This window comes from Rathayibacter sp. AY1F2 (genome assembly GCF_002930885.1).
Taxonomy (GTDB): domain Bacteria; phylum Actinomycetota; class Actinomycetes; order Actinomycetales; family Microbacteriaceae; genus Rathayibacter.
Genome location: NZ_PSVG01000002.1, coordinates 111,447 through 167,075, shown reverse-complemented (window position 1 = coordinate 167,075; position 55,629 = coordinate 111,447). Strand labels below are relative to the sequence as shown.

Sequence of the window (55,629 nt, the reverse complement as noted above, 5' to 3'; positions counted from 1 at the left end):
CTCCGACACCGAGACCCGCGTCACCGTGCAGCTCGACTGGGAGCCGAAGGGCTTCCTCGAGACGCTCGGCTCGCTCGTCGGCGCCGGCAGCCACGCTGTGAAGAAGGACCTGAACAACTTCAAGGAGTACATCGAGAAGCAGGGCACCCCCGACGGTGCCTGGCGCGGCGACGTCGAGGCCTGAGCCGTGACCGACGCAGCCACCTCGTCCGAGGGCGAGAAGAAGGCGAACGGTCTCGGCGACGACGAGACCATCCCGCACTCCGAGGACGGGCTGGCGGTGGGGGTCTCCGGAGACTCGCACTTCAACCCCGAGGAGGACGCTCCCGAGGAGCCCTCCGAGAGCTGACGCTCTCCTCCGGGGAGCCCGACCGCTCTCCTCCGCGAGATGCCACTTGTGCACACGACACGCCGCGAGGCGTGCGCACAGGTGGCATCTCGCGGTTGAAGGCTCAGCGCCAGGCCCGGGTGTACTGCGGGGGCACCGGCAGGTCCGCGCCGAGCTCGTGCGCCATCCGCACCGGAGCGTTCGGGTCGCGCAGCAGCTCGCGGGCGAGCAGCACGACGTCGGCGTCGCCGTTCGCGACCACGCCCTCCGCCTGCTCCGCCGTGGTGATGAGTCCCACGGCGCCGACCAGCGCACCGGTCGCCTTCCGCAGGTCGCGCGCGAACGGCACCTGGTAGAGCGGCGCCACCGGGATGCTGGCGTGCACGAGTCCGCCGGTCGACACGTCGAAGAGGTCCACGCCCTCGGCGCGCGCCCACTCCGAGACGGTGATCGTCTCCCCCAGTGTCCAGCCGCCCTCGGCCCAGTCGGTCGCGGAGAAGCGGACGAGCAGCACGAGCTCCCCGATCTCGGCGCGGACCGCGCGGACGACCTCGAGCAGCAGGCGCGCCCGGTTCTCGAGCGAGCCGCCGTAGGAGTCCTCGCGGGTGTTCGAGAGCGGCGACAGGAACTGATGGAGCAGGTACCCGTGCGCGGCGTGCAGCTCGATCACGTCGAAGCCGGCGTCCGCGGCGCGGCGGGCGGAGGCGCGGAACGCCTCGACGAGGCCGGGCAGATCCTCCGCGGCCAGCTCGCGCGGCTCCGCGTAGCCCTCGAACGCGACGGCCGAGGGAGCGACGGTCGGCCAGCCGCCGTCCTCCAGCGGCACGGATCCGCGTCCGCTCCACTCGCGGTAGGTCGACGCCTTCCGGCCCGCGTGGGCGAGCTGCACGCCGGCGAGCGCGCCCTGCCCGTGCATGAAGTCGACGATCGGAGCCCAGGCGTCGCGCTGCTCGTCGTTCCACAGCCCCGTGTCCCAGGGGCTGATCCGCCCCTCGGGGACGACGGCGGTGGCCTCCGCGATGACGACGCCCGATCCGCCGCGCGCGAGCCCGCCGAGGTGCACGAGGTGCCACGAGGTGGGCACGCCGTCCTGCGCCTCCACCGAGTACTGGCACATCGGTGCCGCCCAGAGGCGGTTGCGCGCGGTCCTCGAGCGGAGCGTCAGCGGCTGGAACAAGGCGGTGTCGGTCATGTCTCTCCTGTCGTGCTTCTCCGCGGAACGCCGCTTCGGTAGGCGATACGCCGGTGAGGGCGCACGCCGGCGGCATCTCGCGGAGGGGGTCACGTGCTTCAACCGGGAGGAGAGCCCGGCTATGCCCGGATCAGCGCGGCCAGGTCGCCCCGGGCGCGTCCTGCCAGACGGTGCTCGGCGGAGCGAGCGACTCCAGCTCCTCGAACAGCGCGTCGGGGATCTCGAGCGCGTCGTCGGCCACGAAGGAGTCGTAGTGCTCGGCGGAGGTGGCGCCGACGACCGTCGTCGTCACGCGGGGGTCGCGCGTCGAGAACTGCAGCGCGGCGGCGGCGAGCGGCACGCCCGCCCGGTCGCAGGCGGCTCCCATCGCCGCGACGGCGTCGACGATCTCGCGCGGCGCCGGCCGGTAGGCGTAGGAGGCGACCGGCTCCGGCCAGCGTGCGAGGGCGCCTCCGCCGTAGACCGCCGCGTTGACCACGATCACGCCGCGGTCGACGGACGCGTCGATCAGCTCCTCGGAGGAGCGGTCGACGAGCGTGAAGCGGTTGTGGGTGATCACGGCGTCGAACAGGCCGGTGTCGACGTAGTGGCGCAGCATCGGCGCAGGTCCGCCCGAGATCCCGATCGAGAGGGCGACGCCCGCCTCCTTCATCGCGACGAGCGCGCGGACCGGGCCGTCCTCGGCGAAGGCCTCGTCGTACGAGATGCGCTCCGGGTCGTGCAGGTAGAGCAGGGGGAGGACGTCCATCCCGAGGCGCTCGCGGCTCTCGTCGAGGCTGCGGCGCATCCGCTCGGCCGAGTAGCTGCCGGTGCTCGGGTCGCGGTCGAGCTTGGTGACCACGGTGATCCCCTCGGGGACGCCGCCGCGGGCCTGCAGGGCCTCGCCGATCAGGCGCTCGCTGTGGCCGCCGGCGTACTCGTTGGACGTGTCGACGACGGAGACGGCGCGGGTGGCGGCGTCGGAGTCGAGGACGCGCTCGAGGGCCGGCACCCGGTCGAGGTCGGCGACGCGCTCGGGGCGCCAGGAGGTGCCGAGGGTCAGCCGGGTGACGGTGGCGCCGGACGGGCCGAAGGGCCGGAGGCGGGAGGACTGCGGAGTCATCCGCTCAGCCTGGCAGCGCCGGGGTCCTCCCGCATCCCGCGGCGGATGAACGGTCAGTGGACGGGAGGGCTCTGCCCGACCACGCCGAAGCCCTGAAGCGTCGACGCGAGCGTTCCGGCGGAGAGGTGGGCGATCCGGAAGACGGTGTCGGAGCGGCGCGGCCGCCTCCGAGGTCGACGAGGTGTCGCGCTCGACGGGATCCCTCCGCGGGGCCTTCCGCGGGGCGCGATGACCGGGCGGCGGACCGGCCCGAGGCCGCCCTCACGGCGGGACGCGGGCCGGTGGTGCGGCCTAGGCTCGGCGCGTGACCGTCGATACCGCCGCCGCCGACTCCTCCGCCCGCTCCGCCGCGCTCGATGCTCTCGCCACTCCGGCGCTGGTGCTCGACGAGGCGGTGCTCGACCGCGACATCGCCGCCGTCGCCGCGGCTGCCCGCGAGCGGGGCCTGGCGCTCCGCCCCCACGCGAAGACGCACAAGTCGCTCGAGATCGCCCGCCGCCAGCTCGCCGCGGGGGCCGTCGGCCTCACCGTCGCGACCGTCTCGGAGGCCGAGGTCTTCGCCGCGGGAGGGATCCGCGACCTCTTCATCGCCTACCCGCTCTGGCTCGACGCCGAGCGCGCCGGGCGGCTCCGCCACGTCCTCGTGAGCGCCCGTGTGCGGGTCGGCGTCGACTCGGCGGAGTCGGCCGAGCGCCTGGCCGCGGCCCTGCCCGAGCGCGAGGGGCTTGAGGTCGTCGTCGAGATCGACTCCGGCCACCACCGCAGCGGCGTGCTCCCCGCCGAAGCCGGCGCGATCGCCGCGGCCGCCGTCTCGGCCGGGCTCGACGTCGCCGGCGTCTTCACCTTCCCCGGCCACAGCTACGCGGCCGGCAACGGAGCGGCGGCCGCCCGCGACGAGGCGCGCGCGCTCGCCGAGGCGGTCGCGTCGCTCGCGGCGTCCGGAGTCGAGGCCCGCGTGGTCAGCGGAGGCTCGACCCCGTCGGCCGCGTTCGCCGACTCCTCGGTGCTCACGGAGCTGCGCCCCGGGGTCTCGGCCCTCGGCGACGCCCAGCAGTGGGAGATCGGCACGATGACGCCCGAGGACATCGCCGTCACCGTCCTCGCCACGATCGTGTCCCGCCGCGGCGACCACCTGATCGCCGACGCGGGCAGCAAGGTGCTCTCCTCCGATCGTGGCGCGGCCTCGAGCGGCTTCGGCCGCCTCCCGGAGCACCCGGAGGCGCGCATCCCGGTGCTCTCGGAGCACCATGCGACGATCACCGGTGTCGACCTGCCCGTGGGGACGCGGGTGCGGATCGCGCCGAACCACGTCTGCGTCGCGGTGAACCTGGCCGACGAGTACCGCGTCCTCCTCCGCGACGGCGGCGGCGCCGTCTGGCCCGTCGACGCCCGCGGGCGGAACAGCTAGGCGATCCGCGAGCGCGGGATCCGCAGGCCGAGCAGCGCGCTCGCCGCCAGCAGCACGAAGGCGGAGGCGAAGGCCGCGGTCGGCGATGCGGCGTCGGCGAGAGCGCCTGCGAGCAGCGGCCCGATCACGCCGCCCAGGTCGGACGCGGCCTGGAACACCGAGACCGGCTTGCCGCCGCGCTCGCCCGCGGCGTCACCGACCAGCGCACCCGGGGCCGTGCCCATGAAGGCGGCCGCCGCTCCGTAGACGCAGAGCAGCACGACGAGCAGCCACAGCTCCGAGACGAACGGCATCGCCAGCATCGCCACCGCCGCGACGGAGAATCCGCCGATCAGCGCCGGGCGCCGGCCGACCGTGTCGACGAAGCGGCCGGCGGGCGCGAGCGCGATCGTCTGCACCACCGCGGCGATCGCGAACGCGATGCCGGTCCAGGCGGGCTGCCCGCCGAGCCCCTCGACGACGAGCACGGGGACGAGCGTCGCGCGGACTCCCATCGCCGACCAGCCGAGGGCGAAGTTCGCCAGCACCGCGCTCTGGTACCGGCGGTCGCGGGCGACCTCGCGCAGGGGCTTCGTCCTCGCCGCGGCGGACGGTGGCGCGTCGCGCTCCGGCCGCTGCAGCAGGATCAGCCCGACGAGCCCCGCGATCGCGAGCGTGCCGGCGTAGAAGAAGAAGGGGGCGGTGAGCGAGATCGCCGTGAGCACGCCGCCCACCGCGGGGCCCGCCATGCCGCCGAGCAGGAAACCGCCCTGGTAGAAGCCGATCGAGCGGCCGCGCCGCTCCGGGCTCGCGGTGCGCAGGAGGAGCGTCATCGCCGCGACGGAGAACATCGCGGAGCCGATGCCGCCGACTCCGCGCAGCAGGAGGAGGTGCGGGTAGTCGGAGGCGAAGCCGACCAGCGCCGAGGAGAGCGCGACGATGCCGATGCCGACGGCGAGCACGACCCGCTCGCCGAACCGGTCGACGAGCGGCCCCACGAACGGATTCGCGACCAGCCGCATCAGCGCGAACGCCGAGACGACCGCGCCGACCGCCGTGTAGTCGACGCCGAAGCTGCGCACGTAGGTCGGCAGCACCGGCACGACGACGCCGAACCCCAGCATCACGAAGAAGGCGACGACCCCCAGCACGAGCACGTCCCGCGGCAGTCGCTCGCTGTCTCGGGAACGCCACGGGAATCGCACCTGTCGACGCTACCCCTTCTCGAGGGCCCGGCCCGCGCCTCCATGTGTCGAGTTCGCGCCGACCGTCCGACACCCTCTCCGCGATGGATACGGTCCCAGGACCCGATGGATCTGCCGGCGAATGAGGAGACGTCATGAAGAGTTCTCTGTGGTTCGGGTCCGGTCTCGCTGTCGTCGCGCTGGCGCTGACGTCGGTTCTCGGGGCGCAGGTGGCCACGGCCGCTCCGATTCAGCCGAACAAGAACTGCGAGGACGAGTTTCTAGGGGGGTGCGTGAAGTGGTACACCGGCGTCGCGACCTGCGATCACATCGTCGAGACCAGTGCCCCGGAATATCGCAAGAAGGCCTGCGCGGTCTGGGTCACGACGGGGACGATGCACATCGAGCGATGAACGATGGTGGACCGCACGACCGCCTCATCGGCGGTACTCGTATCCGTGCTGCTCCTCGTGGGCTGCACCGAGCCGGGAGGCGATCAGGAGGCCGCTCCCTGTGTCCCGCTCGAGCGCACGTGGAACGACTACGCGCCGGAACTCGATCCCGTTCTGCGTCCACCGTTTCGCGAAGCCCTCGAGGGCTTCGACGAGAGCTCCTCGAACTCGATCGCGTCCGACGCTGCTCGTCTCGCCACGAGCAATCTGCTCTCCGCGATCTCCGGGGATCGACGAGCGAGCGAGTACTTCTGGAACGCCATGGACCTGATCGGCCGTGAGTGCGCCGAGGCGGGAGTCCCGCTGTCGTTCGACCACCACGGCGAGCAGCTGACGACGGGGAGCAGCGCCGACCTTGGGCGCCCGCCCTGGGCTCTCGATCCGCCGCCTCAGCCGGAGAGCGGCACGATCGAGCCGACGATCCCGGAGTAGCTCACGTAGTAGAGGACGCCGTCGCGGTGGAGGACGCCGCGGCCGGGGTAGCTCTCGTCCGGTCCGTCGGGCCCGTCGAGGAAGCCCGGAGCCGCGGTGTCGTCGGCGGTGAACCCGTCGGCGAGGAGCGCGGCGCTCCGGTCAGGCCACTCCGCGTCCGGGACCGCCAGCTGCCCGACCACGACCGACACGTCGCCCTGGCCGCTCCACCGGCAGAGCACCCCGTCCTCGGCGATCTCCTGCACGACGGGGTAGTCGACGTCGTAGACCGTCGCCTCGGGCGAGAGGGCGAGGCCGTCCTCGGCGAGCGACGCCTCCTCCTCGGCCGTGAGCAGGTCCTCGCAGGGGAGCAGGGCGGTGGCCGGGGTCGCGGTGGGCAGCGGAGTCGCGCTGCCGGCGCTCGCGGTCGGCACGGCACTGCTCGGCGTCGGAGCGCTCGAGATCAGCGGTGGAGCTGTCGTCGGGGCCGTCCCCCCGTCGGCGCTTCCCGTGCAGCCGCTCAGCGCGAGCAGCCCCGCCGCGCAGGCGAGCAGCGCACCGGCGCCCCTCGCGGTCGTCGTCCGGATCATCGCGAGCCCCCTCGTCCGCGGCGGCCGCATCGCCGCCCCCTCGATCCTCTCCTCCGCCCTCGCCGGCTGTCCACCGCCCCCGGCCGGCGCAGAGGCGACTACCGCTTCGGCCCCGCGCCGATCGCCCAGACCCGCGGCGGCACGGTGCCGTTGACCGCGTGGTCGCCGACGATCCGCGCCTTGAACACCCACGGATTGTGGCTCGCTGCCGTGCGCGCGTTGCGCCAGTGCCGGTCGAGGTTCTTGCGGGTGCTCACCCCGGAGGCGCCCAGCGCGTCGAAGAGGTCGGAGGTCGCCCGGGTGGCCAGTTGCGTCAGGACGATCTGGGCCTGCGCCGTCTCGAGCTCGGCGAGGTCGTTCTGCCGCTCGTCCTCGAGCGGGTCGCCGTCGAGGGCCGCGTCGTGCGCCCGCTGCAGCGCGACCGCCGCGCGCTCCACGATCGCCGCTCCCGCATAGGCGGCGGCCGAGACCTGCCCCACCACCTGCAGGATCTGCGGATCCGCCGCGAACGACTCGGCGTTCCCGTGCGAGAAGATCCGCGTCCGCGCCCGCACCTCGGCTGCGATCTCGCGCTCGGCCCCCGCGATCGAGCCCGCCAGCACGGCCAGCAGCACCGCCTGGTAGAACGCGGTCTGGTAGCGGAACCGGGTCTCGAAGTCGATCACGTCCTCGGCCGCGACCACCGCCTCCGTGAAGGTGCTCGTCCCCGAGCCGGTGGTGCGCTGGCCGAAGCCGTCCCAGTCGTCGGCGTGCTCGACGCCCGCCTGGCGAGCGTCGACGATCGCGATCACCTTCTGCCCGGTGTCGGTGCGCTGGGCGAAGGTGTCGATCCAGTCGGCGAAGACGCTGCCGGTGGAGTAGTACTTCGTGCCGGTCACCGTGAACCGCGTCGGGTCGCCCTCGACCGGAGCGACCTTCGTCTGCACGTCGCCGATCGCGACCGTGCCGACCTCGGTCCAGGCGTTGCCGCCGAGCTCGCCGTCGGCGAAGCGCCGGAGCCAGCGCTCGCGGGTCCCGTCGGTCGCGAGCAGCCGGTCCTCGACCAGGGCGAAGTGGCCGCGGAGCGCCTGGGGGAGGTTGGAGTCGGCGGCGGCCAGCTCCGTCAGCAGGCGGAACAGCTGGGGGAGGCTCGCGCCGGCCCCGCCGGACTCCAGTGGCACGCGCACCGCGCCGAACCCGGCGTCCGCCAGCGCTCGGATCTGCGCGACCGGCAGCTCGCGCGCGCTCTCCCGCGCCGCCGCCCCCGCCGCGATCTCGGCGAACAGCGGCCGGAACCGCCCCGCCAGTTCCTCGTAGTCCACCTCGGGCACGGCCCGCACGTCGGTCGCGGTCATCGTCGGCTCCTGTTCCGCTGCGCCCACCCCGGGCGGCTCGTGCTCGACGGTAGGGGAGGAGCCCGGTCCGCGGTCCGCCCGTGACGCCCGGTGTCCCTCCGTGACGCCCGGTGTCCCTCCGTGACCTCCGGTGTCCCTCCGTGACGCCCGGATCGGGGAATGCCTCGCCCCCGGGGCTGTTGGCCCAGGGGATGTCCTCCACCACTCCCGTCCCCCCGTCCGACCCCCGCAGCGCCCTCGTCGTCGGTGCGACCGGCATCGGCGGCTCCGCCCTCGTCGACCTGCTCACCGAGCAGGGCTGGCCGGTGACCGCCCTCTCGCGCCGCCCGATCGACGCGCGCCCCGGCGTCACTCCGCTCGCCGCCGACCTTCGCTCCGCCGAGGACCTGGCCCGCGTGCTCGCCGACCAGCGCCCCACGCACGTCTTCTTCACCGCCTGGTCGCGCCAGGCGACGGAGGAGGAGAACATCGCGGTCAACGGCGGCATGGTCCGCGACCTCCTCGCCGCGCTCGCGCACGCTCCCGTCGAGCACGTCGCGCTGGTGACCGGCCTCAAGCACTACCTGGGCCCGTTCGAGGCGTACGGGCAGGGCGCGATGCCCGACACCCCGTTCCACGAGGAGGAGGAGCGCCTCGACGCCCCGAACTTCTACTACGCGCAGGAGGACGAGCTCTTCGCCGCGGCCGGGCGCGCCGGGTTCACCTGGTCGGTGCACCGCTCGCACACGGTCATCGGGCACGCCGTCGGCAACGCGATGAACATGGGGCTGACCCTCGCGGTCGCGGCGTCGATCCACCGTGCCGAGGGCACCCCGTTCGTGTTCCCCGGCTCGCTCACGCAGTGGAACGGACTCACCGACATGACCGACGCGACGATCCTCGCCGAGCAGATGCTCTGGGCGTCGACGTCGGAGGCGGGCCGCGACCATGCCTTCAACGTGGTCAACGGCGACGTCTTCCGCTGGCGCTGGATGTGGACCCGGATCGCGGAGCACTTCGGCGTCGAGCCGGTCGGCCCGGGGGAGGAGCCGCAGCCGCTCGAGCAGCAGATGGCCGATGCCGAGCCCGTCTGGCGGCGCCTCGTCGACGAGCACGGGCTGATCGAGCCCGACCTCTCCCGCGTCGCCTCCTGGTGGCACACCGACGCCGACCTCGGCCGGAACCTCGAGGTCGTCACCGACATCGGCAAGTCCCGCCTCGCCGGCTTCACAGCGTTCCACCGGACGGTCGACTCGTTCACGGCGCTCTTCGACCGCTACCGCGCGGAGCACCTGATCCCCTAGCCCGCCGGCCCTCATCCGTCGCCGCTCCGTCGTCCGCCGGACACCCCGTCGACACCCCTCGTCTCCCCGCCGTGCCTAGCGTCACGGCATGGCGGCGAGCGGATGATCGAGCGGGTGGACCCGTTCCTGGGCACGGAGGCGACCGCGCTCCCGGAGCCGACCGGGGTCGCAGCGACGTGGTGGTCGCCGAAGCCGCAGATCGGCAACACGCACCCCGGAGCCACCTACCCCCTCGGCATGGTGTCCGCGTGCTCCTACTCCGGCGCCTATCCGACGGGCTACGGCCGCTACGACCTCGCGCTCGAGGGGGTCCCGCCGACGCTCCACGACGGCCTCGAGGCGAGCGGATTCACCCACTTCCAGCAGTCGGGCACCGGCGCGATCCGCAAGTACTACAACTACCTGCGGGTCACGCCGATGCTCGAGCCGCTCGACGAGCTCGGGCGCAGCTGGGCCCTCGAGGACGAGGTGGCGGAGCCCGGCTACTACGCGGCGACCCTCTCCTCCGGCGTGCGGGCCGAGCTCACCGTCGGGCCCGCCTCCGTGGTGCACCGCTACACCTTCCCCGAGCACCGCAGCGCACGCGTGGTGGTCGACCTCTCCCTCGGGGGTCTGGCGATCCCGAGCGGAGCGACGGTGCCGCTGCGCGCGCAGCTGCACTCGATCTCGCCCGGAGTCGCGGCCGGCGAGGTCGTGATGGAGGGGGCGCCGCTCGCGGTGCACCTGGAGTGCGACGCCCTGCAGTGGCGGCAGATGCTCTGGTACGACCGCCGGCTGATGCCCGGCGGGACCCGGCTCGACTTCGACCACATCCGTCCCACCACGCTGCGCCCCTTCGGGCTGATGTGGGCGGGACCCAGCACGGCCGGGCAGACCGTCGAGCTCCGGATGGGCTTCTCGCTGCGGGGCACCGACCGCGCCCGCGAGAACCTGCATCGCGACGTCCCTCCTGCGGGCACCGGGTTCGACCAGCGCCGTGATCGCACCCGCAAGACGTGGCGGAAGCGCCTGCGCACGATCGCCGTCGACACCCCGTCCGCCGAGCGCGAGACGGTCTTCTCGACCGCGCTCTACCACTCGCTGATCAAGCCGTGCCTCGCTCCCTCCGAGAGCCCGTTCTGGCCGACGGACGGACCCTTCGTCTTCGACATCAGCACGATGTGGGACATCTACCGCACTCAGCTCCCGCTGCTCACGATGCTGCTGCCCGAGCGGGCGGTCGAGATCGCGGCTGCGCTCCTCACCATCTGCGAGGAGGAGGGCAACTTCCCGATCGGCTACCGGATGGCCAAGGGCAGCGACCGGTTCTCGCGCCAGGGCAGTGCCCTCGCGCACACCTTCCTCGCCGACCTCTGCCGGCTGGGGCTGCCCGGGGTCGACTGGGACGCCGCTCTCGTGCACATGAGCGAGGACCTCAAGCGGATGTACGGCGAGGAGTTCCTCGCCGCGGGGGAGGCTCACCCGATCAGCCACACGCTCGACCTGGCGCACGGCTACTGGTGCACAGCGGTCGTGGCCCGCCACGTCGGCGATCTCGAGCTCGCCGAGCAGCTCGAGGAGCGCGCCGCGCAGTGGGTGAACGCGTTCGACCTCCGCTCCGGCCTGCTCAAGGACTCGACGTACTACGAGGGCACCCGCCACAACTACTCGTTCCGCCTGCTGCACGACATGGCCGGGCGCATCGCCCTCAGCGGAGGGGACGAGGGCTTCGTCGCCCAGCTGGACGAGTTCTTCGGCTACGGAGCCGAGCCGGTCGTCCAGCCCGGGCTGCGCCCCGAGCGGAGCGAGATGCTCGCGGGAGCCGAGCTCGGACGCTTCGAGGGGCTCAACAACGAGCCCGACATGGACTCGCCGTGGGCGTACCACTACGCGGGACGGCCCGACCGGACCGCCGAGATCGTGCACGGCGTGCTGCACCAGCGGTTCGGAGCGGGCCGGGGAGGCCTGCCGGGGAACGACGACTCCGGCGGCCTCAGCTCCTGGTACGTGTGGGCGAGCCTCGGGCTGTTCCCCGTCGCCGGGCAGGGCCTGGTGCTGGTCAACGCGCCGAGCTTCGCGCGCGCGTCGGTGGCGATCGGAGGGGCCGACCTCGAGATCCGGACCACCGGCTTCGTCGAGCCCGAGCCGGGTGGGCCGGTCCAGTACGTGCAGTCGGCCGAGTTCGACGGCGCGCCCCTCCTGACGAGCGTCCTGACCGCGGCCGCCCTCCATCGCGGCGGCGAGCTGCTCCTGCACCTCGGTCCGGAGCCCTCCGACTGGGGGACCCTGCCCGAGCATCGGCCGCCCTCGTGGCCGGCGCGCCGGCACTGACCCCCGCTCGCCGTCACCCCCGCCACCACCGACCCCGCGCGTCCGGCCTCCGCCGCCGCACCCGACCGACGACCCCTGAAGGAGACCCATGGACCAGAGCACGCACGCGAACACTGTGCAGAACAGACTCGTCATCGTCGTCCGCGCCGATCCGGTGATCTGCGGGCACTCCGTCGAAGCGCGCAATATCGCCGAGACCGCCCGGGAGCGCGGATTCGACGAGGTCCGGATCGTCACCTGGCCGATCGACCGGCTCGAGGCCGCGGGCCTCCCGCTCAAGCCGCTCGACGCCGTGCTGCCCTACAGCGACGGCATCGTCGTGGAGCGGCCGGGACCCGTGGGCGACTACAAGGTCCCGGACGGCCGCTGGCTGGCCGGGATGACCGGGCGCCTGATCGAGCTGTTCACCGACGGCGTCCCGACCGTCTGCCTCTCGCTCTACCTGAGCCCGCACACGCTCGTCGTGGCCGACGCCCTCCGCGCCGCCTGGAGCACCGGACTGCCCGTCGAGGTGACCACGATCGCCGAGGCCGTCGGCTCCGACGTCACGAACGTGGTCCGCCGGGCGGTGGAGGAGGGCCGGCTGGGCGCCGCCGCCCACATCCTCTCCTCCTACCTCTCGCAGGACCACTGCGTCGCGGTGTCGGAGTACACGCGCGACCTGATCATCGAGGAGGCGGAGCGCGTCGACGCCGCGCACGGGACGCGCTTCGCTCCGCAGTGCCGGGAGCGCATCGCCGTGTCCTACCCGGCGATCGACGCGGACGCCTACCTCGACCTCGACCCCGGCGTCGTCGAGGAGGTCGTGCGGGCCCGCGGACTCCGGACCGACGGCTACGTCCTCTTCCTCTCGCGCCTGACCGAGGCGAAGGGCGTGGAGGATCTCATCACCGGCTACGAGCGCAGTGCCGTCCACGAGCGCCACGAGCTCGTCATCGCGGGTCGCGGTCCGCAGGAGGCGGAGCTGCGCCGGATCGCGGCGGCGTCACCGCTGGCGCACCGCATCCGCTTCCTCGACGACGTCGGCGACGCGGAGAAGCCCTTCCTGATGGCGGGCTGCGCGGCGTTCGTGCTCCCGAGCAAGCCGCGGCCCGAGTTCGTCGAGACCTTCGGCATCGCGCTGGCCGAGAAGATGCTCGCCGGGGGCGGCCCGATCATCACCACGCTGACCGGCGGCATCGGCGAGGCGATCGGCGAGCACGCCTTCGTGACCCCGGTCGACAGCCCGGACACGATCGCCGCGCTCCTCGACCACGCCGTCCTCGAGCTCAGCGCCGACGATCGCGCACGCCGAGCGGCGGCCGCCCGGGAGTACGCCCTGCAGTTCGATCGGCGGGTCGTGTTCGACCGCCTCTTCGCCCGCCTGGCGCGGCCCGCCGTGGCGACGGCGGCGCTCTAGCGGCGGGAGTCCGGAGAGGCCGTCGCTGCGGCACCCCTCGCGATGAGCACGTCCGGCGAGAGCTGGTGGCGCACGAAGCGGAGCGTGAAGCTGCGGCGGTCTCCTCCGGAGACCCGCTCGGCGAGGACGCGGATGCCGAGGACGGCGACGACGCGCCACTGCTCGGTCTCGTGGGCGACGACGGCGCAGAAGAGGTCGCCCGGGCGCACCTCGTCGACGGTGGTGGTGAGGCTGTTCGTTCCGTGGGTCATCTGGCCGCTCCTGGTTCCGGCGGACCTCGCGGACGGCGCTTCGGGTGCGCCGCGCAGCCGTCCGCCGGTCGCTCGAGAGGGGGGCCCGAGCGGCCGGCGGCCGGTCATGCGTGCGACAGCAGGGACGAGCCCGCCGGAACGACCCCGTGCCGCAGGAGCAGTGTAAGACTGCGACCCTGACCGTGGCGCGGAATGTCAACCACTTGCGAGCGCGCTCCCGGGGTTCTCAGGCCCGGAGACGACGGAACCCGCCTCCCGGGCGGGAAGGCGGGTCGTGTCGGTGTGCGGCGGCGGCGCCTGATCGGGAGCGGCTCCGGCGCGGAGGGTCAGGCGGCGGGCTCGGCGCGGCGCAGCGGGACGGCGGCGTTGCTCGTCGGCTCGGGCACGATGCGGAGGCCGGCGCCGCTGTTGGCGCGCTCCATGAGGGCCTCGACCCACTCCGGGTTGATCGTGGGCTGGCGGCTGCCCTTGAACTCGAACTGGATCGGGATGGTCGGATGCATCCACACGCCGCGGCGGCCGGTGCCGGCCTGGGGGCTCGCGTCGAGGGTGAGCAGGAAGCGCTCGTCGCGGCGGAACTTGTTGATGATGACGATCTGGAGGTGGGCGAGGGCGCGGTCCTCGACCTCGATGGCGGCGGGGGGAGTGCCGTACAGGATGTTGCCCATGGTGTGCTCCGATCTGACGTGCGAGTGGCTGACGTCCGTCACTCTATATCGCTAGAAAGACTTCCTACTAGTTGAGCTAGCTACTTACGTCGCGGAGTGCGTTTTCTGTCCATCGCCGCCGGACGACTCGATTCTCCGACGGATCCGGGCCGCGGCAGAAGACCCTCGGAGTGAACTCCTGGGGACGCGCGGCCACGGCCGCGGGGACGCCGGTCAGGCGCGGCGCTGCTCCAGCACGCCGTCGGCGTACTCGCCGATCGGCTCGCCCGCGAGCTCCTGGGCGGCGTCGACCGTCTCGGAGTCGGCCGGGCGCTCGACGATGTCGCGCATCGTCTGCAGGAAGCGGATGACGGTCCCGGCCTCGGAGGGGTTGAGCGTCTCGGCCGCCTCGAGCATGCGGCGGTGCATCTCGTCGAGCGTCTCGCGCACCTCGCGGTGGGAGGTGGGGGTGGCGACGATGCGGATGGCCCGGCGGTCGCTCGGGTGCGGCTCCCTGACCACGTGCCCGCTCTTGACCAGCCGGTCGATCAGCACGGTCGTGGAGGCGGAGGAGATGCCGAGGTAGGAGGCCAGGTCCTTCGGGCTGACGTGCACGCCCTTCTGCTGGCGGCGCATGAGGAACTGCACGGCCAGCAGGTCGTTCTCGCCCATGCCCATGGATCCGCGGGTCCGTCGGCGCATCGCGGCCTCCGCCGTGCGGAAGGCGCGCATCGCGGCGAGGACCTCCACCGCTCCGGGCTCGGTCGCCTCACCCGAGAACCAGAAGGCCCCGGGTCGCTTCAGCGTGACCTCATCCATGCCGAACAGTCTAGACAGTCTCGTAGCAAGAACATCTAGACAAGCCAACCTCCCCCGAGGTGCTTGCCTGGAAGGGCGGCGACCACTACGAAGGGACTACTAGTTAGACGAGCTAGTGACTCATTCGCGAAGGGAGCTGCCCGTGCTGGACGAACTCGACCGCCTGCAGCCGCTTCCCGCCGACGTCGTGGATCCGCTGGTCGGCTCCACCCTGGCCGGTCGCTACCTCGTGCTCGAGCGGGTGGGGGAGGGCGGCAGCGCCGTCGTCTACCGCGCCCGCGACCTCCGCCTCGCCCGCCAGGTCGCGGTCAAGGTCCACCGCGACGTCCCGGACACCCCCAACGAGCGGGCGCGTCGCGAGCGCGAGATCCGCTTCTTGATCGACTCGCGTCACGCGTCCGTGGTGGACGTTGTCGACCAGGGCGAGATCCCCGGCGAGGAGGGCGACCTCGCGTTCCTCGTCCTCGAGTACTTCGACCGCAGCGACCCGGCGGCCGACTGGTTCGGCTCCGGCGATGAGCGGCTCGTCGCGGAGGTCGGCGCTCAGGTGGCCGATGCTCTCGCGCACCTGCACGCGCAGGGCGTCCTCCACCGCGACGTGAAGCCCGAGAACGTCCTCGTCCGCTCGCGCGCCACCGCATCCGGCTTCTCCGCGCACGAGGCCAAGCTCAGCGACTTCGGGATCGCCCGCTCGGTCGACGACGCCCGGCTCACCCGCTCCGACGTGCTGGTGGGCACCGCCGCGTACCTCAGCCCCGAGAGCCTCGGCTCCGGCCCGGTCGGACCGGCGTCCGACGTCTACTCGCTCGGGCTGGTCCTGCTCGAGGCCGTCTCGGGCCGCAGGGCCTACACCGGCACGACGCTCGAGATCTCGATCCAGCGCCTCCACCACGCGCCCGTCGTCCCGGAGTCGGTCCCGGCGGAGTGGCGCGAGCTGCTGACCGCGATGACCGCTCTCGATCCGGCCGACCGCCCCTCCGCCGAGGAGGTGGCACGCCGGCTCTGGGCGCGCCTGGCCGGCGGCCCCGCCGCAGCCCCCTCCCGCAGCGGAGTCACGGGCACGGTCGCCCTCGTCGCCGCGGGCCTGGTCGGCGCGGTGACGGCCCTCTCGCTCACCGGCTGGCTGGGCTGAGCGCCCCGAGCGGTCCTCGTCCGCTCAGGTTCCTCGCGAGCGTGCTCCCGTAGGCTCCGGGCGACCCTCGACCGACCCCGAGCCGCGTCGCCGCGGACCGAACGGAGCCGATCCCATGAGCCCGCGCCGCCTCTTCCGCCTGCTGTCGATCGTCGAGGCGGTGACCTGGACTCTCCTGATCGTCGGGATGCTGCTGAAGTACGCGGCCGGAGCCGGCGACTGGCCGGTGAGCGTCGCCGGGCCGATCCACGGGTTCGCGTTCCTCGCCTACGGAGCCGCGGCCCTGGTGCTCGCGGTGAACCAGCGGTGGTCGGCGGGCGCGACGGCGCTCGCGGTCGTCAGCGCGGTCGTGCCCTACGCGACGGTCCCGCTGGAGCGCGGCTTCGAGCGCCGCGGCCTGCTGGAGGGCCCGTGGCGGACGCACGCGACGGACGACCCGCGCGACCGGCGCGTGACGAGCCGGCTCCTCCGCTGGGCGCTCGCGCGGCCCGTGCTCGCCGGGGCGCTGGTCCTGGCTCTGGTCGCCGTGGTCTTCGCGGCGCTGCTGGTGGTCGGCCCGCCCGGGGGCGGCGAGGCCTGATCCCGCGCGCGGCGTGCCTCAGACGGGGCGCGTCTCCGCGTCGATGAGGATCTCGGCGGCGCGACGCGCGTGCAGGGCGGCCTCCGGGGTTCCGGCGATGGCCGCGGTGGTCTGGGCGCCCTCGGCGAGGATCGCGAGCTGCGCGGCGAGCTCGGCGCCGCCTCCCGCCTCCTCGGCGAGGGTCGCGAGGAAGCGCTGGAACGTCTCCTTGTGGTCGCGCGCCATCTCGGCGACCATCGGGTTCGACGAGCCGAGCTCCCCGAAGGCGTTGATGAAGCCGCAGCCGCGGAACGAGTCCTCGGAGAACCAGTCGAAGAGGAAGTCGTAGATCGCGAGCAGCTTGCCGCGAGGTCCGTCCGCCGCGGCGACCCGGGTGGTCACGCCGAGGGTCCACTGCTCGTGCCGGCCGTGCAGGACGGCGACCACCACCGACTCCTTGCTCGGGAACTCCGAGTAGAGGCGCTTCAACGAGACGCCCGCGGCCGTGCGGAGCTCGTCCATCCCGACGGACTGGATGCCGCGCTCGTAGTAGAGCCGGTCGGCGGCCGCGAGGATCGCCTCGCGGGGAGGGCGCTCGTCGAGGATCGGGGACATCCCTCCATGGTAGGCGGTACCAGAACGGGCGTTCTCGGTCGGCTGCCGCGCTCTCCGCAGGGGATCCGGGGGTCGGACGCTGCTGCTAGCGTCGCGCTCGGGTGCGCGGGCGCCCGGGAACGGGAGGCGGACGCATGGTCGTCGCGATGCAGGCCGAGGGATTCGACGGGCCGGAGGCGCTGCGCGCCGTCGAGGTCGATCCAGGGGAGCCGACGCCCGGCAGGGTGCGGATCGCGGTGCGCGCCGCGGGCGTGAACCCGGCCGACGCGAAGCTCCTGCGCGGGATGTTCGGGCGCGGGCGGGTGCCGGTCCGGCCGGGCAGCGAGATCTCCGGAGTCGTGACCGCGGTTGGCGAGGGGGCCGAGGGGCCGCTCGGCCCGATCCGCGTGGGCGACGAGGTCGTGGCGTTCCGGGTCTCCGGCGGCTACTCCGCCGAGCTGGTCGCGCCCGCGAGCGCGGTCCTGCCCAAGCCCGCCGGGCTCGGCTGGGCGGCGGCCGCGGGCCTGCTGCTGGCCGGGACGACCGCCGAGCACCTCGTCGAGGCCACCCGCGTCTCCTCCGGGGACACCGTCCTGGTGCACGGGGCGAGCGGGGCCGTCGGCTCGCTCGCGGTGCAGCTCGCGGTCGCCCGCGGAGCACGGGTGCTGGGCACCACGAGCGAGCGCGGCGAGGAGGTCGTCCGCCGCTTCGGCGCGGAGCCGGTCCGCTACGGCGCCGGGCTGGAGGAGCGCATGCGCGTCCTGGCCCCCGGCGGCGTCGACGTCGCGCTGGACACGGCGGGCACCGACGAGGCGCTGGACGCCTCGGTGGCTCTGGTCGCCGACCGCTCGCGCATCGCCACTGTGGCCGGCTTCGAGCACGCCGCCCGCCTCGGCGGCATCCTGCTGCTCGGCGGCGGACCGGGAGCCGATCCCGGCACCGCGCTCCGCGACGCCGCCCGGCCGGGCCTGCTCGACCGCGCCGGTCGCGGGGAGCTCGAGGTCGTGCTCGGGCCCTCCTTCCCGCTGACCGAGGCGGCCGCCGCGCTCGCCCTCGTCGAGTCGGGCCGCGCGCGCGGCAAGACGGTCCTGCTCCCCTGAACGAGACGTCCTCCCTCGATCTGCCGGCCCTCGGGCCCTTCGACTCCGCCGGCGCCGCGAGCCTCCTCCGCAACCACGCCCTCCCCGGAGTGGAGCGGGTCTCGGCCGACGGCCGGCGCTTGGAGCGCCTGCTCACCCTCGACGGGGCGCCGCGGCCGATCGCGCTCGAGGTGACGGAGACCGGGCTGCGGGTGGAGGCGGAGCCGGACGTGCTGACGCCGGCGGCCGCGGTCGTCCGAGCCTGGTTCGACCTCGACTCCGACGTGGTGGCGATCGGCGCCGAGCTCTCGCGGGACCCGCTGCTCGCCCGCTCCGTCGCGGCCCGGCCGGGGCTGCGCGCGACGCAGTACCCGGAGGCGTTCGAGGCGGCGGTGATGGCGGTCCTCGGCCAGCAGGTGTCCGTCGCCGCGGCCCGGACCTTCGGCGGACGCACCGCCGCGGCCTTCGGCGCCCCGGGGGAGCGCGGTCTGCTGGCGTTCCCCGCACCCACCGCCCTGCTCGCGCCGGAGTTCGAGGCGCTGCGCTCAGCGATCGGGATCACCAACGCCCGGGCGCGGACGGTCCGGGCCGTCGCCGAGGCCTTCGCCGCCGGACCCGTGCTCGACCGCGCGGGCGACCTGCCGGAGCAGCGGCGCGCGCTCCTCGCGATCCCGGGCATCGGGCCGTGGACGGCCGACTACCTCGCGCTCCGGTTCCTCGGCGATCCGGACGCCTTCCCCGCCGGCGACCTGGTGCTGCGGAAGGCGCTCGGCCGGGTGAGCACGGCGGAGGCGGAGGCGGCGTCGCAGGCGTGGCGGCCGCACCGGGCGCACGCGGCGTTCCACCTGTGGGCGAGCACCGGGGCGGTCTGAGCGGACGGACGACCCGAGTCGAGAGGCCGCGCCCGGACCGGCGGCCGGGACCGGTCGCCGACGGATCAGGTCAGGTACTCGACGTCGTCGTACAGGATCGGCGCGTCCTCGGCGTCCGGATCCTCGACCGGGACGTCCTCGTGCTCGAGGATGACCGCGACGCCCGGGGAGACCAGCACGCAGACCTCGCGCTCGCCGGCGACCGTGAAGCTCACCATGTCGCCGCGGTTGCGCACGGCCTCGACCAGGCGCTTCTCGAGCTCCTCGGTGTCGAGGGAGACGGCGAGGAGGAAGCGGCGGCCGTCGATGCTGAGCGTGGTGCGCCGCATCGTCGCCTCGGGCTCGGGAGGCGTGCCCCGTCCGCCGCGGCCCGGCGTGACCGCCTTGACCCGCAGCGACGAGGCGTGCATCCGGATGACGGCGTTCACGAGCCCGCCTCCGGGCGCGACTCATGGTGGCGGCGGCCGCCGGAGCGGCGGTCCTCCTTCATCTCGGACTCGAAGAGGTGGCGGCGTCCGCCTGCGAGCTCGTCGCGCGCGGCGCGCTCCTGCTCCCGGAACGCGGCGTAGTAGGTGTCGTCGTAGTCCTCGACGATCTGGAAGGTCCAGCGCCCCTCGATGACGTTGCGGCCGACGAGCTCAGCCTCGATCCGCTCGGCGGTCGCGGCGTGGCCGGCCTCGCGCAGCGCGTCGACGGCCTCGCCCAGAGCGAGGTCGGCCGCGCCGGTGAGCCGGTGGAAGCCGTAGAGCAGACCGCGGGCGTGCTCGACCGTCTCGAGCGCCTCCGAGAGCTTCCCGAGCGCCGCCACGGTGGCGTCGTCGAGACCCTCCGGGCGCAGGTGCGCGGAGTCGGGGTGGTCGTGTGAGCTGCTCATCCAGGTGAGCTTAGGCCGACCTAAATGCTCTGTGACCCCCTTGCGCCGCCGCCGGGAATGGTTCGTGCCCGGAGCGGCAGGGCGGTCAGGTGCACGTCGCGGAGCACTCCGTCGTCGGCGACGGCGGTCAGGAAGGTGCAGGCCGGCTGGCGCCTCCGATCCGTCGGGGAGCCCGGATTGAGCAGGCGGAGACCCGCCGGGGAGACGGTGTCCCAGGGGATGTGGCTGTGCCCGAAGACGAGCACGTCGGCACCCGGATGGGCGGCGTCGGCGCGGGTCTCGCGGCCGGTCGCCGCTCCGGTCTCGTGCACCACGCGGACGTCGAGGCCGGCGACGCGGGCGCGCGCGACCTCGGGCAGGCGGGCGCGCAGCGGCTCCGGATCGTTGTTGCCCCACACGGCCAGCAGGAGCGCCGCCCGCTCCTCCAGCGCGTCCAGCGTCGCCTCGTCGACCCAGTCGCCCGCGTGCACGACCAGGTCGGCCTCGTCGACCGCGCGCCACACCTCGTCCGGGAGGGCCTTCGCCCGCTTCGGGAGGTGCGTGTCGGCGAGCAGGAGGAGGCGGACCGGACCGTCGACCTCGGGTGGAGAGCCGTCGGGGCCGGGCTGGAGCAGGGGCATCAGCGGGCGGGGCCGGGCGTCGGCTCCACTCCGCCGTCGGCGCCGGGCTCGGTCGCGGTGCCGGAGCTTCGGAGGCGGGCGTCGAGCGCCTCGAGGTCGGCGGCGAACCAGAGGTGGTCGCCGCGGTTCGACTCGACGACGAAGGCCTGCAGCGCGCTCGACTCCGCCACCGGTCCGCTGACGTCGCCGAGGATCACCAGCCGCTTGCCGTACGAGACGAACTTCTGCACGAACTCGCCGGCGATGCCGGAGCGCAGGCGGAGGAACTCGGGGTCGAGCCGGCCGACGGGCACCACGATCGTCTCGACATCGCCGCCGTAGGTCTCGCCGATGAGCGCGATCGCGTCGTCCGGGGTCGAGAGCGCGCCTCCGTCGTCGTCGACGAGCAGGAGGGGGACGCCCTGGCGGGTCTCGGTTCTCATCGGGCCAGCCAAGCACGTCGGCCGGGGAGAGGCGAGCAGTGCCGTCCGGGCCTCCGCTCGGGGCGTCCCCTCCTGCGCCGGTCGTGCTTGCGGGGACACGCCGATCAGGCGTCCGGACGGGCTGCCCGCACCGCCGCTACGAGCCCGGCAGCTCGACGCGGCGCTTGAAGCCCACGTGCGAGTCGACGAAGCCCAGGCGCAGGTAGAAGCGGTGGGCGTCGGTGCGGGCGGCGTCCGAGGTCAGCTGGACGAGCGGCGTGCGGAGCTCGATCGCAGCGACGTCCAGCACCCAGCGCATCAGGGCCGTGCCGATCCCCGCCGACCGCTCGGCGCTCGCCACCCGGACCGCTTCGACGAGCAGGCGGGAGCTGCCGCGGCGCGCCATCCCGGGGATCACGGTCAGCTGCAGCGTGCCCACCACGGCTCCGGTGCGGTCGATCGCGACCACGAGATCGTTGCCCGGGTCCTGCGCGATGCTCCGGAAGGCGGACTCGTAGGCGGCCCCGTCCTCCTCGGCGGCGACGTCTCCGCGCCCGGCGCTGATCGGGTCGTCGGAGAGGAGCCGGACGAGCGCGGGGAGGTCGTCGAGCACCGCGCGGCGGAGGAGGAGGCTCCTCTCCTCGGGGCCGGCGTCGCAGGGGAGGGTCAGGTCGGCGATCATGCCCTCATCCTCCCGCTGCTCCACGGCGGGAGCGGTCGTCGGAGGCGGGCAGGACGCGGCTGAGAGCGGCAGGGGGATCCTGGCGCCCGGTCCGCACGTCCACGCGCCGCGTGCCGCAGTCGGCGCAGCGGACGTACACGACGACGCCCTCGCTGGTCCGGTGGGCCGACTCGGTCGTCCAGCCGTGCTCGTGCGGATCGACGGCGGGGGCGAGCGGCTCGGAGGGGTGCGGGGAGGGTGTGGAGGTGCGCATGGGAGCCACTGTGCTGTCATGGTCTTATGCAGCTCAACCCTTACGGCGAGTACGCGGTCCTGCTCGCCGCCTCCCTCGCGAACGACTGGCCGTCCGACCGCGAGGGCATCGAGGCTCGAACACGCGAATACGGCATGACGATGGCCTTCGAGTCCGGCCCGGACGACCACGCCCGGACGCGCGACGTGATCGACGAGTGGCTGGAAGTGGTCGACGCGCCGACTCCGAGCGACCGGGCGACGTCGCTGAACCGCCAGATGGCCGCGATCGCCGCGTATCCGCGCCTGACCGACCACGACGACGAGGGCTGGCACCTGCACTACCGCGACCAGGACCAGTCCCTGGCGCACGTCCTCCACGCCGTCATCTCGGTCGGCACGGCGCTGCACCTGACGACCCGGGGGATGAGCCGCCTCCTGCGGTGCGAGGCCGGTCGGGCGCCGGGCGACCACTGCAGGAACGTCGTCGTCGACGTGACGCGGAACGGCCGGCAGCGGTACTGCTCCGTCCGCTGCGCGAACCGGGCCGCGGTCCGGCGGCACCGCCTGCGGCACGCGGAGTGAGTCCGCGCGGCCCCGTCACTCCGCCGCGTCGCCGCCCGGCTTCATCCAGAACGGGGAGTAGTGGTAGCCGTCGAGGTCGTCGAACTGGCGCTGGTACATGAAGGAGTAGTCGTCGGTGTCGCCGATCCGGCCGCCCGCGGCGGCGGCCCGCTCGACGAGCTCGTCGACGGCCGCGCGGCTGTCGAGGTCGAACGAGACGGTCACCTTCGAGGGGGTGCCGGGGGCGCCGATCAGCTCCTCGGTGGCGCCGACGCTCTCGTACATCGCGCGGCTCGCGAGCATGACGGACGTGCCGGGACCGATCGCGAAGCAGGAGACGTCCTCGCGGGACATCTCGGTGTTCAGGGTCCAGCCGAGCGCGGTGTAGAAGGCGGTGGCGCGCTCGACGTCGTCGACCGGGCAGGTGATGAAGAGGCTCATGCGCTCACCCTCGCCACCTGCGGGCGGGCCGTCAAGAGCTCCGCGAGGGAACTCCGGACGGCCCGCCGGGACTCAGCGGAACGACCGCAGCCGCAGGCTGTTCAGCACGACGAAGACGCTCGAGAACGCCATCGCGGCGCCGGCCACGAGCGGCCCCAGGAGTCCGGCCATCGCGAGCGGGATCGCGGCCACGTTGTAGGCGAAGGCCCAGAACAGGTTGCCCCGGATGACCGCGAGGGTGCGGCGCCCGAGGCGCAGGGCGTCGGGCACCCGGCCGAGGTCGTCGCCGACGAGCGTGATGTCGCTCGCCTCGATCGCCGCGTCCGATCCGGCGCCCATCGCGATCCCCACGTCCGCGGCGGCCAGCGCGGCGGCGTCGTTCACACCGTCGCCGACGAAGGCGACGTGGCGGCCCTCCGCACGGAGGCGCTCGATCACGGCGAGCTTCTCCTCCGGCAGCACCTCGGCGACGACCTCGTCGATGCCGACGGCCGAGGCGACGGCCTGCGCCGCCCGCGGGTTGTCGCCGGTCAGCACCATCACCCGCAGGCCCCGCTCGCGCAGGGCGCGGACGGTGCGGGACGCCTCCGGCCTCGGCTCGTCGCGGAGGACCGCGAAGCCGCGCAGCGCCCCCTCCCAGCCGACGCCGACGACGGTGCCGCCCTCGGCGGTCGCTCGCTCGGCGCGCTCGGCGAGACCGCCCGGCGCGAAGCCCCACTGCTCCTCCAGCCAGCGCAGCCGGCCGGCGACGACCAGGCGGCCCTCGACCCGGGCGCGCACGCCGAACCCGGTGCTGGAGCGGAATCCGGTCGCCTCGGGGACGTCGAGGTGCGCGGCCCCGGCCACGATCGCTGCGGCGAGCGGATGCTCCGACCCGCGCTCGACGGCGGCGAGCATCCGCAGGCTCTCGTCGTCGCTGGACTCGACGACCTGGAAGGCGCCGGTGGTGAGCGTGCCGGTCTTGTCGAGCACGACCGTGTCGATCCGGCGCCCGGCCTCGAGCACCTCCGGCCCGCGGAGGAGGATCCCGAGCTGGGAGCCGCGGCCGGTGCCGACGAGGACGGCGGTCGGGGTGGCCAGGCCCAGCGCGCACGGGCAGGCGACGACGAGGACGGCGACGGCGGGAGAGACGGCGGCGGCGAGGTCGGCGCCGGCGATCAGCCAGCCGGCGAGGGTGGCCAGGGCGAGCACCACCACGACCGGCACGAAGACGGAGGAGACGCGGTCGGCGAGCCGCTGGATGCGCGCCTTGCCGGCCTGCGCGTCCGAGACGAGGCGGCCCATCCGCGCGAGCGTGGTCTCGTAGCCGACGCGGTCGACGCGGACGGTGAGCAGGCCGTGGGCGTTGAGCACTCCGCCGGTCACGGTCGAGCCCGGGCCGACCTCGACCGGCACGCTCTCGCCGGTGAGCATGCTCGCGTCGATCGCGCTCGAGCCCTCGAGCACGGTGCCGTCGGCGGCGACGGTCTCGCCGGGGCGCACGCGGAGGACGTCGCCGACGGCGAGCGAGGACGCGGGCACGCGCTCCTCCTGTCCGTCGGCGGCGACGCGCACGGCGTCCTTCGCGCCGAGGCGGAGGAGCGCCCGGAGCGCCGCACCGGCGTCGCGCTTCGACCGCGCCTCCAGGTAGCGGCCGGCCAGCACGAGGACAGGGACGGCGGCGGCGACCTCGAGGTAGATCTCGTCGTGGCCGGACCGGCTGCCCAGCAGCTCGAACGGCATGCTCATGCCGGGCCGCCCGGCGTCGCCGAGGAACAGAGCCCAGACCGACCAGGCGAAGGAGGCGCCGACCCCGAGGCTGATCAGGGTGTCCATGGTGGTGGAGCCGTGCCGCAGCGCCCGCCAGGCGTTGCGGTGGAAGGGGAGCGCGCCCCAGACCGCGACCGGTGAGGCGAGGGCGAGGCACAGCCACTGCCAGTTCGCGAACTGCAGCGGCGGGATCATCGAGAGAAGGACCACCGGCACGGCGAGCAGGGCGGAGACGCGGAGCCGGGTGCGCAGGGCGCGCCGCTCGCGGTCGTCGTCGCTCTGCTCCTCCTGCTCCTCCGTGGGAGCCGCCTCGCCGATGGAGGGGACCGACGCGCTGTAGCCCGCGGCCTCGACGGCGGCGATCGCGTCGGCCGGAGTCGTGCCGGGCGGGAGGGTCAGCGTCGCGCGCTCGAGGGCGAGGTTGACGGTCGCGTGGACGCCGGGGAGCGCGTCGAGGCGCTTCTCGACCCGCGCGACGCAGGAGGCGCAGGTCATCCCTCCGATGGCGAGCTCGAGCGGGGTGCCGGTGGTCTCGGTCACGTCAGCTCAGGGGAGCGAGGCGGTAGCCCGCGTCGGCGACGGCGGCGGCGATCTCCTCGCGGCCGAGCGGCCGGGAGGAGCCGACCGTGACGGTCGAGACCCCGTCGGGGGCGAGGGACACGTCGACAGCCGAGACCTCGGGGTAGGCGGCGAGCTCCTCGGTGACGCTGCGGACGCAGTGCTCGCAGGTCATGCCCGCGACGCCGAAGCTCTGCACGGACGCGGCGGACAGGGAGCCCTGCGCCGCGTGGCCGGCATCGGAGCGGCCGGCGTCGCCGTGGCCGCCGCACGCGCAGGCGCCGCCTCCGCCGCAGCCGCACCCTCCCGTCGATCCGCTCGCGGTCAGGCCGAGGTCGATCCTGGTGCTCATGGGTTCTCCTGTGTCGTGCGTCCGGTCCGATCCGGTCGATCGGCCCGGTGGGCGTCCGGTCGGCACGCCGGTCGCGGCATACCCCCGGGGGGTACTCCATGGTAAGCCCGCCGAGCCCTCTCGGCAAGGCGGGAGGGCGGAGGAGGGATGATCTCAGGGGCGGCTCGGAGCCGCGCGAGGAGGGAGGGGCGCATGGATCCCGCATCGACGCCGCACTGGGGCGAGCCCCCGCCGCGCACGCCGCCGGAGGTCCCGCTGCCCCCGCGCACGCGGTTCGAGCCGACGGCGCTGCTCGCCGCGCCCCTGCCCGCCCCGGCCGCCGTCCGGGCCCGGGTCCGTCAGGCCGCCCCGGAGCGGCAGCGCCGGCTGGCGGCGCTCGCCGCGGTCACCGAGGGGTTCGCCGTCCTGCGCACTCCCGAGCTCGCCCGGGCGCTGCGCCGGATCGCGGCACCCGCCTCCGCCGCTCCGGCCGCCGCCGCCGCGGTGCTGGCCGTCGGCCGCGACGGACTCGAGCTCGCCGCCGAGCGCGCGGACGCCCTGCGCATCGCCGAGTGGGATCGGATCGTCTCGGTGGGCGTCGGCACCTCGCCCTCGGGTGCCCACCGGGTCCGCGCGCTGGTCCTGGCGGTCCTCGCCCCGCCGCCCGCCTCCGCCGTCCTGCGTGCGGCGAGGCGGCGCCCGCGCACCGTCCTCGTGCCCCTGGTCGTCGCCGCCCCGGCCGCCCTCGGCTGGCGCGTGGCCGACGACCGCACGTTCCTCCTCGCTCTCGAGCGCCTCCAGCGCGCCCTCGAGGAGCGTGCCCGGTGAAGGCGCGGTTCCGCTTCGCCCTCGCGGCCGTCGCCGTGCTAGGCCTGGGCCTGGCGCTGCGGTTCGTGCTCACGGGGCTGCTCGCCGACCTCGCCGGCGGAGTGGCCTACGTCGTCCTGGTGGCGCTGCTGATCGCGGTGCTCCTGCCGCGCATCCCGGGCGTGACGGCTGCCGGGATCGCGCTGGCCTGGTCGATCGCGATGGAGCAGCTGCAGGCGATCGGAGTCGCAGCGCGCCTGGTCGAGCTGTGGGCGCCGCTCCGCCTCGTCGTCGGCACCACCTTCTCCTGGCTCGACATCGCGGCCTACGTCCTCGGCGCGGTCGTCGCCGCGGCCGTGCACCTCGCCGTCGCCCCGCGCGAGCAGTCCGCCTGACGGGAGTCCGCGCCCGGCGTCTCCTGTTCGCCCGTCGGCCGGGCTGCCGCGAGGCGTCCCGGCGTCCGCCGAGGTGCCGGCCTCGCCCACCGGACCGCCGAGGTGTTCGTGCGCTCCCCGAGGCGCCGCCGTCCCCGCGGTGCCTCGCCGGCGGACGCGGTGTCTCGCCGCAGGAGCGACGCCGACCGGAGGAGCGACGCCGACCGCCGGAGCGGCGCGGTCCCTCCGCCCCCGCGCCCCTGATTAGGGTGAAGCCATGAGCGAGCCGGCACTCCCCGAGACGACGGCCCCGCGGGCCTCGGCCCCGCACGACCACCGCCGCGACCGGCGCATCCCCGAGCCGGTCGACCGGTTCGCCACCGGCGAGGAGTACCCCGAGTACCGCGTCGACCTGGAGCGGATCCGCTTCTCGCCGTACTTCGCCCGACTCTCCGCGGTGACCCAGGTCATCTCGCCCTCGGGCGTCGGCCAGGTCGTGCACAACCGGCTCACGCACTCGATCAAGGTCACCGCGGTCGCCCGCGCGATCGCGATGCAGCTGACCACCACCGATCCCGCCCAGCGCGAGCTGGTCGAGCGGCTCGGCGGCTGCGACCCGGTGGTCGTGCAGGCCGCGGCCAGCGCGCACGACCTCGGCCACCCTCCGTTCGGCCACCTCGGCGAGCAGGCGCTCGACCGGCTCGCGCGCGAGCGGCTGGGGCTCGCAGAGGGTTTCGAGGGCAACGCGCAGTCGTTCCGGATCCTCTCCGAGCTCGACGTCTGCGAGACGGTGGAGGTGGGGCTGAACCTCACCGCCGCCTCCCGTGCCGCCGTGCTCAAGTACCCGTGGGGGCGGACGGTCCACCGCCCCGGCATCGACTCCGCCGACCCGACCGAGCTGCCCCGCGGCTCGACCGCCAGCCGGTGGGAGACCGCACCGCCGAAGTTCTCGGCGTACACCCTCGACCTCGACGACCTGCTCGACGCCCGCTCCGGCTTCGCCGCGATCGCCCCCTGGCAGCAGACCCTCGAGTGCTCGGTGATGGACGTCGCCGACGACATCGCCTACTCGCTGCACGACCTCGACGACTTCTACCGCGCGGGAGTGCTGCAGCAGGCGGCCGTCGCCGTGGAGTTCCGCGCGTTCCTCCGCGAGCAGAACGCGCTCGCCGCCCTCGACGCCGAGGAGCTGTGGGCGCGCGCTCCCGGGCACTCGCTCGAGATGCTCCGCCGGAGGCTCGTGGCCCGAGACCCGTGGATCGCGAGCGACGAGCACTTCCGCGCCTCCGTGGAGCGGGTGTCGACCGAGCTGGTCGAGGGGCTCCTCGCGCTCCCGTTCGACGGATCGACGCGCACCGAGCGCGCGATCGAGGCCTTCGTCTCCTCCTGGATCGGCCGCCTGCAGCGCTCCGTGGTGGTGCTCGCCGAGCCGAACGTCCGCTCGGGCCACCTCTCCCTCCTCCCCGACGCCTGGCACGACGTGGCCGTGCTGAAGTTCGTGCACACGCGCTTCGTGATCGACCGGCCGGACTTCGCCACCTACCAGCGCGGCCAGTCGCAGGTGCTCGAGACGCTGGTGACCCACCTCGACGCCTGGCTCGAGGATCCGCGCGACGGCTCGCGGGCTCCGCAGAAGCTGCTCGACCTGATCGAGCTCGCGACCGACGGCTACTTCCGCCTGCGCGCCGACCACCCCGACTGGCTCCCGTCGGACGAGCGCGGCCGGCCGACCTCCGACCCGGCCGCGCTGCAGCGGCTCGGCCGGGGGCGCGGTGTCGTCGACTACGTCGCGACCCTGACCGACGAGCAGGCGATGGCGCTCGCCGCCCGCCTCCGCGGCGATCGCGAGCCGTGGGCGATGGGGACCTGACGCCCCGGCGGGTGGGTTGACACCGCGCGTCGCGTGTGGCCTCGGCGGCTCCTCGCCCGTCGTTCCGGGGGAGGAGCCTCCGCCGGGCCGCCGAGGACGCGTTCCGCGACCGCCCAGCGGGCGTCCAGGAAGCGCAGCCTGAACGACAGCGTAAAATCACGGAGGCACATGCCAGGATCGACAACTCGACAGGGAGTTCCGTTGGACGGAAACGCAACGACCACGCACCGCAACGTCGCATTGCTGTCCGTCGCGACCACGCTGGCTCCGCGCGTGACCACCTCGGCCGAGATCGAGGCGCGGCTCGCTCCGGCGCTCAAGCGCCTGCGGCTCCCCACCGGGCTCCTCCAGCGCGTCGCCGGAGTGCACGAGCGCCGCAACTGGGGCTCCGAGCAGGGCTTCGACGGAGCGGCGATCGACGCGGGCAAGCGCGCTCTCGCCGAGGCCGGCGTCCGCGCCGACCAGATCGGCCTGATCATCAACACGTCGGTGACCCGCAAGCACCTCGAGCCCTCGGTCGCCGTGCGCCTGCACCACGGGCTCGGCCTGCCCTCATCGGCCATCAACTTCGACATCGCGAACGCCTGCCTCGGCTTCGTCAACGGCATGACCCTCGCCGCGCAGCTGATCGACTCCGGCCAGATCCGCTACGCGCTCATCATCGACGGCGAGGACGCCGACGAGATCCAGGTCAACACCATCGAGCGCCTGAGCCGCGAGGGCGTCAAGCGCAAGGACTTCATGAGCGAGTTCGCGAGCCTGACCCTCGGCTCCGGCGCCGCCGCGGCCGTCCTCGGCCCGGCCGACGAGCACCCCAAGGGCCACCGCATCCTCGGCGGCATCACCCGCGCGGCCACGCAGTTCAACGAGCTCTGCGTCGGCAGCGTCGACGGCATGTTCACGGACGCGAAGGCGCTGCTCAAGGGCGGCATGGAGCTCGTCCTCTCGGCGTGGAAGGAGGCCACCCGCGACTGGAACTGGAGTGGGATGGACCGCTACATCACGCACCAGGTGTCGGACGTGCACACCGACGCCCTGGTGAAGGCGGTCGGCATCGACCGCAGCCGCGTCCCCACGACCTACCCCACCCTCGGCAACGTCGGCCCGGCGTCGATCCCGATCACCCTGGCCCAGGAGGCCGAGACCCTGCAGCCCGGCAACCGGGTGCTGCTCATCGGAGTGGGCTCGGGCATCAACACCGCGATGCTCGAGATCGCCTGGTGACCGCGCCCCACCCGGCCGAGCGGATCCGCGGAGCGCTCGGCTCCACGGCCGCCGCGCAGCTGCCCCCGGCCGGGCTCGACGGGCTCGATCCCGCGTGGTCGCGCCTCGTCGACGCTCCGGACGCCCAGGGCGTGCCGCGCCGCTGGCACCTGCTCGACACGGGCGAGGCCCTCGGCACGGAGCCCGTCGGCACCGTCCTCTGCGTGCACGGCAACCCCACCTGGTCCTACCTCTGGCGCCGCCTCGCGGCCGCCACGCTCGAGTCGGCCCGCAGCGGAGGCCCCGCCTGGCGGGTGGTCGCTGTCGACCAGCTCGAGATGGGCTTCTCCGAGCGGACCGGCGCCCTGCACACGCTCGCCGACCGCGTGCGCGAGCTCTCCGACCTCACCGACGTGCTCGGCCTCGACGACGTGGTCACCCTCGGCCACGACTGGGGCGGAGTCGTCTCGCTGGGCTGGGCGGTCGACCACCCGGAGCAGCTGCGCGCCACGATGCTCCTGAACACCGCGATCCACCAGAGCGCCGACGAGCCGATCCCGGCCCCGCTCCGGCTCGCGCTCGCCTCGGGCGTGCTCGGCGCCTCGACGGTCGGCACGCCGGCCTTCCTCGAGACGACCCTCGCGCTGGGGCACCCGGCGCTGCCCTCCGCGGTGAAGGAGGGGTACCGCGCGCCCTACCGGTCCGCGTCGCGCCGCGGCGGAGTGGGCGGCTTCGTCGCCGACATCCCGGTCGACTCCGCGCACCCGAGCGACCCGGAGCTGCAGCGCATCGCCGAGGGCGTCAGCGCCCTGACGACGCCGGCCCTGATGCTCTGGGGCCCGCTGGACCCGATCTTCTCCGACCGCTACCTCGACGACCTCGTCGACCGCCTCCCGCACGCGCAGGTCCACCGCTACGAGGGATCGGGCCACCTGGTGGCCGAGGACGTCGACTACTCGTCCGCCGTCCTCACCTGGCTGGGCGACCTCTCCGACGGCGAGGAGCCGTTCGGCGGCGACCCCGCCCCCGACGTCCGCCGCCCGACCGCGCCGGTCGAGCCGCTCTGGGCGCACCTCGACCGCAACGCGCAGGAGGACTCGCTCGCCCTGGTCGAGATGGCGCCTCCCGGAGGCGGCGGGCCCCGCTCGGTCTCGTGGCGCCTGCTCTCGCAGCGGGTCCGCGAGCTCGCCGCCGGGCTCCGCGCCTCCGGCGTCTCCTCGGGCGACCGCGTCTCGCTCCTCGTGCCGCCCGGCGCCGACCTGACGGCGCTGCTCTACGCGTGCCTGCGCATCGGAGCCGTCGTGGTCGTCGCCGACGCGGGCCTGGGCCTGCGCGGTCTCACCCGCGCGGTCCGCGGCGCCTGGCCGGATCTGGTGGTCGGCGCCCTGCCCGGCCTCACCGTCGCGCGGGCCCTCCGCTGGCCCGGCGGCCGGGTCTCGACGCAGACCCTGCCCCGCGCCTCCGCCTCGGCCCTCGGGGTCGACACCTCGCTCGGGCAGCTGATCGAGCTCGGCCGCGCCGAGCTGGCCGCCGACCCGGAGGCGCTGGGCGAGGCGCCCGCCGCCGACGCCGTGGCCGCGATCCTGTTCACCTCCGGCTCGACCGGCCCCGCCAAGGGCGTCGTCTACACGCACCGCCAGCTCGCCGGCGTCCGCGACGCGCTCGCCCGCCAGTACGGGATCGGACCGGGCACCGGCCTCGTCGCGGGCTTCGCGCCGTTCGCCCTGCTCGGTCCCGCGCTGGGCACGCGCTCCGCCACTCCGGACATGGACGTCACCGCGCCCCGGACGCTCACCGCGGCCGCCGTCGCCTCGGCCGCCGCCCGGGTCGACGCGACCGTGCTGTTCCTCTCGCCGGCCGCACTGGCCAACGTCGTGGCCACCGCCGGTGCGCTCGACGCCGACGACCACCGGGCCCTCGCCGGCGTGCGCACCTTCCTCTCGGCCGGCGCCCCCGTCTCGGCGGGACTGCTCGGCGAGGCGCAGGCGCTCATGCCGAACGCCTCCGCCCGCACTCCCTACGGCATGACCGAGGGGCTGCTGCTCACCGACGCGTCGCTGGAGGGCATCCGCGAGGCCGTCTCCGACGACGATCCGCGCGGAGGCGTCTGCGTGGGCGTGCCCGCCGCGGGCGTCCGGCTGCGGATCGCCCCGCTCGACGCCGGCGGCCGCGCCGCGGACGAGCCGGAGGAGATCACCGGCACGACCGGCGAGATCGTCGTCTCGGCCGGTCACGTCGAGGACCACTACGAGCGCCTCTGGCTCACCGACCGCGCCGCCCGCGTCGGCGCCGTCCCGGGCGAGCGCTGGCACCGCACCGGGGACGTCGGGCGGATCGACTCCGCCGGCCGCCTCTGGGTCGAGGGCCGCATGCCTCACGTCGTCGTCACTCCCGACGGCGTCGTCACGCCGGTCGGACCGGAGCAGCGGATCGAGGCGCGCGTCGCCTCGGTCGCCCGCGCCGCGATCGTCGGAGCCGGCCCGCGCGGAGTCGCGCAGCTGGTCGCCGTGGTCGAGCTGCGCTCGGGCGCGCGCCGCGTGGTGCTGGCCGAGGAGGCCCTCGCCGCCGAGGTGCGCGCGGCCGTCGGCCGGCCCGTCGCCGCGGTGCTCGTCGTCCCGGCGCTGCCCACCGACATCCGCCACAACTCCAAGATCGACCGGGCCGCGCTCTCGCGCTGGGCCGAGGGCGTGCTCGCCGGCGGCCGGATGGTGGCTCCGTGAGGGTCCTGGTCACCGGCGCGAGCGGCCTGCTCGGCGGTGCGGTGGCCGCGGGCCTCGTCGCCCAGGGGCACGAGGTCCGCACCTTCCAGCGTCGGCCCGCCGGGGTCGCGGGCGTCGAGGAGGCGCGGGGCTCCCTGACCGATCCGCGCGCGGTCGAGGAGGCCGTCGACGCGGCCGACGGCGTCGTGCACCTCGCCGCGAAGGTCTCGCTCGCCGGCGATCCTGGCGACTTCGACCGCGTGAACATCGACGGAACCCGGCGTCTGCTCGCCGCCGCCGCCCGCGCCGGCGTGAGCCGCTTCGTCCAGATCTCGTCGCCCTCCGTCGCCCACTCCGGCTCCTCGATCACCGGCGACGACGCCGAGCCCGCCGATCCGGACCGCGCCCGCGGCGACTACGCGCGCACCAAGGCCCGCGCCGAGCTGCTGGCGCTGGCGGCCGACGCCCCCGGCTTCGCGGTGGTCGCCGTGCGCCCGCACCTGGTCTGGGGTCCGGGCGACACCCAGCTCGTCGCCCGCATCGTCGAGCGGGCGCGCGCCGGCCGGCTGCCGCTCCTCGGGCACGGCCAGGCGCTGATCGACTCCACCTACATCGACAACGCCGCCTCGGCGATCGTCGCCGCTCTCGGGCGGGCGGAGGAGGTGCACGGCCGCTCCTACGTCGTCACCAACGGCGAGCCGCGCCCGGTCGCCGAGCTGCTCGCCGGGATCTGCCGCGCCTCGGGCGTCGAGCCGCCGCGCTGGTCCGTCCCCGCCTCCGTCGCCCGCGTCGCGGGCTCGCTCGTCGAGCGCGTGTGGGCCGTGCGGCCCGGCGCCGATGAGCCGCCGATGACCCGCTTCCTCGCCGAGCAGCTCTCGACCGCGCACTGGTTCGACCAGCGCCGCACTCGCGCCGATCTGCAGTGGAGCCCGTCGGTCACCCTCGACGAGGGCCTGGCCCGTCTGTCCGCCGCCCGCTGAGGCGCCGGCTCCCGAGACAGAGGAACGGACGGGACCCCGTCGCCGAGGCGAGGGGGTCCCGTCCGTTCGGGGGCTCCCGCGACGGATCGCGGGAGGGGAGCCGAGGTCAGTCGGCGAGGATGAGGTACAGCGCGCGACGGGTCTCGTCGAGCTTGGCGGAGGCGGCGGCGCGCTGCGCCTCGGTCGCTCCGCGGAACTGCTGCACGACGCCCATCAGCTTGCCGACGTTCTCCATGAAGGCGCGATCGGCGTCGCTCGCGCCGGGAGTGGCCTCCCAGGCCGCGTCGAGCTCGTCGGCGTGCTCGCGCACGTAGGTGCCGCCCGCGTCCGTGAGCTGGTACTCGGTGCCGCGGCCCTCGCCGACGGCCGTGATGAGGCCCTCGTCGACGAGCTGCTGGAGGGTGGGGTAGACGGAGCCGGGGCTGGGACGCCACGATCCGTTCGTCTTCTCGGCGATGGCCTTGATCAGGCCGTAGCCGTTCGAGGACTTCTCGGAGAGGAGGGAGAGGAGAGCCGCGCGGACGTCACCGCGTCGGGCGCGTCCTCCGCCGCGGCCGAAGGGGCCGCCGATGCCGGGGCCGAAGCCCGGGCCGAAGCCGAAGCCGGGCCCGAAGCCGCGGCCGTGACCGCCGGGTCCGCGGCGCTGTCCGCGTCCGGGGTGCTCGTGGCGGGAGGAGTGGTCGCCGTCGCAGGAGTCGCGGCGGTCGTCGGAGAAGAAGGTCCTGGAGTTCATGGGTGTGCTGCTCTCTGTCGTGAGGGGATCCCTTTCGATCGGATCCGGTCGCCCGTCGGGAGCGGCTGCTTCCGATCTGTCGGCGATGCAGTAACGATATATCGGTGAAGGATCGGATGTCAACACCTGAATTGCCCGTAGCCTGGGAGCTCCCCGTCGATCGAGAGGTCCCGCATGCCGCTTCCCGACTCCGAGCTCGAGGCGTACCTCGACTCCTCCCTCCTCGCCGGGGACGTCCTCACCGGCCGCGCGAGCAACCTCGGCAACCTCCGCGGCCTCGCCGCCCGCGAGCCCGCGCACCTCTACGGGGTGGACGTGGCGGAGGACTGGACGTTCGAGAGACTGCTCGCGCTGATGGGGGAGCGCGTGGGGATCAGCACCGACCCCTCCTTCGAGAGCGGGCAGGACCGGATCGACGCCCGCCTGACGGTCGCGGGGCTCGCCCGCTACCGCGAGCGGTTCGCCGCCGCTGTCCGCGAGGGGGCGCTCCTCCTGTTCGCCACCGCGCACCCCGCGACCCTGATGGACGTCTACCGCCGCTTCGCTGCTGCCGCGACGGAGCGGGGCGCCCGCGTGATCGACGTGAACGCGCTCCCGTTCGCCGCCCCCGACGGCATCCGCGTGCCTCTCGCGGACGAGCACCAGGCCCTGTGGTGCACCGGCGGGGTCACCTGCGTCTACCGCGGGGGAGGGCTGCAGCACACGCACTCGCCGGAGCCGATGGACGCGCTGCTCGACCGCCTCGACGAGCTCGGCGTCCGCCCCGACCTGGTCGTCGCCGACCACGGCTTCGCGGGCGCGGCCGGCCGGCGGGGGCTGCCGGTCATCGCGATCGCCGACTGCAACGACCCGGCGGTGTTCGTCGCCGAGGCGCAGGGCTCGATCGAGGTGGTCGTCCCGATCGACGACGGGCTGGCCGTCCACCTCTACGAGCCGGTGATCGACTTCGTCCTCCGCGCCCTCTCGGAGCCCGCGCGCACCTGACGGCTCGTAGAATCGCCTTCGGCTCGTCGCGATCCCGGATCCGACGGGCCGACCGTTTTCCCGAGTCCCCGCACTCGCCACCACTGCAGACGGAGCATCCGTGACCCAGCCCCACGACGGCCTCCTCCCGCGCTTCGCCGTCGGCGTCGACATCGGGGGGACGTCGATCAAGGCGTCCCTCGTCGACGTCACCACAGGCGAGCGGGCGGCTCGGCGCTTCGCGGTCGCGAACCCGCTGGGCAAGGAGCCCGAGGACTTCGCCGAGGCGATCGCCGGCATCGTCCGCGACGTCTCGCCGATCGCGGGCACGTCCGTGGGCGTCGGCTTCCCCGGGATCGTCCGCGGCGGCATCGTCCGCCAGACCACCCACGTCTCGCAGCGCTGGGTCGGGCTCGACGCGCAGGCCCTCCTCTCGGAGGCGACCGGGGTCGACGTCGTCGTCGTCAACGACGCGGACGCGGCGGGGGTCGCCGAGCGCGAGTTCGGCGCGATGCGCGGACGCGAGGGCCTCCTCCTGCTGACCACCCTCGGCACCGGCATCGGGACGGCGCTCGTCCACGAGGGCGTGGTGATCCCCAACTCCGAGCTCGGTCACCTGCACATCGACGGTCCCGACTTCGAGCCGCAGGTCGGCTTCTCGGCCGTCCGCCGCGAGGGCATCACCCTCGAGGAGTGGGCGGGTCGCCTCAGCGTCTACTACCGGCACCTCGAGATGCTGCTCTCGCCGCAGCTGTTCGTGATCGGCGGCGCGGCGGCGCACGTCTTCGACGAGTTCGCCCGCTTCCTCGACATCGGCACCGAGACCGTCCCCGCCCGCTTCGGCAACGACGCCGGATTCACGGGCGCCGCGATGGTCGCCGTCTCGCCCGACCGCCTCGCGCCCTGGTACCGCTCCACTCGCGGCGCCCGCCTCGACCCCGGGGCGCCCGCCATCGCCGACTGACCCCCTCCCTGCATCGAGGGAGCCCCGACCCGTCGAGGTGACCCGGCGGAGCGGGGTCCCTCGACGGTCCGGGGTTCCCTCAGCGGGCCGACAGGCCGCGGTAGACGGCGTCCAGCCGGGCGGCGGCGGCCGGCCAGGAGTGGGCGGCCGCCCAGTCGACGCCGCCGCGGCCTAGTCGCGCCAGCTCGCCGGGCGAGCCCAGCAGGGTCAGGATCGCCTCGGCCCACGCCGGAGGGGAGTCGGAGTCGAGCAGCACGCCGCTCCCGCCGTCGCGCACCGCGTCCACCAGGCCGGTCGTCCTGCGCGCGAGCACGGGAGTGCCGCTGCCGGCCGCCTCGAGCGCGATCAGCCCGAAGGTCTCGGCCGCCGAGGGCACGAGCGCCAGCTGCGCACTCCGGAGCCGCTCCGCCACCCGGTCGCGGTCGGCGGCCCCCTCGATCAGCACGCGGTCTCCCAGCGGAGCCGCCACGGCGCGCACCGCGTCGAGGTACGACTCCCGGCCCGGTGCCGCCCCGCCCACCAGCCGCAGCACCGGCCGCTCCGCCGGCGCCATCGCCGCGAGCGCCTCGACCGCCAGCAGCTGCCCCTTGAGCGGCTGCACCCGGCCGATCAGGACGACTCCGGAGCGCTCGCCGCCGCCCGGGCGGAACCGCGCGTCGACTCCGGGCGGCACCACGACGACCCGGTCCGGATCCGCGCCGTACCCGCTGACGACGTCCTCCCGCTCCGAGGCGCCCGCCACCACGATCGCGTCGGCGGAGGCGAGCACGGAGCGCTCCGCGTCGATCCGCTGCTGCGGCTCCGCGACGTCGCCCGGGGCGAGCCGGGCGTTCTTCGCGAGCGAGCCCGAGTGCATCGAGTGCACGTGCGGCCTGCCGGTGAGCGCCCCCGCGAGGCCCGACACCCAGTAGTGGGAGTGCACGACGTCGGCCCCCTCCGCGGCGCGCGCGAACTGCGGCGCCGCGGCCGCCAGCGCGTACTTGTCGCCCGCCGGCACCGGCACGCCGACCACTCGCACACCCGGCGCGAGCATCCGGACGCCCTCGCCGCGGGTCAGCACCTCGATCTCCCAGCCGAGCGCAGCCAGCTCCGGGAGCACCGCCGCGAGGTACACGTTCATCCCGCCCGCGTCGCCCGTCGACGGCTGCTCGAGCGGGGAGGTGTGCGCCGAGACGACGGCCAGACGGGGCATCCCTCCATCGTAGGGACGGCCGTGCGTCCTCCACGGATCCCGGCCCGCGGCTCGCAGCGCCTCCGGAATCGGGTTGAATAGACGGATGCGCTCGTTCGAGCGCGGAGAGCGTGAGGTCCATGGCCCGCCAGAGTCCCCCCGGTGAGGTGCTGCCGTCGGCCGCACCCGGGCCGGTGACCGCCGGCCACGAGCCCTTCTCCGAGCAGGACATCCGCGCCCTCGTCGGAACCGCCGCCGTCGAGAAGGGCACCGCTTACGCGGACGAGGGCCGCGTGCGCGAGCTGCAGTGGTTCGGCGGCCGCACCCGCCTCTTCGGCCAGGTCCGCGGATCCGGGCGCTCGCCGTACGCCGTGAGCGTGCAGCTCCGCGACGAGGGCGAGCACTGGACCCTCCTCGGCGGCGCCTGCAGCTGCCCGGTCAAGCACGAGTGCAAGCACGTCGCCGCCGTCCTGATCGAGGCCCTGCGCCGCGAGCGCGAGGGCGGAGTGGCCGGTCCCTTCCCGGGCGAGGCCGCTGTCGACGCCGTCCCGGAGTGGCGCAGCGCGCTCGCCCCGCTCCTCGCCGGCGCGGAGCGCTCGCACACCGGCATCCCGCTCGGCCTGCAGTTCGAGCTGCTGCCCGGCGAGCCCGTGCGTCGCCCGCCCGGCCGCTACAACTCCTACCGGCCGCCGCCCGAGCCGCGCCCGCGCCTGGGCGTGCGCCCGGTGCGGATGGGCGACCGCGATCGCTGGGTCCGCACCGGCACCAGCTGGCGCGACCTCGGCTACCTGCACTACAGCCACGACTACGACGAGCGCCAGATCGACGTGATCCGCGAGATGCAGGGCCTGCTCTCCGGGCACAGCGCCTCCAGCTACTACTCGCCCGACACCTGGCTCTACCTCGACCAGTGCCGGAGCGAGGCGATCTGGGCGGCCCTGCACGGCGCCGTCCGCGCGGGCATCGGCCTGGTGATGGGCGACCGCGACCAGACGCCGCTGAAGATCCTCGACACGACGGCAACCGCCTCCATCGACGTCACGCGCACCGCCGCCGGCCTCGAGCTGCGCTCGCTCGTCGCGATCGGCGACCACCCGGCGCCCGAGGAGTTCGGCTTCATCGGCGACCCGGCCGTCGGCCTCTACACGTGGGAGGGCGGCGACGAGATGCGCGCCCGCCCGGTCACGCTCATCCCGTTCGCCGCGCCGCTGCTGTCCTCCGCGCGCACGTTCCTCTGGAGCCGCGAGGCCATCCGCATCCCGGTGGCCGAGGAGTCGGCGTTCCTCACCGAGCACTACCAGCGGCTGCACCGGCTGTTCGACATCGTCTCCCGTGACGGCTCCTTCGAGGCGCCGGCGGTGCCCGAGCCGCGCCTCGGCCTCACCCTCGAGCACACCGATGGCGCGGGCCTGCGCGGCTCGTGGTGGTGGCGCTACGGAGTGGAGGGAGCGCGCGGCGGCGTGGACGCCGAGCGGCTCCCGCTGCGGGTCGGCGAGGACGCGGGCTACCGCGACCCCGAGGCCGAGCAGCGGATCCTCGACTCCCTCGTGGGAGCGGGTCTCGACCCGGAGTCGACGCCCGCCCTGGTGTCCCCGTCGAGCAGGCGCCTGCGCCCCACCTTCGACCTGCGCGGCATGCAGACCGTCGGCTTCCTCACCGGCGAGGTCGAGCGGCTCCGCGAGCTCGGCACCGTCGAGATCGAGGAGATCGGCGAGCGCGTCGAGTACCGCGAGGCGCAGACCGCCCCCGTGGTCGCCGTGCAGACCGTCGCCCAGCCCGACAGCCGCGACTGGTTCAACCTCGAGATCTCCGTCACCGTCAACGACGAGGCGGTCCCGCTGGCCGAGATCTTCCTCGCGCTCGCCCGCGGCGACGAGTACATGGTGCTGCCCAGCGGCGTCTACTTCGCCCTCGACGACGAGCGGTTCGGCCGCCTCCGCGAGCTGATCGCCGAGGCCCGCGAGCTCTCGGACGACCCCGGCGAGACCCTGCGGATCAGCCGGTTCCAGTCCTCCCTCTGGGACGAGCTGGTCGAGCTGGGCGTCGTGGAGGCCCAGGCCGCCGCCTGGCGCCGCTCCGTGGAGGGGCTCTCCGGCTTCACCGCGACCGGTGCGCTGGAGTCGCGGGTCCTGCCCGAGGGCTTCGCCGTGGAGCTGCGGCCCTACCAGCAGCTCGGCTACGACTGGCTCTCGTTCCTCTACGACAACCAGCTCGGCGGCGTGCTCGCCGACGACATGGGCCTGGGCAAGACCGTGCAGTCCCTCGCCCTGGTCACCCGGGTGATGCAGGAGCAGCGCGCCGCGGCCGCGGAGGCGGGCACCTCGCCGCGCCCGTTCCTCGTCGTCGCGCCCACCAGCGTGGTGCCCAACTGGGTCGGCGAGGCCAAGCGCTTCGCCCCGGACCTCCGCGTCGTCGGGATCGACGAGACGTCGAAGAAGAAGCGGAAGGCGCTCTCGAGCGTCATCGGCGAGGCCGAGCTGGTCGTCACCTCCTACGCCCTGTTCCGGCTCGACTACGAGTCGTACTCGGGCATCCAGTGGTCGGGGCTCCTCCTCGACGAGGCGCAGTTCGTCAAGAACCGCCAGTCGGCGACGCACCAGCTCGCGCGCCGGCTCGACGTGCCCTTCAAGCTGGCCATCACGGGAACGCCGATGGAGAACAACGTGATGGAGCTCTGGTCGCTGCTGTCGATCGTCGCTCCGGGCCTGTTCCCCTCGCCCGCCGGGTTCGTCGAGTTCTACCAGAAGCCGATCGAGCGCGAGGCCGACAGCGAGAAGCTCTCGCAGCTGCGGCGGCGCATCCGCCCGCTGATGCTGCGGCGCACCAAGGAGCTCGTCGCCAAGGAGCTGCCGCCCAAGCAGGAGCAGACCCTCGAGGTCGAGCTCGGCCCGAAGCAGCGGAAGGTCTACGACACCTACCTGGCGCGGGAGCGGCAGCGCGTGCTGGGCCTGATCGGCGACTTCGAGAAGAACCGCTTCGCGATCTTCCGCGCGCTGACCGTGCTGCGCCAGGTCGCGCTCGACGCGGCACTGGTCGACGAGGCGCACGAGAGCGTGCCCTCGACCAAGCTCGACCTGCTCGACGAGCTGCTGGGCGACGCCCTCGGCGAGGGGCACCGCGTGCTGGTGTTCAGCCAGTTCACGCGGTTCCTCGGCCGGGTCCGCGGCCGGCTGGACGCGGCGGGCATCGAGTACGCCTACCTCGACGGAGCGACGAAGAAGCGCGACGAGGTCATCGAGCGGTTCCGCTCGGGCGCGGCGGGCGTGTTCCTGATCTCGCTCAAGGCCGGCGGCTTCGGGCTCAACCTCACCGAGGCCGACTACTGCATCCTGCTCGACCCGTGGTGGAACCCCGCCACCGAGTCGCAGGCGGTCGACCGCGCGCACCGCATCGGCCAGACCCGCTCGGTCATGGTCTACCGCCTGGTCGCGAAGGACACGATCGAGGAGAAGGTGATGGCCCTCAAGGAGGCGAAGGCCGCGCTCTTCGCCGCGGTCATGTCGGACGACGGCGCGGCGGCCACCGGCGGGATCACCGCCGAGGACGTGCGCGAGCTGCTGGGCTGAGCGCCGCCGCTACTCGCGCACCTGCTCCAGCAGGGTCGTGACGGCGGCGCGGGTGTCGGCGGCGAGCCGACCGAGGCGGTGCGCGGCACGGATCGACACCGGCCGGTACGGGTGCACGAGCCGCCGGGCCGCCGTGCAGGGCAGCGCGAACGCCGCGACGACGCCCGCGTCGATCCCGTCGAGTCCGCCGTCGTCCCGGCCGAAGACGAGCTCCCGGCCCTCGCGCGCGAGAGCCTCCGGCAGGTCGGCCTCGCCGATCGGGAGGCGCAGCACGGCGAGCAGGCCGGCCGCCTGCACCCGGCGCGGCAGCGGGCGTCCGAGGCGTCCCGCCGCGTGCACCGTGAAGAAGTCGGCCTGCCGCTCCAGGATGCCCGTGACCGTCTCGGCGAGGCGCTCCATCTCGGGGTGCAGCGAGAGCCGGGCGAGCCGGCGGTAGCCGTGCACCGCGACCCGGGCGTCCACCGCGAGGGCCAGCGCGACGGGGCCGGCGAGGGAGGCCGCGGCGCGGTCGAGGAGCGGGCGCGACCTCACCGTCGGCTCCGGCGGGCGGATGTCGATGCCGCGGATCTGCGGCGAGGCCGCGAGCACGTCGCCCAGGGCGTCGGCGATCCGGTGCCGCTCGGCGGCCCAGACGGACGCGAACGCGCGGACCTGCTCGTCGGGGTGGGCGCGCGCGAGGGGGAGCACCCGGGCCACGGTGGCGTGCTCGATCGCCCGCAGGTACGCGGTAGCGACGATGGCCTCGCGGTCCAGCGGCACCTCCTCGAACTCGCGCACCGAGAAGTGCTCGCGCAGGGCGCCGTGCGCGCTGCGGTGGTGGTCCTCGAGGTCGAACGGTTCCGCGATGCCCACGTCGTGCTCCTCCGCTAGTCCGGTCCCTCCATCCTGGGCCCCCGGTGCGAGAGGCGGAAGAGCACGCGCCCATCCCTGGGACACTGGGAGCCGGTCATCAGGCGGCCGGGGGAGCAGGGCGGGATGAGCGGGGCCCGGACCTCGGCGATCGGCGCCGTCCTCCTCGCCGCCGTCTGCTTCGGCACGACGGGGACCGCCCAGGCCCTCGGAGCGGCGGGCGTGGATCCGCTCCTCCTCGGGGCGGCGCGCATCGTCCTCGGCGGCGCCCTGCTGGCCGCTCTCCTCGGCGTGGAGGCTCTGCGCCGGCGGAGCCGCTCCCGCCCGACCCGCGCCGTCGTGCTGCTCGTCGTGCTCGGAGCGGTCGGCGTCGCCGCGTACCAGCCCGCCTTCTTCACCGGCACCGCGCAGAACGGCGTCGCGGTCGGTACGATCGTCGCCCTCGGCTCCGCTCCCGCCTTCACCGGCCTGCTTGAGTGGCTCGTCCTGCGGACGACCCCGGGCCCGCGCTGGTTCGCCTCGACCGCGCTCGCCGCGGTCGGCGTGGTGCTCCTCAGCGGCGGCGGATCCGGCGGCGTGACGCTCCCCGGCCTCGCCGCCTCGGCCGGCGCCGGCGCCTCCTACGCGCTCTACGCCGTCTGCGGCAAGCTGCTGCTCGAGCGCGGGCTCAGCCCCGTCGCCGCCATGGGAGCCCAGTTCGGAGCCGCGGCGCTGCTCGCGCTCCCGTTCCTGCTGCTGGGCGATCCGTCGCGGCTCTCCGGCTCGATCCCGGCCGTGCTCTGGCTCGGAGTGGTGACGGTCGCCGTGGCCTACACCTTCTTCGCGCGCGGCCTGCGAGCGCTTCCCGCGGCGACCGTCTCGACGCTCACCCTCCTGGAGCCGGCGACCGCGACCCTCCTCGGCGTGGCGGTGCTGGGCGAGCGGCTGACCGCGGGAGCCGTCCTGGGCGTCGCCGTGCTGGTGGCGGCGGTGCTGCTGCTGGCGGTGCGGGGGCGCCGCCGTTCCGGTGCGCGGAGAGAGGCGCCGGCGCGCTCCGCGGAGTAGCGTCGACTCCCACCGACCCGACGACGAGGCGGAGCGCATGACCAACCCGTGGCTGGCCCGCCCTGGCAGCGGTCGGCGGCGCGCGCTGGTCGAGGAGTCGTGGGAGCGCGCACGGCGGCGGCGCCTCGATCCGGACCGGCTGACGGCACCGCTCTCGTTCTCGGGAGACGACCTCCGCGAGTACCGCACCGGGCATCCGCTCGCCTCGGTCCTCCCGGTGATCCGCCGCCTGCTGGTGCGCGACGCCGACGAGGACAGCGGCGTGCTGGTCGCGGTGGGCGATGCGCTCGGGCGGCTGCTCTGGATCGACGGGGACCAGCACCTCAAGAGCCTCGCCGAGGGGATGTCGTTCGTCGAGGGCGCGGCGTGGGCCGAGCCCGACGTCGGGACGTCCGCGCCGGGGACGGCCCTCGTGCTCGATCACGGCGTGCAGATCCACGGCGCCGAGCACTTCGCCTCGCTCGTGCACCCGTGGAGCTGCACCGCCGTCCCCGTGCACGACCCCGAGACGCACGAGATCCTCGGAGTGATCGACATCACCGGTGGCGCCGACGTCGTCGCCCCGCAGACCCTCCCGCTGATGGAGGCCACGGCCGCCGCCGTCGAGAGCGAGCTGATGGTGCAGCGGCTCCTCCGCCCGCGGCGGCCCGCTGCACGGAGCACGGCGGCGGCCCGGGCGCCGAGCCTGCGGGTCCTCGGGCGCGAGACGGGCCTGGTGACGGCCGCCGGAGCGACGCTCGAGCTCAGCAGCCGGCACGCCGAGATCCTGACCCTGCTCGCCTGGCACCGGGCCGGGCTCTCGGCCGAGCAGCTCGCCCTCCTGCTCCACGGCCGGGACGACGCGGTGGTCACCGTCCGCGCCGAGATGGTGCGGCTGCGCCGCGCGCTCGAGCCGACCCTCCCGCGCCTGGTGCCCCTCTCGCGCCCCTACCGCCTGGCGAGCCCGGTCGACCTCGACGCCCGCCAGGTGCTGGGCCTGCTCGACCGCGGCTCCCACCGTCTCGCCCTGGACGCCTACCGGGGCGCGCCGCTGCCCTCGTCCGAGGCGCCGGGGATCCGGGCGATCGCCGTCGAGCTGCGCCTGCGGGTGCGGGCGAGCGTCCTCGCCGATGCGGCGCCCGCGACCCTCCTCGCCTGGGCGGAGGGCCCCGACGGCCGCGACGACGCGGAGGTGTGGCGGGAGCTCCTGCGCGTCCTCCCGCCCCGCTCGCCCCGGCGTGCCGGTGTCGCCGCGCACCTCGAGACGATCGAGGCGGAGCAGCGCTGAGCCGTCCCGTCCGCTCCTGGGAGTCCCGCCGGAGCCGTGAGGCCGCGGAGCCGTCTCGCTAGCCTCGACGCATGAGCACCCTCGCACCACCTCCCCGGGCCCTCGCGAGCGGAGTCGCGGGGGGTCTGCTCCTGATGGCGGTCTTCACGATGTGGTGGGCGAGCGACACCACGGTCGGCTGGCCGGCACCGGCGGCGACGACCGCCGTGACCCTCTGCGCGCTCGCGGCCGTGGTCTTCGCCGTGCAGGCCGTCCGCCTCCTCGTCGCCCGGCGGAGGATGGCGGTGGAGCTCACCGACGCCGACCACGCGGCGAAGCCGAACGGTCTGCTGTTCGGAGCGGTCTTCGCCGCGGAGGGCGTGCTGATCGGTGTCGCGGTGGGTGTCCTCACCGGCACCGGGCTCGAGCGGTTCCTCGTGCCGGCCATCGCCGTGATCGTGGGCCTGCACTTCTACCCGATGGCGAGGATCTTCGGCCGGACCCTCGACCTCTGGCTCGCCACCTGGACGACGCTGGTCGGAGCGATCGGAGTCGTCGTGGTCCTCGTCGACGGCTCCGCCTGGCCGCAGGTGTGGTCCTGGGTCGGCGCGGGGGCCGCAGCGGCCACGGTGACCTACGGCGTCTACATGAGCCGGATCGCCCAGCACCTGCTCGCGAGCGTCTGAGGTCCGGGCCGCGGGGCCCTCCTCCTCGGGCGGCCGCGTCTCCGCCCGGCCGGTCCGGTCTCCGTCCTCGCCGCTCCCGCCGGTGCGTCGACCCGTGCAACGTCGTGCAACCCCCCGCGACGTAGCGTCAGGACCGGGCGCCCACCCCGCGCCCACGACAACGACGTCGATGGAGGTCCACATGACGCTGTACGCCGACCAGGTCGCCGAGCAGGCACCGCAGGAGCCGGGTTCCACGGTCTACGCGAATCCAGGCACGGAGGGATCCGTCGCCTCCTTCCGCTCGCGCTACGACCACTACATCGGAGGCGAGTACGTCGCCCCCGCGAGCGGCCAGTACTTCGAGAACATCACCCCGATCACCGGGAAGCCCTTCTGCGAGATCGCCCGCGGCACCGCCGCCGACGTCGACCGTGCCGTCGAGGCGGGCTGGAAGGCGTTCGCGAGCTGGGGGAAGACCAGCCCCGCCGAGCGCTCGAACATGCTCCTGAAGATCGCCGACCGCATGGAGGCGAACCTCGAGCTGCTCGCCGTCGCCGAGACGTGGGAGAACGGCAAGCCCGTGCGCGAGACCCTCGCCGCCGACATCCCCCTCGCCATCGACCACTTCCGCTACTTCGCCGGAGCGATCCGCGCGCAGGAGGGAGGCGTCTCCGAGATCGACCACGACACGATCGCGTACCACTTCCACGAGCCGCTGGGCGTGGTAGGGCAGATCATCCCCTGGAACTTCCCGATCCTGATGGCCGTGTGGAAGCTCGCGCCGGCGCTCGCCGCAGGCAACTGCGTGGTGCTGAAGCCGGCCGAGCAGACGCCGGCGTCCATCCACGTGCTGCTCGACCTGATCGGCGACCTCATCCCCGCCGGCGTGCTCAACGTCGTCAACGGATTCGGGTTCGAAGCGGGCGCCCCGCTCGCCTCCCACCCGCGCATCCGCAAGATCGCCTTCACCGGCGAGACGACCACCGGCCGCCTGATCATGCAGTACGCCAGCGAGAACCTCATCCCGGTGACGCTGGAGCTGGGCGGCAAGAGCCCCAACGTGTTCTTCGCCGACGTCGCCGCGGAACGCGACTCCTTCTACGACAAGGCGCTCGAGGGCTTCTCGTTCTTCGCCCTCAACCAGGGCGAGGTCTGCACCTGCCCGTCGCGGGCGCTCGTGCAGCGCTCGATCTACGACGACTTCGTCGGAGACGGCCTCGAGCGGGTCAAGCGGATCAAACAGGGCAACCCGCTCGACACCGCCACGATGATCGGCGCCCAGGCCTCGAACGACCAGCTCGAGAAGATCCTCTCCTACATGGACATCGGCAAGCAGGAGGGAGCGAAGCTGCTCATCGGCGGCGACCGCGCCGACCTCGGCGGCGAGCTCAGCGGCGGCTACTACGTCAACCCGACCGTGTTCGAGGGCCGCAACTCGATGCGCATCTTCCAGGAGGAGATCTTCGGACCCGTCCTCGCCCTCACCTCCTTCGACGACTTCGACGACGCGATCGGCATCGCCAACGACACCCTCTACGGCCTCGGCGCCGGAGTGTGGAGCCGCAACGGCGCCCAGCTCTACCGCGCCGGCCGGGCCATCGAAGCCGGCCGCGTCTGGTCGAACACCTACCACCAGTACCCCGCGCACGCGGCGTTCGGCGGGTACAAGCAGTCGGGCATCGGACGCGAGAACCACAAGGTGATGCTCGACCACTACCAGCAGACGAAGAACCTCCTCGTCTCCTACGCGGAAGGACCGATGGGCTTCTTCTGAGTCGGTTCGCACGGGCTCCTCGTTCCTCGTCGCCCGTGCCGCGGTCGGCTCGCCGACGTGGCCGGGTGGGGAGGAGCGGGGAGCGTCCGCACCGAGACGGATCCGCTGGCACGCGGATCCGCCGTTCGGTGCTCGGCCCTTCGGGCGAGGCACCTGGCGGCGCGCGGGAGGACAGTGCTCGGCCCTGCGGGTGAGGCACCTGGCGGCGCGCGGGAGAACGGTGCTCGGCCCTTCGGGCGAGGCATCGGACGAGGGGGCGCCCCCTCATGTTGATCGAGTAGTCCGCGCAGCGGCGTATCGAGACGCCGCCCGGAGGAGTGTCCGGCGTCAGCGGTCGGGCGCACACAGACATTCCGCACCACGAGCGAAGGAGCACCACCCATGACCTCCACGAGGGTCGACGTCACTGCGGAGGCGGCCGGCATGCTCCGCCGGATGACGGCGCTGCACGGGCCGCTCATGTTCCACCAGTCGGGCGGATGCTGCGACGGCAGCTCCCCGATGTGCTTCCCCGCCGGGATGTTCCGCACCGGCGCCTCGGACGTGCTCGTCGAATCGCTCCGGCTCGACGGCCTGGACCCGATCGACTTCTGGATGTCCCGCTCCCAGTTCGAGTACTGGAAGCACACCCACCTCACCGTCGACCTCGTCGACGGACGGGGCAGCGGATTCAGCGTCGAAGCACCCGAGGGCAAGCGCTTCATGATCCGCAGCCGACTGCTCACCGACGACGAGCTCGTCGAGTTCGGGCTCCTCCCCGCCGGAGCCGTCGGGCCCTGAGCCGGCTTCCCTGACCCGTTCCCCCTGACCCGTTCCCGTCGCAGATCCTCACCGACCGGCGACATCCCGGTCCAGCGGTGTCAGCCGCCCGGAGCAGGAGCGGGCGGCGCCTTCCCCGTGCTCAGCTGCACGCCCACCACCGATCCCTTGTCCACGCGGGTGCCCGCGGCCGGACCGGTGCCGGCCACGGTGTTCATCGGCTGCGTCGAGTCGACCTGCGACGTCGCTCCGGGAGTGAGCCCTGCTGCGGTCAGCGCCTGTGCGGCGGAGTCGCTGGTCCGGCCCGACAGGTCCGGCACGGTGACCTGCGGCGCCGCGATGAGCGACTGGTCGGCCTGCGGGAAGTCGGAGCCGCCGTAGCGGGAGTCGATCGCCGTCATCAACGGCTTCCAGATCCGGTGGCGTGCCGAGGGCGCCCAGCCGCTGTCGAAGTCGATCGAGTCGAGGTTCACCCTCGAGCCGTCCGCGCGTGCCGAGATGCTGCCGACCCAGACCGCGAGGGAGGTCTCGGTCGAGGCGCCGATGGCCCAGGTGTCGGCGGAGTTGTCGGTGGTGCCCGTCTTGGTGATGTGCTGGATGCCGTTCTTCGGATCGTCCTCGACACCCGTGCCCTCGGCGGTCACCTTGAGCATCGTGTACTGCATCGCCGAGGCGACCCTCGACGACACCGCCCGGCTGCAGGTCGTCTCCACCGGCTCGATCTCGCGGCCGTCCGCTCCGACGATCGCCGTGATCGCGACGGGGGTGCAGGTCGTGCCGTTCGCGGCGATGCCGGAATAGGCGGTCGCCATGGTGAGCGGTGCGATCTCGTTGGTGCCGAGGACCGCTCCCGGCGACTGCACGAGCGCGGTCCCGTCCGCGCGGTGCACTCCGAAGGCCTCGGCCTGCTTGCGGATCTCGCACTGGTCGAGCAGGTGCGACATCCCGGTGAAGCCCGTGTTCAGCGAGTAGATCGTCGAGTACAGCGCCGTCTGGGTGTCGGTGTAGCCGCCGTCGCCGGCGTTCTTGGGGTTGTAGGAGTCGTAGTCCCAGGTGCCCTCGCAGCTGTCGGCGAAGCCGGTCCAGTTCTTCTGCTTCGAGTCGAACTGCTCGAGCAGGGTGTGCCCGCGGTCGAGCCACTCGGCGAGCGTGAACACCTTGTAGGCGGAGCCGGTCTGGAAGCCGTTGCCGCCGCCCGCGGACGCGTCGACGTTGAGGTTGATCGCCGAGAACTCCGGCCCGCTCGCGATCACGTCCGGGTCCTGGCTGTAGCGCTTGTTCTGCACCATCGTGAGGATGCGCCCGGTGCCGTTCTGGACGGCGACCGCCGTCGCCCCGACGTCGAAGCGCGGATCGGAGGAGGGGACCTGCTCGTCCATCAGCTCCTGCGCGGTCCTCTGCAGATCGAGATCGATCGTCGTGTAGACCTTGATCCCGCCCTGCTTGATCGCCGCGTAGCGCTCGTCGTCGGTCGCTCCGAGCGCCGGGTCGTCTCGGAGGACGTGGGTCACGTAGTCGCAGAAGTAGGCCGCGCTGCCGGCCGTCTGGCAGCCGGTGGACGGCGGGGTGATGTCGGGGGTGATCGCCTCGGCGGCCGCGGCGTCGTGCGCGGCCTGGTCGATGCTCCCCGTCTCGAGCATCCGGTCGAGGATGTAGTCGCGCCGCTCCCGGGTCTGCGCGTAGCCGTTCGCTTCGCCGTTGGCCGTGTCGTCCGGACGGTCGAAGCGGAACTTCTCGGGGTTGTTCACGATGGCCAGGAGCGAGGCGGACTGCGCGAGGGAGAGGTCGGCCGCCGGGATGCCGTAGTAGTACTCCGCCGCGGCCTCGATGCCGTAGACGGTGCCTCCGAACAGCGCGATGTTGAGGTAGCCGAGGAGGATGTCGTCCTTCGAGGACACCTTCTCGAGCCCGATCGCGAGCCGCATCTCCTTGAGCTTGCGCTCGGCCGTGGTCGCCGTCGCCTCCGCGTACGCGCGGTCGCGGTCCGCCTCGTCCGGGATCGACTCGGCCTTCTGCACCAGCACGTTCTTCACGTACTGCTGCGTGATCGACGAGCCGCCCTGGGTGTCGCCGTCGAGGAGGTAGGTGCTGGCGATGGCGCGGAGGGTGCCCTGCAGGTCGATCCCGCCGTGGTCGTAGAAGCGCGGGTCCTCGCTCGCGACGAGCGCGTCCTTCACGGAGTCGGCGATCCGGTCGGCCGGCACCTCGATCCGGTTCTGGTCGTAGAAGGAGGCCAGCAGCGTCGGATCGTCCGGGTCGCCCGCGTAGACGTCGCTCTTCTGCATCAGGCGCCCGACCTCGAGGTAGCTCGGGAGGGACTGGAACGCCGAGATGGTGCCGGAGGTCGCCGCGCCGGTGAGCGCGGCGGCGGGGGCGACCACGAGCGAGGCGAGCAGACCCGCCAGGACGCTGACGATCACGAATCCGAACAGCGCGCCGAGAGCCCCGTGGACGGTTCGACGGGGCTGGAAGACGGGGACGTTCGGTCGCTTCAGGATGGATCCTCTCGCTGCACCAGCACCCTAGGCGAGGCCTGCGACATCCCCGACGAGGCGCGCCACGGCCGCGCCGGACGCCCGTCCGCCCGGAGTCGGCGCGACGGCGCCCGCGCAGGCTCGGCGCCACGACAGCAGAGTGGGCCGACCCCCGGAGGGATCGGCCCCTTCACGGGACGGGCGACGTCTCTACTCGATCAGGTCGCCGTTCAGGTCCGAGATGTCGTTCGGATTGGCCGGAGCCTTGCCCGTGCTCACCTGGAGGGGGATCACCCCGCCGGCGACCGCCGTCTCCTCCGCGCTCGGCGTCGTCGACACGACGGAGCCTTCAGGGATCGTCGCGGAGTCGACCGACTCGTGCATCCCGACGACGAAACCAGCGGCGGTGAGGATCGCCGTGGCGCTCTCGACCGTCTCGCCCGTGACGTCGGGGACCTCGGAGTTCGCCGCCGATCGCGGCGAGTACGCGAGCATCGAGGCCGGCGGTGCCGTGAAGTCGTCGCCGCCGTACTTCTCGTCGAGCGCCGTCATGATCGGCTTCCAGATGGCGTGCCGGGCGTTGGAGGCGCGGATGGTGCCCTTCTCGCCCGTCAGGCTGATGAAGCGCAGGTTCTGCTTGGTGTTGTCGGCGAAGCCGTTGATGCTGCCGACCCAGACCGCCAGGGAGGCGGCCTTGCTGGCGCCCGCCGTCCACACGTCGGCGGCCTCGTCGGTGGTGCCCGTCTTGCCGATGTGCTCGATCCCGTCGAAGGGGTTCGAGGCGTAGGCCGTTCCGGAGGTCATCACCCGCTGCATCGCGTACTGCATCCCTCGGGCGACCTCGGGCGACACGGAGGGCGTGCACGCCGATGCCGGGGCGGCGACGGCGTTGCCCTCGCTGTCGGTGATCCGGTCGATGACGATCGCCGAGCAGGTCGTGCCGTCGTTCGCGATCCCCGCGTAGGCGTTGGCCACCGTCAGGGGCGCGATCTCGTTCGTCCCGAGGACCGAGGCCGGCCCGTTGGCGAGCTCGCGGCCGTCGGCGCGGTGCATCCCGAACGACTCGGCGGTGGTGCGGATGTCGCAGAGGTCGAGCTGCTGCGCCATTCCCATGAAGCCGGTGTTGATCGAGTTCGTGGTCGCGCCGAGCGCGCTCATCGAGCTCGCGTCCTCCGACGGGTCGTCGTTGCGAGGCGAGAACTTGCCGTAGTAGCCGCCGTCGCCCTCGACGTTGCACTTCTGGGGGTAGGAGCTGAAGCCGGAGGTGGGGGAGGCGAACGACTCGTTGACGGTGTGCCCCGCCTTCAGCCACTGCGCCAGCGTGAACACCTTGTAGGTCGATCCGGTCTGCACGCCGGAGCCGCCGCCCATGCTGAGGTCGACGTTGAGGTTGATCGCGCTGTAGCCGGGGTTCGCGGCGAGGAACTGCTCGTCCTGGCTGTACTGCGTGTTCTGCACCATGGAGAGCACGCGGCCCGTCTTCGCCTCGACGGAGGCGGCCGTCGCGCCGACCTGGAAGCGCGGGTCGACGGAGGGGATGTAGGCGTTGAGCGCCGCCTGCGAGACCTGCTGGATGTCGAGGTCGAGGGTCGTCACGACGTCGAAGCCGCCCTGGCGGATGCGCTGGTAGCGCTCGTCGTCGGTCGCCCCGAAGACGGAGTCGTTGCGGAGGACGTTCAGCACGTAGTCGCAGAAGTACGCGGCGTTGCCGGCGGTGGTGCAGCCGGTCGAGGGCTCCGTGATGTTCGGGGTGATCGGCTCGGCGACGGCGGCGTCGTGCGCGGCCTGGTCGATCCGGCCGTGCTTGAGCTCCTCCGACAGGATGTAGTCGCGGCGCTCCTTGGTGGCGGCGTAGCCGTTGGCGGCGCCGTTCGCCTCGTCGCCCGGGTTGTCGAAGCGGAACTTCGCCGGGTTGTTCACGATCGCCAGCAGCGCGGCCGCCTGCGAGGTCGAGAGCTGGCTCGCGGGGATGCCGTAGTAGTAGTTCGCCGCGGCCTCGATGCCGTAGACGGTGCCCCCGAAGAGGGCGATGTTGAGGTAGCCGAGCAGGATGTCGTCCTTCGACGCCTCCTTCTCGAGTCCGATCGCGAGGCGCATCTCCTTGAGCTTGCGCTCGGGGGTCGGGTCCGTCGCCTCCTGGTAGGCCTTGTCGCGCGCGGCCTCGTCGGTGATCGACTCCGCCTTCTGCACCAGGACGTTCTTGACGTACTGCTGCGTGATCGACGACCCGCCCTGCAGGTCGTCGCCCGTCAGCGTGACGGCGATGGCCCGGAGCGTGCCCTGGAGGTCGATGCCGCCGTGCTCGTAGAAGCGCGGGTCCTCGCCGGCGACGGCGGCGTCCTTCGCGGACTGCGCGACGTCGTCCCAGCCGACCTCCACGCGGTTCTGGTCGTAGACGGAGGCGAGGAGGGTCGTTCCGTCGCTCGCGTAGACGTTGGTGCGCTGCATCAGCTGGCCCACGTCGAGGTAGCCCGGCAGGTTCTGGAACATGCCGATCGTGTTGCTCGTCGCCAGGCCCGTCAGCGCGAGAGCCGGCGTGACGCCGACGGTGATCAGGACGCCCGCCACGGCGCTCATCCCGATGAACCCCATGACCGCCCGCAGCGACATCCCGAGCGGCCGGACGGAGCGGCGGGATGCAGTGGGAAGTGCCATGGAGCGGTCGTCCTTTCGACGCGGCGCGGGGCCGCGGAGATGTGAGGGAGGGTGGCGAGAAGCCTCGCGAGCAGTCGCGCGATCCCCCGAGTTCATGGTACGTGACGGGTGCGCCCGCGGGGCGTCCTCCTCCCGGTGGAGATGAGGAGCTGGCGGGTGATGCGCAGGAGCGGGCGCGTCCGGGGTGCTGACCTCGGGTCGATGCATCCGTATCGTGGGGGGAGCGCCGCTCCGAGGGGCGCTGCAGCACCCGTTCCACCCACCGCTCCGGGGCCCCGGGCGGCCGGCCCCGGCAGAAAGCGCACACCATGGCACGCATCCACGACGACGTGACCCAGCTCGTCGGCAGGACCCCTCTCGTCCGCATCAACCGGCTGGAGGGCGCCGACCAGGCGACGGTCCTCGCCAAGCTCGAGTTCTACAACCCTGCGAACAGCGTGAAGGACCGCATCGGCGTCGCCATCATCGACGCGGCCGAGGCCTCCGGCGAGCTGCACCCCGGCGGGACGATCGTCGAGGGCACGAGCGGCAACACCGGCATCGCGCTCGCGATGGTGGGTGCCGCCCGCGGCTACAAGGTCGTCCTCACGATGCCCGAGACGATGTCCGTCGAGCGCCGGGTCCTCCTCCGCGCCTACGGAGCCGAGATCGTGCTCACCCCCGGCAGCGAGGGCATGCGCGGAGCGGTCGAGCGCGCCCGCGCGATCGTCGACGAGACCCCCGGCGCGATCCTCGCCCGCCAGTTCGAGAACGCTGCCAACCCCGAGGTGCACCGCCGCACCACCGCGGAGGAGGTCTGGGAGGACACCGACGGCGAGGTCGACGTCTTCGTGGCCGGCATCGGCACCGGCGGCACCATCACCGGAGTCGGCCAGGTGCTCAAGGAGCGCAAGCCCGGTGTGCAGATCATCGGAGTGGAGCCGATCGACTCCCCGCTCCTCACCCAGGGCACCGCCGGTCCGCACAAGATCCAGGGCATCGGCGCCAACTTCGTCCCCGCGATCCTCGACCGCGAGGTCTACGACGAGATCATCGACGTGACGCTCGACGACTCCGTGCGGGTGGCCCGCGAGATGGCCGCGCAGGAGGGGATCCTCGGCGGCATCTCCTCCGGCTCGATCATGTGGGCCGCGCTCGAGGTCGCGAAGCGCCCCGAGAACGCGGGGAAGACCATCGTCGCCATCGTCTGCGACTTCGGCGAGCGGTACATCTCGACCGTCCTGTACGAGGACCTCCGCAGCTGAGCCCCTCGAGACGAGGCGGGACGCCCCGCTCCGGACGCGACGGTCGGCCGGAGCGCCGCGTCCCGTCCGGACCGGAGCGTCCCGGGCTCCTCGCCCTGCTCCGCGAGGACGTCCGCACCGCCCGGGAGCGCGACCCCGCCGCCCGGAGCGCGGTGGAGGTCGTCCTCTCCTACCCGGGAGTGCATGCGGTCTGGGTGCACCGCGTCGCGCACGCCTGGTGGCGGCGGGGCCTCCGCCTGCCCGCCCGGCTGCTCAGCCAGGCGGCGCGCGCGGCGACCGGAGTGGAGATCCACCCCGGTGCGACCATCGGCCGGCGTCTGTTCATCGACCACGGCATGGGCGTCGTCATCGGCGAGACCGCGCGGATCGGCGACGACTGCATGCTCTACCACTCCGTCACGCTGGGCGGGAGGTCGGCCCGGCGCGAGCGTCGGCACCCCACGCTCGGCGACCGGGTGGTCGTCGGCGCCGGCGCGGTCGTCCTGGGCCCGCTCGTGCTCGGATCCGACGTCAGCGTGGGCGCGAACGCCGTCGTGGTGAAGGACGCGCCCGACGGGGCGGTGCTCGTCGGCATCCCGGCCCGCGATCTGCGCGATCAGGGCGGGGAGGAGGACCCGCTCGCCGAGTCCGGCCGCTCCACCGGCCCGGCGGGACGCGTCTAGCCGGCGACGCTCAGTCGTCGCCCCTCGGCGAGATGTCGCGCGGGGCGCTCTTGATCTGCGCGAAGGCGTCCAGTGCGTGCGCCCGCGTCTCCTTGAGGTCGACGAGGGGCGCCGGGTAGCCGTCCGCGCCTCCGGTCAGCGTGTCCCCTAGCGTCCACGGCTCGTGCACGGCGGCGCCCTCGACTCCGCCGAGCTCCGGCACGTTGTGGCGGATGTACTCGCCGGCCGGGTCGAACTTCCTCGACTGCGTGACCGGGTTGAAGACCCGGAAGAACGGCGACGCATCGGCTCCCGAGCCCGCGACCCACTGCCAGTTCGCGGCGTTGCTCGCTGGGTCCGCGTCCACCAGGGTGTCCCAGAACCACTCCTCGCCCACCCGCCAGTCGACCAGCAGGTTCTTGATCAGGAACGACGCGGTCACCATCCGGACCCGGTTGTGCATGTAGCCGGTGCTCCAGAGCTCGCGCATGCCGGCGTCCACCAGGGGGTAGCCGGTGCGCCCCTGGTGCCAGGCGTCGATCGCCTCCTGGCCGGGGCGTCCCCACGGGAAGGAGTCGAACCGGGTGTCGAAGTTCGCGGTCGCCAGATCCGGCCAGTGGAACAGCAGGTGGTAGCAGAACTCGCGCCAGAGCACCTCGGAGAGGAACCGGTCGCTGCCGTCGCCGCGGTGCAGGCCCTTCGCGTGCGCCTCCTCCAGGGCGTGCCACACCTGGAAGGGGCTGATCTCGCCCCACCTCAGGTGCGGGGAGAGGTTCGAGGTGGCGTCCTCCGCCGGCCGGTCGCGACCGTCGGCGTAGTCGTCGAGCTGCTCCGCGAGGAACGCGCGCAGCCGGTCGGCCGCCGCCTTCTCGCCGGGGACCCAGCGCTCGCGCAGCCCTCCCGCCCAGTCGGGACGCGTGGGCAGCAGCTCCCAGTCGTCGAGGGAGTCGGAGGCGATCTCTCCCGTGACGCCGTCGAGCGAGCGGGGGCGGGGGAGCGGCGCGCGCGGCGTCGGCTTGGCGCGGCAGGCGCGGGCGAAGGGCGTGTAGACGGAGTAGGGGCCGCCCGCGCCGGTCTGCACGGTCCACGGCTCGAACATCAGCGAGCCCTGGTGGCTCTCGGCCTCGAGGCCGCCGTTGCGGAGCGATTCCTTCACCGCCGCATCGACGGTGCGCTCGGCCCTCCCGTAGCGGCGGTTCCAGTGCACGGCTCCGGCGCCGATCTCCTCGGCGAGCTGGAGGACGACGGCCTCGGCCGGCCCGCGGCGCAGGATCAGCGGGGCGCCGTGCTCGCGCAGGTCGGCGGCGAGGGCTGCGAGGCTGCCGTGCAGCCACCAGCGGGAGGCGCCCCCGAGCGGACGGATGCCCGCCGACTCCTCGTCGAGCACGTAGCAGACCGCGACGGGGCCGCCACGGTCGATCGCGGCGCGCAGAGCGGGGTTGTCGGCCAGGCGCAGGTCGTCGCGGAGCCAGACGAGGGTGGGGGAGGTGTCACTCATGGTGACCACCATGATCCGCGAGTCCCGCGCCGCGGCGAAGACCTGGCCGGTCGCTGCGGCCCGTGCTAGCG

The 55,629-nt window shown here is 73.7% G+C and carries 53 protein-coding genes (1 of these 53 cut by a window edge); 29 read left to right on the top strand and 24 right to left on the bottom strand.

Annotated elements, in window-relative coordinates:
- On the top strand, positions 1-184 hold the end of the coding sequence (locus C5C54_RS02500) for an SRPBCC family protein (protein ID WP_104224157.1). The gene continues 272 nt to the left of window position 1, outside the view; the window shows 184 of its 456 coding nt (coding positions 273-456); its start codon lies off the left edge, out of view; its stop codon occupies positions 182-184.
- A gap of 3 nt (positions 185-187) precedes the next feature.
- Entirely contained in the window at positions 188-349 is a 162-nt protein-coding gene (locus tag C5C54_RS17825) for a hypothetical protein (RefSeq protein WP_167299017.1), read from the top strand.
- A 103-nt stretch (positions 350-452) separates the two neighbouring features.
- Here the strand turns inward: C5C54_RS17825 and C5C54_RS02495 are convergent, their stop codons facing one another.
- Together C5C54_RS02495 and C5C54_RS02490 are read right to left on the bottom strand one after the other, a co-directional pair.
- Entirely contained in the window at positions 453-1,520 is a 1,068-nt protein-coding gene (locus C5C54_RS02495; protein WP_104287717.1) for an NADH:flavin oxidoreductase/NADH oxidase, read from the bottom strand.
- A gap of 130 nt (positions 1,521-1,650) precedes the next feature.
- Complete coding sequence (locus C5C54_RS02490) at positions 1,651-2,622, bottom strand: aldo/keto reductase (RefSeq protein ID WP_104249740.1); 972 nt, start codon at positions 2,620-2,622, stop codon at positions 1,651-1,653.
- Positions 2,623-2,926: 304 nt separating this feature from the next.
- Between C5C54_RS02490 and C5C54_RS02485 the strand changes: the two genes are divergently transcribed.
- Positions 2,927-4,030: an alanine racemase gene (locus tag C5C54_RS02485; RefSeq protein WP_104287716.1), complete on the top strand. Its 1,104-nt coding sequence runs from the start codon at positions 2,927-2,929 to the stop codon at positions 4,028-4,030.
- Here C5C54_RS02485 and C5C54_RS02480 read toward each other — a convergent pair.
- Positions 4,027-5,214 carry an MFS transporter gene (locus tag C5C54_RS02480; protein WP_258063185.1) on the bottom strand — a complete coding sequence of 396 codons (1,188 nt, stop codon included), beginning with the start codon at positions 5,212-5,214 and terminating at the stop codon, positions 4,027-4,029. The genes C5C54_RS02485 and C5C54_RS02480 overlap by 4 nt on opposite strands.
- Positions 5,215-5,348: 134 nt before the next feature.
- Between C5C54_RS02480 and C5C54_RS02475 the strand changes: the two genes are divergently transcribed.
- Together C5C54_RS02475 and C5C54_RS02470 are read left to right on the top strand one after the other, a co-directional pair.
- The gene (locus C5C54_RS02475) at positions 5,349-5,606 is read left to right on the top strand and encodes a hypothetical protein (protein WP_104287715.1); all 258 of its coding nucleotides are present in this window, start codon (positions 5,349-5,351) and stop codon (positions 5,604-5,606) included.
- A 3-nt stretch (positions 5,607-5,609) separates the two neighbouring features.
- Positions 5,610-6,077, top strand: a complete 468-nt coding sequence (locus tag C5C54_RS02470; RefSeq protein ID WP_104287714.1) for a hypothetical protein — start codon at positions 5,610-5,612, stop codon at positions 6,075-6,077.
- Here the strand turns inward: C5C54_RS02470 and C5C54_RS02465 are convergent.
- Together C5C54_RS02465 and C5C54_RS02460 are read right to left on the bottom strand one after the other, a co-directional pair.
- Positions 6,035-6,646, bottom strand: a complete 612-nt coding sequence (locus tag C5C54_RS02465) for a hypothetical protein (RefSeq protein ID WP_104287713.1) — start codon at positions 6,644-6,646, stop codon at positions 6,035-6,037. The two genes, C5C54_RS02470 and C5C54_RS02465, sit on opposite strands and share 43 nt — an antisense overlap.
- 98 nt (positions 6,647-6,744) lie before the next feature.
- The gene (locus C5C54_RS02460; RefSeq protein ID WP_104233459.1) at positions 6,745-7,980 is read right to left on the bottom strand and encodes an acyl-CoA dehydrogenase family protein; all 1,236 of its coding nucleotides are present in this window, start codon (positions 7,978-7,980) and stop codon (positions 6,745-6,747) included.
- Positions 7,981-8,171: 191 nt separating this feature from the next.
- Between C5C54_RS02460 and C5C54_RS02455 the strand changes: the two genes are divergently transcribed.
- From C5C54_RS02455 to C5C54_RS02445, 3 genes are all read left to right on the top strand, one after another.
- Positions 8,172-9,263 carry an SDR family oxidoreductase gene (locus C5C54_RS02455; protein WP_104257125.1) on the top strand — a complete coding sequence of 364 codons (1,092 nt, stop codon included), beginning with the start codon at positions 8,172-8,174 and terminating at the stop codon, positions 9,261-9,263.
- Positions 9,264-9,377: 114 nt separating this feature from the next.
- Positions 9,378-11,573 (top strand): glycoside hydrolase domain-containing protein, encoded by a 2,196-nt coding sequence (locus tag C5C54_RS02450; protein WP_258063184.1) that lies wholly within the window; start codon positions 9,378-9,380, stop codon positions 11,571-11,573.
- A gap of 88 nt (positions 11,574-11,661) precedes the next feature.
- A complete protein-coding gene (locus C5C54_RS02445) occupies positions 11,662-12,972 on the top strand; it encodes a glycosyltransferase (protein WP_104287712.1) in 1,311 nt (436 codons plus the stop codon).
- Here the strand turns inward: C5C54_RS02445 and C5C54_RS02440 are convergent.
- The 3 genes from C5C54_RS02440 to C5C54_RS02430 all read right to left on the bottom strand — a co-directional run bounded on the left by C5C54_RS02440 (position 12,969) and on the right by C5C54_RS02430 (position 14,689).
- Positions 12,969-13,223, bottom strand: a complete 255-nt coding sequence (locus C5C54_RS02440) for a hypothetical protein (protein WP_104246999.1) — start codon at positions 13,221-13,223, stop codon at positions 12,969-12,971. The genes C5C54_RS02445 and C5C54_RS02440 overlap by 4 nt on opposite strands.
- Positions 13,224-13,549: 326 nt before the next feature.
- Positions 13,550-13,891 (bottom strand): ATP-dependent DNA ligase, encoded by a 342-nt coding sequence (locus C5C54_RS02435; protein ID WP_104224199.1) that lies wholly within the window; start codon positions 13,889-13,891, stop codon positions 13,550-13,552.
- 213 nt (positions 13,892-14,104) lie between these two features.
- The gene (locus C5C54_RS02430) at positions 14,105-14,689 is read right to left on the bottom strand and encodes a MarR family winged helix-turn-helix transcriptional regulator (RefSeq protein ID WP_104224167.1); all 585 of its coding nucleotides are present in this window, start codon (positions 14,687-14,689) and stop codon (positions 14,105-14,107) included.
- A gap of 142 nt (positions 14,690-14,831) precedes the next feature.
- On the opposite strand from C5C54_RS02430, the gene C5C54_RS02425 reads away from it, so the two are divergent.
- Both C5C54_RS02425 and C5C54_RS02420 read left to right on the top strand, forming a co-directional pair.
- Positions 14,832-15,821, top strand: a complete 990-nt coding sequence (locus C5C54_RS02425; protein WP_181127834.1) for a serine/threonine-protein kinase — start codon at positions 14,832-14,834, stop codon at positions 15,819-15,821.
- A gap of 115 nt (positions 15,822-15,936) precedes the next feature.
- Positions 15,937-16,401, top strand: a complete 465-nt coding sequence (locus tag C5C54_RS02420; protein WP_104225947.1) for a DUF3817 domain-containing protein — start codon at positions 15,937-15,939, stop codon at positions 16,399-16,401.
- Positions 16,402-16,419: 18 nt separating this feature from the next.
- Here the strand turns inward: C5C54_RS02420 and C5C54_RS02415 are convergent, their stop codons facing one another.
- Complete coding sequence (locus tag C5C54_RS02415; protein ID WP_104224170.1) at positions 16,420-16,995, bottom strand: TetR/AcrR family transcriptional regulator; 576 nt, start codon at positions 16,993-16,995, stop codon at positions 16,420-16,422.
- A 134-nt stretch (positions 16,996-17,129) separates the two neighbouring features.
- On the opposite strand from C5C54_RS02415, the gene C5C54_RS02410 reads away from it, so the two are divergent.
- Together C5C54_RS02410 and C5C54_RS02405 are read left to right on the top strand one after the other, a co-directional pair.
- Entirely contained in the window at positions 17,130-18,074 is a 945-nt protein-coding gene (locus tag C5C54_RS02410; protein ID WP_258063183.1) for an NADP-dependent oxidoreductase, read from the top strand.
- Positions 18,071-18,925, top strand: a complete 855-nt coding sequence (locus tag C5C54_RS02405) for an AlkA N-terminal domain-containing protein (RefSeq protein WP_308470734.1) — start codon at positions 18,071-18,073, stop codon at positions 18,923-18,925. Before C5C54_RS02410 ends, C5C54_RS02405 begins: the two co-directional genes overlap by 4 nt.
- Before the next feature lie 65 nt (positions 18,926-18,990).
- Here C5C54_RS02405 and C5C54_RS02400 read toward each other — a convergent pair whose 3' ends face one another.
- From C5C54_RS02400 to C5C54_RS02375, 6 genes are all read right to left on the bottom strand, one after another.
- Complete coding sequence (locus C5C54_RS02400; protein WP_104224172.1) at positions 18,991-19,353, bottom strand: hypothetical protein; 363 nt, start codon at positions 19,351-19,353, stop codon at positions 18,991-18,993.
- Positions 19,350-19,799, bottom strand: a complete 450-nt coding sequence (locus C5C54_RS02395; RefSeq protein ID WP_104224173.1) for a hypothetical protein — start codon at positions 19,797-19,799, stop codon at positions 19,350-19,352. Before C5C54_RS02395 ends, C5C54_RS02400 begins: the two co-directional genes overlap by 4 nt.
- Positions 19,800-19,819: 20 nt before the next feature.
- Complete coding sequence (locus C5C54_RS02390; protein ID WP_104287709.1) at positions 19,820-20,419, bottom strand: metallophosphoesterase; 600 nt, start codon at positions 20,417-20,419, stop codon at positions 19,820-19,822.
- Positions 20,419-20,841 (bottom strand): DUF4180 domain-containing protein, encoded by a 423-nt coding sequence (locus tag C5C54_RS02385; protein WP_104247004.1) that lies wholly within the window; start codon positions 20,839-20,841, stop codon positions 20,419-20,421. Before C5C54_RS02385 ends, C5C54_RS02390 begins: the two co-directional genes overlap by 1 nt.
- Positions 20,842-20,977: 136 nt before the next feature.
- Positions 20,978-21,502, bottom strand: a complete 525-nt coding sequence (locus C5C54_RS02380) for a GNAT family N-acetyltransferase (protein WP_104262384.1) — start codon at positions 21,500-21,502, stop codon at positions 20,978-20,980.
- A 4-nt stretch (positions 21,503-21,506) separates the two neighbouring features.
- Positions 21,507-21,755, bottom strand: coding sequence for a hypothetical protein (locus tag C5C54_RS02375; protein WP_104287708.1), 249 nt, complete (start codon positions 21,753-21,755; stop codon positions 21,507-21,509).
- A 26-nt stretch (positions 21,756-21,781) separates the two neighbouring features.
- Between C5C54_RS02375 and C5C54_RS02370 the strand changes: the two genes are divergently transcribed.
- The gene (locus C5C54_RS02370; RefSeq protein ID WP_104287707.1) at positions 21,782-22,318 is read left to right on the top strand and encodes a CGNR zinc finger domain-containing protein; all 537 of its coding nucleotides are present in this window, start codon (positions 21,782-21,784) and stop codon (positions 22,316-22,318) included.
- A gap of 15 nt (positions 22,319-22,333) precedes the next feature.
- On the opposite strand, the gene C5C54_RS02365 is transcribed toward C5C54_RS02370, so the two are convergent.
- From C5C54_RS02365 to C5C54_RS18185, 3 genes are all read right to left on the bottom strand, one after another.
- A complete protein-coding gene (locus C5C54_RS02365) occupies positions 22,334-22,738 on the bottom strand; it encodes a VOC family protein (protein WP_104287706.1) in 405 nt (134 codons plus the stop codon).
- Positions 22,739-22,810: 72 nt separating this feature from the next.
- Positions 22,811-25,027, bottom strand: coding sequence for a cation-translocating P-type ATPase (locus C5C54_RS02360; RefSeq protein WP_258063182.1), 2,217 nt, complete (start codon positions 25,025-25,027; stop codon positions 22,811-22,813).
- A gap of 1 nt (position 25,028) precedes the next feature.
- Positions 25,029-25,397, bottom strand: coding sequence for a heavy-metal-associated domain-containing protein (locus C5C54_RS18185; RefSeq protein ID WP_104224180.1), 369 nt, complete (start codon positions 25,395-25,397; stop codon positions 25,029-25,031).
- A 192-nt stretch (positions 25,398-25,589) separates the two neighbouring features.
- Here C5C54_RS18185 and C5C54_RS17545 point away from each other — a divergent pair, with 192 nt between their 5' ends.
- From C5C54_RS17545 to C5C54_RS02330, 6 genes are all read left to right on the top strand, one after another.
- Positions 25,590-26,204, top strand: a complete 615-nt coding sequence (locus tag C5C54_RS17545; protein ID WP_146078771.1) for a hypothetical protein — start codon at positions 25,590-25,592, stop codon at positions 26,202-26,204.
- On the top strand, positions 26,201-26,578 hold the full coding sequence (locus C5C54_RS17540; protein WP_104262387.1) for a DUF2809 domain-containing protein: 378 nt from the start codon (positions 26,201-26,203) through the stop codon (positions 26,576-26,578). Before C5C54_RS17545 ends, C5C54_RS17540 begins: the two co-directional genes overlap by 4 nt.
- Before the next feature lie 256 nt (positions 26,579-26,834).
- Positions 26,835-28,427: a deoxyguanosinetriphosphate triphosphohydrolase family protein gene (locus tag C5C54_RS02345; RefSeq protein ID WP_104224182.1), complete on the top strand. Its 1,593-nt coding sequence runs from the start codon at positions 26,835-26,837 to the stop codon at positions 28,425-28,427.
- A 168-nt stretch (positions 28,428-28,595) separates the two neighbouring features.
- Positions 28,596-29,651: a 3-oxoacyl-ACP synthase III gene (locus tag C5C54_RS02340; protein ID WP_104224183.1), complete on the top strand. Its 1,056-nt coding sequence runs from the start codon at positions 28,596-28,598 to the stop codon at positions 29,649-29,651.
- Positions 29,648-32,350: an alpha/beta fold hydrolase gene (locus C5C54_RS02335; protein WP_258063181.1), complete on the top strand. Its 2,703-nt coding sequence runs from the start codon at positions 29,648-29,650 to the stop codon at positions 32,348-32,350. The genes C5C54_RS02340 and C5C54_RS02335 overlap by 4 nt, the downstream gene beginning before the upstream one ends.
- Positions 32,347-33,309, top strand: a complete 963-nt coding sequence (locus C5C54_RS02330) for an NAD(P)-dependent oxidoreductase (protein WP_104287705.1) — start codon at positions 32,347-32,349, stop codon at positions 33,307-33,309. Before C5C54_RS02335 ends, C5C54_RS02330 begins: the two co-directional genes overlap by 4 nt.
- Before the next feature lie 106 nt (positions 33,310-33,415).
- Here C5C54_RS02330 and C5C54_RS02325 read toward each other — a convergent pair whose 3' ends face one another.
- Positions 33,416-34,042: a PadR family transcriptional regulator gene (locus C5C54_RS02325; protein ID WP_104287704.1), complete on the bottom strand. Its 627-nt coding sequence runs from the start codon at positions 34,040-34,042 to the stop codon at positions 33,416-33,418.
- Positions 34,043-34,216: 174 nt separating this feature from the next.
- Between C5C54_RS02325 and C5C54_RS02320 the strand changes: the two genes are divergently transcribed.
- Entirely contained in the window at positions 34,217-35,026 is an 810-nt protein-coding gene (locus C5C54_RS02320; protein WP_104261467.1) for a phosphatase, read from the top strand.
- Positions 35,027-35,126: 100 nt separating this feature from the next.
- The gene (locus C5C54_RS02315; protein ID WP_258063180.1) at positions 35,127-35,969 is read left to right on the top strand and encodes an ROK family protein; all 843 of its coding nucleotides are present in this window, start codon (positions 35,127-35,129) and stop codon (positions 35,967-35,969) included.
- Positions 35,970-36,048: 79 nt separating this feature from the next.
- On the opposite strand, the gene C5C54_RS02310 is transcribed toward C5C54_RS02315, so the two are convergent.
- Positions 36,049-37,161 carry a glycosyltransferase gene (locus C5C54_RS02310; RefSeq protein WP_104261465.1) on the bottom strand — a complete coding sequence of 371 codons (1,113 nt, stop codon included), beginning with the start codon at positions 37,159-37,161 and terminating at the stop codon, positions 36,049-36,051.
- Between the two features lie 119 nt (positions 37,162-37,280).
- Between C5C54_RS02310 and C5C54_RS02305 the strand changes: the two genes are divergently transcribed.
- Complete coding sequence (locus C5C54_RS02305; RefSeq protein WP_104224188.1) at positions 37,281-40,706, top strand: DEAD/DEAH box helicase; 3,426 nt, start codon at positions 37,281-37,283, stop codon at positions 40,704-40,706.
- Between the two features lie 9 nt (positions 40,707-40,715).
- On the opposite strand, the gene C5C54_RS02300 is transcribed toward C5C54_RS02305, so the two are convergent.
- Positions 40,716-41,558, bottom strand: a complete 843-nt coding sequence (locus tag C5C54_RS02300) for a hypothetical protein (protein WP_104225933.1) — start codon at positions 41,556-41,558, stop codon at positions 40,716-40,718.
- A 123-nt stretch (positions 41,559-41,681) separates the two neighbouring features.
- On the opposite strand from C5C54_RS02300, the gene C5C54_RS02295 reads away from it, so the two are divergent.
- The 5 genes from C5C54_RS02295 to C5C54_RS02275 all read left to right on the top strand — a co-directional run bounded on the left by C5C54_RS02295 (position 41,682) and on the right by C5C54_RS02275 (position 47,067).
- A complete protein-coding gene (locus tag C5C54_RS02295; protein ID WP_104287702.1) occupies positions 41,682-42,599 on the top strand; it encodes an EamA family transporter in 918 nt (305 codons plus the stop codon).
- A 37-nt stretch (positions 42,600-42,636) separates the two neighbouring features.
- On the top strand, positions 42,637-43,866 hold the full coding sequence (locus C5C54_RS02290) for a GAF domain-containing protein (protein ID WP_104287701.1): 1,230 nt from the start codon (positions 42,637-42,639) through the stop codon (positions 43,864-43,866).
- A 71-nt stretch (positions 43,867-43,937) separates the two neighbouring features.
- Positions 43,938-44,531: a hypothetical protein gene (locus C5C54_RS02285; RefSeq protein WP_104287700.1), complete on the top strand. Its 594-nt coding sequence runs from the start codon at positions 43,938-43,940 to the stop codon at positions 44,529-44,531.
- Positions 44,532-44,712: 181 nt separating this feature from the next.
- Positions 44,713-46,287 (top strand): aldehyde dehydrogenase family protein, encoded by a 1,575-nt coding sequence (locus C5C54_RS02280; RefSeq protein WP_104233506.1) that lies wholly within the window; start codon positions 44,713-44,715, stop codon positions 46,285-46,287.
- Between the two features lie 381 nt (positions 46,288-46,668).
- Positions 46,669-47,067: a DUF779 domain-containing protein gene (locus C5C54_RS02275; RefSeq protein ID WP_104247017.1), complete on the top strand. Its 399-nt coding sequence runs from the start codon at positions 46,669-46,671 to the stop codon at positions 47,065-47,067.
- Between the two features lie 80 nt (positions 47,068-47,147).
- Here the strand turns inward: C5C54_RS02275 and C5C54_RS02270 are convergent, their stop codons facing one another.
- Positions 47,148-49,466 carry a transglycosylase domain-containing protein gene (locus C5C54_RS02270; RefSeq protein ID WP_104287699.1) on the bottom strand — a complete coding sequence of 773 codons (2,319 nt, stop codon included), beginning with the start codon at positions 49,464-49,466 and terminating at the stop codon, positions 47,148-47,150.
- 264 nt (positions 49,467-49,730) lie between these two features.
- Positions 49,731-52,175 (bottom strand): penicillin-binding protein, encoded by a 2,445-nt coding sequence (locus C5C54_RS02265; protein ID WP_159939720.1) that lies wholly within the window; start codon positions 52,173-52,175, stop codon positions 49,731-49,733.
- A gap of 308 nt (positions 52,176-52,483) precedes the next feature.
- Between C5C54_RS02265 and cysK the strand changes: the two genes are divergently transcribed.
- Positions 52,484-53,419 carry a cysteine synthase A gene (gene cysK / locus C5C54_RS02260; protein WP_104237779.1) on the top strand — a complete coding sequence of 312 codons (936 nt, stop codon included), beginning with the start codon at positions 52,484-52,486 and terminating at the stop codon, positions 53,417-53,419.
- Positions 53,420-53,514: 95 nt separating this feature from the next.
- Positions 53,515-54,081 (top strand): serine O-acetyltransferase EpsC, encoded by a 567-nt coding sequence (gene epsC / locus C5C54_RS02255; RefSeq protein WP_104262415.1) that lies wholly within the window; start codon positions 53,515-53,517, stop codon positions 54,079-54,081.
- Between the two features lie 10 nt (positions 54,082-54,091).
- On the opposite strand, the gene C5C54_RS02250 is transcribed toward epsC, so the two are convergent.
- Positions 54,092-55,558: a deoxyribodipyrimidine photo-lyase gene (locus tag C5C54_RS02250; protein WP_104272830.1), complete on the bottom strand. Its 1,467-nt coding sequence runs from the start codon at positions 55,556-55,558 to the stop codon at positions 54,092-54,094.
- Between the last annotated feature and the right edge of the window lie 71 nt (positions 55,559-55,629).

Bases quoted from the DNA above. Each gene is read 5' to 3' on its own strand.
- C5C54_RS02495 (WP_104287717.1), bottom strand. From the start codon at position 1,520: ATGACCGACACCGCCTTGTTCCAGCCGCTGACGCTCCGCTCGAGGACC.
- C5C54_RS02490 (WP_104249740.1), bottom strand. From the start codon at position 2,622: ATGACTCCGCAGTCCTCCCGCCTCCGGCCCTTCGGCCCGTCCGGCGCC.
- C5C54_RS02475 (WP_104287715.1), top strand. From the start codon at position 5,349: ATGAAGAGTTCTCTGTGGTTCGGGTCCGGTCTCGCTGTCGTCGCGCTG.
- C5C54_RS02470 (WP_104287714.1), top strand. From the start codon at position 5,610: ATGGTGGACCGCACGACCGCCTCATCGGCGGTACTCGTATCCGTGCTG.
- C5C54_RS02465 (WP_104287713.1), bottom strand. From the start codon at position 6,646: ATGATCCGGACGACGACCGCGAGGGGCGCCGGTGCGCTGCTCGCCTGC.
- C5C54_RS02460 (WP_104233459.1), bottom strand. From the start codon at position 7,980: ATGACCGCGACCGACGTGCGGGCCGTGCCCGAGGTGGACTACGAGGAA.
- C5C54_RS02455 (WP_104257125.1), top strand. From the start codon at position 8,172: ATGTCCTCCACCACTCCCGTCCCCCCGTCCGACCCCCGCAGCGCCCTC.
- C5C54_RS02445 (WP_104287712.1), top strand. From the start codon at position 11,662: ATGGACCAGAGCACGCACGCGAACACTGTGCAGAACAGACTCGTCATC.
- C5C54_RS02440 (WP_104246999.1), bottom strand. From the start codon at position 13,223: ATGACCCACGGAACGAACAGCCTCACCACCACCGTCGACGAGGTGCGC.
- C5C54_RS02435 (WP_104224199.1), bottom strand. From the start codon at position 13,891: ATGGGCAACATCCTGTACGGCACTCCCCCCGCCGCCATCGAGGTCGAG.
- C5C54_RS02430 (WP_104224167.1), bottom strand. From the start codon at position 14,689: ATGGATGAGGTCACGCTGAAGCGACCCGGGGCCTTCTGGTTCTCGGGT.
- C5C54_RS02420 (WP_104225947.1), top strand. From the start codon at position 15,937: ATGAGCCCGCGCCGCCTCTTCCGCCTGCTGTCGATCGTCGAGGCGGTG.
- C5C54_RS02415 (WP_104224170.1), bottom strand. From the start codon at position 16,995: ATGTCCCCGATCCTCGACGAGCGCCCTCCCCGCGAGGCGATCCTCGCG.
- C5C54_RS02410 (WP_258063183.1), top strand. From the start codon at position 17,130: ATGGTCGTCGCGATGCAGGCCGAGGGATTCGACGGGCCGGAGGCGCTG.
- C5C54_RS02395 (WP_104224173.1), bottom strand. From the start codon at position 19,799: ATGAGCAGCTCACACGACCACCCCGACTCCGCGCACCTGCGCCCGGAG.
- C5C54_RS02390 (WP_104287709.1), bottom strand. From the start codon at position 20,419: ATGCCCCTGCTCCAGCCCGGCCCCGACGGCTCTCCACCCGAGGTCGAC.
- C5C54_RS02385 (WP_104247004.1), bottom strand. From the start codon at position 20,841: ATGAGAACCGAGACCCGCCAGGGCGTCCCCCTCCTGCTCGTCGACGAC.
- C5C54_RS02380 (WP_104262384.1), bottom strand. From the start codon at position 21,502: ATGATCGCCGACCTGACCCTCCCCTGCGACGCCGGCCCCGAGGAGAGG.
- C5C54_RS02375 (WP_104287708.1), bottom strand. From the start codon at position 21,755: ATGCGCACCTCCACACCCTCCCCGCACCCCTCCGAGCCGCTCGCCCCC.
- C5C54_RS02370 (WP_104287707.1), top strand. From the start codon at position 21,782: ATGCAGCTCAACCCTTACGGCGAGTACGCGGTCCTGCTCGCCGCCTCC.
- C5C54_RS02365 (WP_104287706.1), bottom strand. From the start codon at position 22,738: ATGAGCCTCTTCATCACCTGCCCGGTCGACGACGTCGAGCGCGCCACC.
- C5C54_RS18185 (WP_104224180.1), bottom strand. From the start codon at position 25,397: ATGAGCACCAGGATCGACCTCGGCCTGACCGCGAGCGGATCGACGGGA.
- C5C54_RS17545 (WP_146078771.1), top strand. From the start codon at position 25,590: ATGGATCCCGCATCGACGCCGCACTGGGGCGAGCCCCCGCCGCGCACG.
- C5C54_RS02345 (WP_104224182.1), top strand. From the start codon at position 26,835: ATGAGCGAGCCGGCACTCCCCGAGACGACGGCCCCGCGGGCCTCGGCC.
- C5C54_RS02340 (WP_104224183.1), top strand. From the start codon at position 28,596: ATGCCAGGATCGACAACTCGACAGGGAGTTCCGTTGGACGGAAACGCA.
- C5C54_RS02325 (WP_104287704.1), bottom strand. From the start codon at position 34,042: ATGAACTCCAGGACCTTCTTCTCCGACGACCGCCGCGACTCCTGCGAC.
- C5C54_RS02320 (WP_104261467.1), top strand. From the start codon at position 34,217: ATGCCGCTTCCCGACTCCGAGCTCGAGGCGTACCTCGACTCCTCCCTC.
- C5C54_RS02310 (WP_104261465.1), bottom strand. From the start codon at position 37,161: ATGCCCCGTCTGGCCGTCGTCTCGGCGCACACCTCCCCGCTCGAGCAG.
- C5C54_RS02305 (WP_104224188.1), top strand. From the start codon at position 37,281: ATGGCCCGCCAGAGTCCCCCCGGTGAGGTGCTGCCGTCGGCCGCACCC.
- C5C54_RS02295 (WP_104287702.1), top strand. From the start codon at position 41,682: ATGAGCGGGGCCCGGACCTCGGCGATCGGCGCCGTCCTCCTCGCCGCC.
- C5C54_RS02290 (WP_104287701.1), top strand. From the start codon at position 42,637: ATGACCAACCCGTGGCTGGCCCGCCCTGGCAGCGGTCGGCGGCGCGCG.
- C5C54_RS02285 (WP_104287700.1), top strand. From the start codon at position 43,938: ATGAGCACCCTCGCACCACCTCCCCGGGCCCTCGCGAGCGGAGTCGCG.
- C5C54_RS02280 (WP_104233506.1), top strand. From the start codon at position 44,713: ATGACGCTGTACGCCGACCAGGTCGCCGAGCAGGCACCGCAGGAGCCG.
- C5C54_RS02275 (WP_104247017.1), top strand. From the start codon at position 46,669: ATGACCTCCACGAGGGTCGACGTCACTGCGGAGGCGGCCGGCATGCTC.
- C5C54_RS02265 (WP_159939720.1), bottom strand. From the start codon at position 52,175: ATGGCACTTCCCACTGCATCCCGCCGCTCCGTCCGGCCGCTCGGGATG.
- cysK (WP_104237779.1), top strand. From the start codon at position 52,484: ATGGCACGCATCCACGACGACGTGACCCAGCTCGTCGGCAGGACCCCT.
- C5C54_RS02250 (WP_104272830.1), bottom strand. From the start codon at position 55,558: ATGAGTGACACCTCCCCCACCCTCGTCTGGCTCCGCGACGACCTGCGC.